The organism is Enterococcus sp. JM9B (genome assembly GCF_009933265.1).
GTDB classification, from domain to species: domain Bacteria; phylum Bacillota; class Bacilli; order Lactobacillales; family Enterococcaceae; genus Enterococcus_C; species Enterococcus_C songbeiensis.
In genome coordinates, this window is record NZ_MAEK01000042.1 from 1 (window position 1) to 46,436 (window position 46,436).

Genomic DNA, 46,436 nt, shown 5'->3' on the forward strand with positions numbered 1-46,436 from the left:
TGCTAGTTATATGGCTTACCGTGAGTTTTATAACAATCGCAGTCAATTAATTATATGATTTGGGATGATACACTACTCTTAAAACCAGTGGTTACAATTTTATGTAGTTAAAAGAAGACCTCACGAGAATAATTGCAAAAAGAACATCATTTTTTAAGGAAGAAGGATATTTTTGTCATCGAATCTTTGGAACGACTAGGGCGAAACGAAACTATCTATTGGATTGCTTTAGTTGCTTTGTTTTTGCCAGTCTTATTACCAGCTGGTCAAAAAGTATTTATCTTATTACTTTTGGTAATTAATGGTGGATACAGTTGGTTCCTTTCACTGTCGAATAAGAGGAGACGTGATGCATTACTCGGGTCACCAGCTTTTAGTGAACCATTTCCTACATTTCAAATTCAAGATGGTTTCGTTGTTTATCAGTTAAAAGGCAAAGCCGGGAAATTCACTCTTTCAAAAATCACACTTGTGAATGAACGAGCTGCCAATGTTTTTTCAATGAAACTGGGGAATATTTATTTTTATGGTATTGATTTCCCCACGAAACTTTCGTGGGGAGATTCTAGATGGAAAATCACACATGAAAAGGGACATCTATTTCATAATAAAAAAATTATTCTGATTAATTGCTTATTGATAATCGTTTACTGTGTATTTTTTCAATTTATTTTGACACTATTTTAAACGGAGAGGTGAACATGAAAAAGGTTTTATTAGGTCTGTTGGCGTTATGCTTTTTAGGTGGCTGTTCCACCAAGGAAGAGCCCAAGGAGGTGACCTATGACTGGACGCCACCTTTTGAAGAGGTTCATTGGAGTATGGGGGGAGATGAGGTCCTGGAAAAATTGGATTTGTATGAGGTGGATGCCCAGCGTAAGCAAAATAATGACAAACAGACGGTGTTGTCTTTTGCTACTGCTATGGATACAGAAGCCGGCATGGCATCTCCAGATTTTATCTTTGAACCGGGCTTTGGCTTGGTTGGAGTGACGCTGCATTATCTCCCGACGGAGGAGGAAGCTGTGAAGACTTTGGCGATGTTAGAAGATAACTATGGGAAAAGTGATGATGGTAAGTGGTCGGGGACGAAGCTTGAAGACTTGGGACTTTCGGAAAGACAGATCACAGCTTTCAATAAAGAAGACGAGGGAATCCGCGAGGATGATTCGATTGTTACCATTCTATTAAATCAAAATCACCTAACGGGTAGTTACCAAGAATGTGTATTTGAAGGAAAAGCAGCGGCAATACTTGAACACATATTACAGAAAAATTAGCTAGATAATCTTCTCAATCTACTTATTGTTGCCAATTAAATTTAATGATTTATCATGAGCGTTTTTGTGAGGCGTATAGACAAATTTGTCTGTGCGCTTTTTTTTTGGAAAAAATTTTAGTTTTTTCGAAAAATGCTCGCTCCCAGATTGTAGTAATAATGGAAAGGGATAGAAGTAAAACGAGTTGAATGAATTTTTAGGAGGAGAATTTTATGGGCGACTCAGAAGAAACCCACATTCGACATGTGTTTGACAGTTTTTGTAAGAAAGTAGTCCGCAATGAGGCATTAAACATTCAAAAGAAATACGCTAGATTTCGTCAACGTCAGATCTCAATGGAAATATTGGAACAAAGAGGATTGGGTACAGAGTTCTATTATTCAGAACCAAATTTGAATAGTAGTGGAAGTTTTACTGTCCTAGGTATGAAAATCTTTATTTCTAATGGGGAGTTGGCAAATGCAATTACTGCATTACCTAGTCTAAGACAAGAAATCATTTTGATGTCCTTCTTCATTGGACTCAATGATCGCGAAATTGGCGATATTATTGGGAAAAGTCTTGGCAGTGTTTGGTACCAACGACAAGTGGCCTTGGAAGAGTTAGGAAAGTATTTGGGTGGCAACTATGAAGTAAAATAAGCGATATATACCGTTTATACCAGTAACTACTATTGAAGCCGCAGTCTCTGGTGATTCAATCGCCATGTCCATCATTCTGTCAAAATATCAAAATTATATTTCACGATTAGCCATGAAACCTATCTATGAAGAAGAAAAAGGAGTGGTTATGTACGTAGATGAATATATGCGTAGACAACTGGAAACGAAATTGATTGAGAAGATACTTGAATTTGACACAACTCGTTAAAGTATTTTTTCCCTTTCCTTTTCATTCTATGGAAGTTTTTTATAAGTTTAAAATAAAGGATTTCCATAGGCTGAAAATAGCCTAACGCTCTTTGACAAGTGAATAGTAAATCTATCAGTACAAGTAGATTACGATTTTCTAGTTACGCCATGACAAAGTTATTCTTTGAGCGACAAATTTAAATATGAGAATCGCGGCTACGATAATGATACTTCCGTAACCAAATTGGCCCGCCATTACTGGGGGGAGGTGAAATTCCTATGTGCTTTGGTAAAGCAGCTGATAGATCAGAAAAACTACTACTTCCATATTTCGATTTTGGTCGGCATATTTTTCATGCCAAATTCTGTGATTTTAATAGCATCGGCAAGATTTAATTTTTCTACAGCTCTTTCTCCACTTTTAAGTTTTTTTACTGTACTCAAATTGATTCCTGTTCCGGATGCTATCGCATTAGCCGTAGATTTTTCAAGAATTTCTTTAATTATTCTTATGTCTGCGATTCCTTGTTTCATATTAAAAATTCCTCTTTTCTAGTCCGTTTTAATGGGGTACTGGAGTGGTTTTTTACAATTTCAAGGGGGTACCGTGGTGGTCGTTTTGAATTTGATAGAGAAGGGTGATGGAGTTGGAAGTTAAAACAAATGTTAATTCTTTGGAAATAGAGTTCTATTCAATTTTACAAAAAAAACTGGAAGATTACACGGAAAAATTGCTTGCAGTTAGTCATTTACCTCTGGTTTTAACAAACGCTGATTTAAAGCGACTGTTTCAGATAAGTGATAGTACACTGAACCGTTTAGTAAAACTTGGTGAGTTTCCTCCCTGTTGGTATGGGATTCGGGGACACTATTTTCGTGATGATGTTTTAGAATGGATGAGAAAGAGTGATTCAGATGACTATTGTGAACAGCTTCGTATATTGCGTTCCTTATAATATTTCATTTCTTCTATACTTGCGGTACAATAAGTATATAGAGAATAAGAGATTTTATATTTTTCCGCTTAAGGGGTTCTTCTCTCAAGGGAGGAATCTGTAAATGGAAAAAAAAGATCGTTTCAAGAAGCAAATCAGTTCCACAGGTAGAATCACATGGTATTTCCAAGCGTACCGGACAACAAGACGTGGCTTTAAGTCAAAACGTGAGGCACAACTCGCTTATCTTGAAATGGAGAAACAACAAAGGCTTAAGAAAAAAATTGTTGCAAGCAATGACAAGTTTAGTGCTGTAGGTGAGCAATGGTTCCAATATTACCGTTCGTTAAATGAGCAAAAGGAAACAACCTATGATAAGCGAGAAGAACAATTAAGAATTATTGTTCGATGGATTGGTGATAAAAAGTTATCTGATTTATCACCTGACTGCCTTCAAGAACTACTTTTTACCTTAAAGGAATGTGGCGTTAATGGAACAAATGTTGGCTATGCCAAAAATAGTTTACAATCACTTATTCAAGTTCTGAATATGGTTTTCAAATACTGCCAAAGAAAGAATTTGATAAGTGAAAACCCAATGAAGTCTGTGAGAATGCCAAAATATCAGTTAACGGTAACTGATTTAAAAGAAGCCGTGAATAATATTGAGGACAAGTTTCTTACTGTCGATGAATTGAGAACTTTTTTGAATTATGGCATTGTTCATGAGGAGTTACCAATGTCTGTACTATTCCATGTTCTATTTTACACTGGTTGCCGTGTCAGCGAGGCTCTTGCCCTACAACCTGAAGATATGGATTTCAAAAGAAATGAAATTCTATTCTATAAGCAAACAGCAGTCAAAGGTAAAAGCAAGGACTTTCGAATTGAAACTACTAAGACAGTTAGTTCTGCTAGACGAGTTCTAGTAACTCCTCTAGTTATGGAAAAGCTACAACAGTTGATTAAGGCTTTGGATGAGATGAGGCAACATTACAGGTTTACTATAGAAGAAACATATTTGTTTGTGTATCTTGATTCTAGTAAGCGTGGTGTTCCCTATCGTCGAGAGTATGTAAATGATCACGTTAAACGGTGCGTGAATCGTTCAGGAATTAATAAGCCATTTCATACTCATTTAGCTCGTCATACAATGGCAAGCTTAGTAGCAGAACACTGTAGCTGGGAAGTCTTGAAAGATCGCTTAGGCCATACTGACCAAACAACTTCGAAAATTTATCGCCACTTAACGTCAAATGAAAAGGTAAAACCTCTGATTGCTTTTAGTTCTTTAGAGAGTTAAAAAAACGGTGAAAGCACTGGTATTACAGGATTCTTGAAAAACGATTTTTTAACAAAGTAGTCAATATGTAGTCAGAAGTAATAAAAATCCTTTTATATCAATACTTTAACGACTTTTCACAAGTATCAAAGAAATCCGTCGTTAATTGTCCGTTATTGGATAACGCGAAGTCCTTGAGAAATCAAGGGCTTTTTTTCTATAGAATAAGGAGTGAAAAGAATGAAGCTAACCATTCGTAAACGGCGAGTAGGAAATATTCCTTTGTTGGAAGTCGTGGAAGAAAATGCGATTTACGAACCTTTACCGCTATTGGTTTATTACCATGGATGGCAAACGGCGAAAGAATTGGTTCTTACACAGGGACGAAAGCTGGCGCGGGCTGGTTTTCGGGTGATTTTGCCAGATGCCGCCAATCATGGGGAGCGCAAAGCGCAAGTATCAGAGATTCCTTCTTTGACCTTTTGGAATAGTATCCAAACAAATTTATTTGAATTTGGGTATTTGGTAGATTATTTTGAAAATCTTGGACTGTCAAATGGCGAACTGTATGTTGGGGGCGTTTCAATGGGTGGGATGACCACCTGTGCATTGTTGACGCAACATCCAACCATCAAGGCGGCTGCCTGTGTAATGGGCTCTCCTGCGCCGGTAACTTATCGGCAAAGAATCACCACGCATGCGACAGCTGCCGGTTTTTATTTGCCAAAGGATTATCAAACATTGCTTTCTTGGATTGAAGCCTATGATCTTTCCCTCCATCCTGAAACGTTGGGAGAGCGTCCTTTATTCTTTTGGCATGGGACAACAGATCAAAAAATTCCCATTGAGCAGGTAACAAATTTCGTGGACCACCATCCTGAAAAGCTGATTACCTTCATACAAGAGGAGGAAGGACATTTGGTAAAAGTTGCAACGATGGAACAGGTAACAACCTTTTTTGTTAATGCTCGGAATCTAGCGAAATAAGAAAGATTTCTGCTAGTTTTGAAGAAAAAAGTGCGTTATAATGCCAACCAAGAGGTGAAGAATGTGAATCAAAAGAAAGAAGCCTATGAATTGTTGTTATTGCAACAAGCAGGATTACTAGATGCAGAAAAGAATTGGATCGCTACTTTGGCAAATTCTTCTGCATTATTAACTACAACCTTGAAAGATACTGTTTTTGCCGGCTACTATTTGTTTAATGGTGAAGAACTGGTTTTAGGTCCGTTTCAAGGGAAGGTTTCCTGCACCCGTATTAAAATGGGAAAAGGGGTCTGCGGAGAAAGTGCCGAGAAACAAGAAACGATGATTGTTGGCAACGTTAAGACCCATAAAAATTATATTTCCTGTGACTCAGCTGCAATGTCGGAAATTGTTGTTCCGATGGTCAAAGAGGGAAAATTACTGGGAGTTTTAGACATCGATAGCGGAACAGTAGATACTTATGATACGATCGATCAGGAATTTCTTGAAAAGTATGTAGAACTGCTGCTTGCCTCCAGTGATATTTCGTAGAACAAAGGATTCTGCGACCACGTTTGTATGGACTTTTCCATATAAACAGTTATTGTCTGGGACGAAAGTTATTCAACTGAATAAACAAAAAGATTCTATCTGTTTCTTCGCAGATAGAATTTTTTTGTGCAAGTAAATAAAATTTTATAGTTATTTTTATTCAGTTATATAAAATTTTATATATTATGTGTTTTCAAAAAAAAAGTTTTTACACGGTTATTTTGTTTTATTCTAGGTTTTTTTTCAATTTTAGTGAAAATAGGGCTATTTTTTCAAAAAAAGAAGGTTCTTCATAAAATTAGTTACAATGTTATTCTATATAAATTTTTATATATTTTTGTTGACATTCATTTTTAACGTAGGTATTATTTTTGTCAGAAGCAAGACTTCTAACTTGTGAAAATAAAAACAATGGAGGCCCACAATGAGTGTCAATTTAACGCAACCACAATTAATGCTGCATCATATGGCAGTAGAATTCGCTGAAAAAGAAATCAAACCTTTTGATATGGCAATCGATAAAAAAGGAGACTTCACAGAAGGACTATTTGAAAAGCTAGTGGAAACTGGTTTTCTCGGGTTGACTTTGCCGGAAGAATACGGTGGAGCCGGGTTTGATCCTATCAGTACCGCTCAAGTCATCTATGATTTGGCAACAGCCAATGCTAGTGTCGCAGTCACTTTAGAAGGGCACTACAAAACGATTGATCAATTTGTGAATTTCGGAACACCTGCTTTAAAAGAAAAATATTTACCTAGCGGAAGCAAACGCATTTTTGCTTTTGGAATGACGGAATCTACTGGCGGGTCAAATCCAATGGGAATTGGCGCTACGGCTGTTAAACACGACGATCATTGGATTTTGAACGGAAATAAAATCATGATTACAAACGGAGGATTAGCCGAAGTTTACGCAGTGTTGGTAAAAACAGCACCAGAGGAACTATCTGTATTCGTTGTTGATAAAGATATGCCCGGCTTTAAATTTGGCAAACGAGAAAGTTTTCTTGGCTTGAGAGGAACACCAGTGGCAGAAATTTTTATGGAAAATATTGTCGTTTCTGAGGATCATTTGTTGGGGAAACTAGGTGAGGGTCATTTGATTGGAGAACGTGCCCATGATGACGCCCGAATTTTAATGGGAGCAGTTCTTGCTGGGATTTTGGAACATGAGCTGGAAATTGCAACAACTTATGCGAAACAACGCCTTGCAATTGACAAGCCAATCATTCAACTACAAGCTATTCAACGAAAAATCGCTGATATTGCAATCGCCAAAGAAAATACGACTCTGCTTTACCAAGAAGCGGCACGATTGAAATTTGAGCGCAAACCTTATGGAAAAGTTGCTGCAATGGCAAAAGCTTATGGCAGTCGTAGTGCCGTTGCTGCTGGAGATGATGCGTTGCAAGTTCTGGGCGGATACGGGTATAGTTTGGAATACCCAATCGAGCATTTGATCCGTGATGCCCGAGCATTGGAAATCGCTGAAGGTACCGTTGAGAAAATGAGAACAGAAATCGCATTGGCTGAAGCCGCCGCACGATAAAAATTCTATTTTATGTTTTAAAAATAGAACGGAAAAATTTCAATCTAAAGAGGAGCAGAAAATGAAAATTTTAGTATGTGTGAAACAAGTACCTGAAAGCAATAACGTGCAAATTGATCCAATCACTCATAATTTGGTACGATCAGGAATTGCAGGAATCATCAATCCTTATGATAAAAATGCTATCGAAGCCGCCTTGCATCTAAAAGATCAAATCAATGCAGAAGTCATTTTGATGTCGATGGGACCACAAGACAATGAGGTTTCCTTACGTGAAGGAATGGCAATGGGCGCAGACCGTGGCATTTTATTGAGTTCTCGCAAATTTGCCGGCTCGGACACTTTAGCAACAGGTTATGTTTTAAGTCAGGCAATCAAGAAGCTGGGAGATGTTGATTTGGTATTCTTTGGTCGTCAGGCAGTCGATGCGGACACAGGGCAAGTGGGACCAATCGTGGCAGAATTTTTGGATTGGCCACAAATTACTTTTGCCAGTGAATTGGAACTTGCTGGTGACGGCAGCATCGTTGGTACCCGCCAATTAGAAAACACTGAGCAAGTCGTTCGTGTTCAATTGCCGGCCATCGTGACTGCGCGTAGTGAACTGAATCAACCACGGTATGAAACACCAAGAAATATCCAACAAAGTTTCAAAAAGGAAATTGATGTTTGGACGGAAGCGGATCTTGAATTGGAGGAGGCCCGTATTGGTATCAGTGGCTCACCAACGATTGTTAAAAGTATTACCACACCTGAACGGAAAGCCAAAGAAACCGTTTATTTGTCAGAGCAGCCTAAAGAAGCCGTCAATGAATTACTGACCGCTTTGAAAGCCAAAAATTTAATCTAGTGGGGACGAAAAAAATGAAAAAAACACCTGAAATCTGGATTTTTGCAGAAAAACGTTTAGCTGCAATCGAACCAACGACGTTTCAATTGATTACCAAAGCGAAAGAAATTGCGCCGAATTTTAAAACTGTTGCAGTTTTGTTGGAGACACCGGAAGAAAACTTAGAAGAAAGCTTAAAGGAATATGGTCCGGATAAGATTCTGGTTATTAAAGATGCTCGTTTAAATCAGCCAGCAGATTCTGAACAGGCAGATTTATTGGCGCAACTTGCACGACGGGAGCAACCAAACAGTTTCTTATTTGGCGCAACGATCACAGGTCGTTCCATTGCCCCTCGTTTGCAGGCAAAACTTCAAACGGGATTGACCGCAGATTGTTTGGATTTATATTTTGAGGAAGAACAACTGGTACAAGTAAAGCCATCTTATGGAGATAACATCATGTGTGAAATTCTTTGTCCGGATCGTCGTCCACAAATGGCAACGGTTCGTCCTAATACTTTTACTGCAAAAAAAGTCACAGGAAATGTTGAAGTTGAAGTAGTAGAAGATTTGGAATTTCATGCTTCGACGGGAATTACAATTGAAGCAGAGCATGTAATCTTATCAAACAGCGACAATATTGCCAATGCCAAACGGGTGATTGCTTTAGGTCGTGGTGCTGCTGACGATCAAAGTATTCAATTAGCAGAGACGCTTGCTGGGAAACTAGGAGCAAAAGTGGGGGTTTCTCGTCCTTTGACGGATAAGCCGCAATTTAATGTAGACGATCAAATCGGGCAAAGCGGTAATACGATTGCACCAAGCTTTTTGATCAATTTAGGAATTTCCGGTGCTGTTCAGTATGTTACGGGAATCGAAAATACAGAAGTCGTCGTTTCAGTCAATACTGACAAGCAGGCACCGATTTTTAAGGTATCGGATTATTGTTTTGTCGGCGATGCAAAAACCTTTTTAACAGAACTTAGCCATGCAGTAAAATGATGTGATACAATAATAGCAGATTACATGCTAGGAGCCATCAGACAATGGACATACAACGATTTATCACTACCCGCAAAGCATTGGGCTTTTCTCAAAAAGAATTAAGTGAAGGAATTTGTACTCAAGCAACTTTGAGTCGCTTTGAAAACAATGGGCAAATCCCAACCATCAAGATTTTGATTCAATTGTGCAATCGTCTGCAACTGAATCTGGGAGACTTGTTTCCAAATGTTGGGATTCAGGATTCGAAAGTCAACAAGCAATTGGAACAATCGGAATTTTATCTAGTCACCAGCGAATATAGCGACGCATCAAAAATTTTGGATCAAATTCCCCAAGAAGAATTGCAGAATCCCGCACAAAAATGGCACTATTTATATTTAAAGGGATATTTGAGCGCCTTGCAAAATGGCCCAATTACTGAAAGTTTCTTTTATTTGAACCAGATTTTATCAGAAAATCCCAAAGAAAAATCGTATATTTTTGTTTTACTAGCGTATACGGGTTTGGGTTTGGCTTATGCGAATGAAGACGACAAAGAAAAAGCAGAATACTTTTTTGATAAGGCGGTCAGTGATGTTTATCACTACCCAATTGAGACTTCTTCAGATATTTGGCGAGTCTTGAATATCTTATTCTATTGTGGAACCTTTTATGCGAGCATCAAAGATTATAGTGTCAGTGATGCCTTATTAGAACATGGGGTAACGATTTGTTCCGACAATCACGTAACCTATTATCTTGCGCGACTAATGTTTCAACTGGCAAAAAATGCATTGGCTCAGAATAAAGAAATAGAAGTCGTCCAGGAGCATATTGCAGATGCGCGAGCTTTTGCTAAAATCAATCGAAATTTGGTGGAGCTTCGGGAATTAAAGGTACTACAAGCTCGATTAGACAAAAGAAAAGAATAGATAGGAAGGAACGGTTGATAACCGTTCCTTTTTTGTCTTTATTCTGATAAAAAAAATGTTTTTTTAAATGAAATAAGATGAAAAAACAATGATATATAATGTGTGAGTGTTGATTTTAAATAGGATTGGAAACACCTTCACCCATTTATTCCAAAAGGCATTCTTATTTTTTTATTGGTAAATCCATAATATTCACATAATTTTATCATCTCTTTATATCCATTTAATAGGTGTTATAAACAATTTTTGTTTTTATTTTTTTATATTTATTAGAACTTTTCTCTTTTCTTTGTGGAGAATTAATGCTATATTACTTTTAGATCGAAAAGTTAAAATACGATTACAAAGGAGTTAGTATGGACAAAGAGAATATTTTGCTGGGACACACCTATGAGTGCCAGCCAGTAGGATTACAGCGTCGGGTGATTGGTGAAGCAGTAAAAAAATTAGAAAATTGCCTTGTACTAAGCGTGGAACACTATGACATGGTCGATCATGAAGAAGTTGAGGATCGATTTGGTAAAGTAGTCGTGAAATACTCCGAAGTATATGGTAAAACAATGGCCGATAGCTTTTTCCGATAATAAATTACCAGAGAAAAACAGGAACTTTGGTAAAAAAATCCGCACTCTCTTGAAGGCAGCTGCTTTCGATTGGAGAGTGCGGATTTTTTTTATTTGATTTCTTCACGGGGAATCAAGAACATATTTCTTCAAGGCTTTGGCGACACCGTCTTGGTCGTTTGTGGCAGTAACTTTATCGGCACTTTCTTTTACCGGTGCGGGGGCATTTCCCATGGCAATTCCCAGACCGGCGGCTTTTAACATTGGAAGATCATTATAGTTGTCTCCTATTGTTAAGACGTTTTGTAATGGAACAGCATAAAAATTTGCCATTTCGTGAAGGACAGTTTCTTTGGAAACCTGTTTGTGGGTGATTTCAAGATAATTTTCTTTAGAAAGATAAAAGGCACAGTCTGTCAGTTCCTGGGTGTTTAAAAAATTCATTAATGTTGTAATTTCTACTGCATCGCCAATCAATAATAATTTATGGATGGGGTCTTGCCGCAAAAGATCCGCAAATGAAAGAAAAATCGGTTGCATTTTTGTGATTGTTGCTTCGATTTCGATCCATTTGTTATGAGAATCGGTATACCAGTCTGCATTGGAATAAACATTCAATGAAATGGTCGGAAAAAATTTTTTGATAAGCTTCAGCAGTTTTTTGCCAGCAGCAGGCAAAGGATGACTAAAAAGTGGCAGATTTCCATCAGTCGTTATCAAAGCACCGTTGTAAGCAGCAAGGGGATTATTTTGAATACCCAGTTTCTGTGCAATCGGCAGAATACCACGAGGTGAACGGGCAGAAGCGGCGATAAACGGAATCGAAAGGGCTTGGATTTCTTGCAGAGTTTGCACTAAATTTTTTGTAAGAAGATGTTGCGAGGTCAGTAAAGTTCCGTCAATATCACTAATAATTAGTTTGATTTCATTCGACATATCGTTACTCCTTCTAGGAGAATGCACAGTTAGTGTTTCTCACCGATATTTTTTTGGAGATTTTTCTTTGTTTCAGCATCTAGCAACGTTCTCAAAGTTGTTAACACCTCACCTGTGAAGTATTTTTTTCCATAATCCAAATTAAATTCGTAATGGAAATCTGCGGGATTTTTTCCTTGGTTATGCTGCAAGATTGTCTCCGCCTTATCCAATGCTTTAATAAAATGAGCAGTAGTTGTCGTATTTTGTTCATACGCGATAAATAATTCTTGAAAGTGATTTTTTTGGTTCAACGGTAAATCTTCGGTCAACTGGAAAAAGACCGCTGTTTCTTGCTGAGATTTTGCAGTTGCATCAGGAGTTAAAAAAGCAGAAATATCACCGGTCACACTTTCTGCAAGATCATGCAGCAGCGCCATCTCCAGTGCTTCCGCAGCATTTATTTCTGGAAAATAGGGCAAGAGACAAGCGGTCATCAATGCTAAGCGCCAAGAGTGCTCGGCAGTGGATTCCTGTTTTCCCTCACTATCCCACGCTGTTCGCAAGGTTCCCTTCAATTTCTCGCTTTTTTCTAAAAAGGTCAGAATCGCTGTCAATTCATTTTCCATAATATTCCTCCATCTAGTACTTGCTGGTTCTATTATATAAGAAGACTATCGGAAAACCAATGAATGGATTATATGCACTAAAGAACAGAGAAGCCACATTTTTTTCAGCTTTCCCTGAAATTATCGACCGTTGTTCCCAATTTTTCTACGTATACTTAAAGTATCAAAGAAACAGGAGGAATTGCGAATGAAATGGTACCAGCTTTCAGAAAAACAAGTGATGAAAAAACTACGCACATCATTCGACGGCTTGCCGCAAAGTGAGCGGACAAGAAGGTTGAGAGAAAATGGCGAGAATAAAATAGAAGAAAAGCAGCAATTAAAACCGTGGCAAAAATTCTTAAAGCATTTTACTGATTTGCTGATGATTGTTTTGTTGTTTGCTGCGCTACTGAAATTTGTGACAGGGGAATTTGTAGAAGGCGGCATTATTTTTCTAGTAGTGATCGTCAACGGCTTTGTCAGCTATTGGCAGGAACGTAAGGCAGAGGAATCATTAGACGGATTGAAACAAATGATGGGACAAGAAGCCGTTATTTTGTCAGAAGGAATGAAAAAAAGTATTGAGGTTGAAGAAGTAGTCGCGGGAGATCTGGTTGTTTTACAGGCGGGGGATGTTGTTCCGGCAGATCTTCGTTTTGTGGAGGTCCATGATCTGGTAATCGAAGAATCAATTTTGACCGGTGAGTCCGAAGCGGTAGAAAAAAATACGGAAAGAATCAAAACAGATGCTTCACCGGGAGATCAAAGCAACATGGGCTTTTCCGGGACGTTGGTTCAAGCGGGAACTGCCGTTGGAATCGTAGTTGAAACGGGTGACACCACAGAAATAGGTAAAATCAATCAAGCACTACAATCTGTTCAAAAACAAACAACACCCTTGGTTCGGAAAATGCATCAATTAAACAAGCAGATCTTTCGTGGAATTTTGTTGCTGATTTTGTTTCTACTTTTCTTTACAACATTTCGTTATGGTCTAGAGATGAATATTCTGTTTTCGGCGATGATTGCCCTGATCGTTGCCATGATTCCAGAAGGGTTACCGGCAGTGTTAACCATGATTCTTTCGATGGGCGTAAAGGAAATGGCGCAAGAAAATGCAATCATCAAAGGAATGCCTTCCGTCGAAACTTTGGGGGCAATGACCGTGATTTGTTCAGATAAAACCGGTACCTTGACTAAAAATGAAATGACTGTAATGGATGTTGTGACAAAAGAATCTGATCGAATCATGGAAATCATGAACAACTGTCAGGAGTTGAAATTGCAGGAAAATCAGTCTGTTGCTGATTTGCGAGGCAATCCGACTGAGTTGGCGTTGCTTCAATATACTGAATCAGCGGATTTGCCGCTAAAAAAAGTAATCGATAAAATTCCTTTCAGCTCCAGCTATAAATATATGGCGACCATGCATGAAGAAAATGGCGGGCAAGTAATTTTTGTCAAAGGTGCACCGGAAGTAGTGATGACAAAAACTGCACTGACCATGGACGAACGGAAAAAATGGCAAGAGGAAGCCTCACGATTGGCAAAAAAAGGGCAGCGTGTATTGGGCTTTGCCTATAAAAAAGGAACAAATGATCAAACCGTTACCCATGAAATGTTAACGGATTTAACCTTTGCCGGGTTGGCAGGGATTATTGATCCGCCAAAAGAAAGTGCCATTCAAGCAGTAGCAGAGGCGCAACAAGCTGGAATTGCGGTGAAAATGATTACAGGCGATCACAAAGAAACTGCAAAAGCCATCGGTATCGAAATCGGTTTGAGGCATACAGCCAAGGTTTTGGAAGGAAAGGAAATTGATCAGCTCTCTGATCAAGAACTGGCATCGCAAGTCAGTAAAGTAGATGTTTATGCACGAACGACGCCTGAGCATAAATTACGGATCGTCACTGCTTTGCAGACAAACGGGGAAATCGTAGGAATGACCGGAGATGGCGTCAATGATGCTCCAGCATTAAAAAAAGCGGATATTGGCATTGCAATGGGCATCAAAGGCAGCGAGGTCAGCAAACAAGCAGCTGATATGGTTTTGGCAGACGATAATTTCCATACAATTGCTAAATCAGTCAAAGAAGGACGTCGGATTTTTGATAACTTGAAAAAAACCATCAACTTCTTTTTACCAACAGCCTTAGCGCAAGGTCTGATTGTCATTTGGGCACTATTAATCAATCGACCGCTGCCGTTGACACCGATTCAAATTTTGTGGGTCAATATGGTGACGACAATTACGTTGTCTTATGCATTGGGATTTGAAAAAGCCAGTGAAGACACCATGAAGCGACCGCCGAGGAAACCAAACGAGGGCATTTTATCAGGATACAGTGTGTTTCGAATCGGCTATGTCTCTTTATTGATTATGGTTCCTGCCTATTTCCTAGCTTCACAATTTGATGGACAAGCATTGCAACAGACGATTTTATTACAAAATATTGTTGTCGCGCAAGCCGTTTACATGATCAACTGTCGGGAATTAATGAATCCATCCTTAAATCGCGGATTATTTCAAAATAAAGTCTTGTTTGGCTCTTTGGGAATTTTATTTTTCCTACAGGCAGGTGTGATTTTCCTTCCCATCGGTCAGCAACTGATTGGAACTACGAGCTTGTCCTTATCCCAACAGCTCGTGATTCTTGGCAATGCCTTGCTACTATTCTTAGCGGTTGAGGTCGAAAAAGGAATCAGTAAACAAGTATTTCGCAGAAGAGAAAAAACGACCAGCGATTTTAACCGCTAGTCAAATATAAGGTTTTAAGGTGAGCTTGGTCAATTGATCAAGCTCATTTTTTGTGGGATTGGTGGAAATATAAATAATCGGGATCGGTAATTTTTCTAATGGAAAATTGGAGACGAGGATATCGGTTGGAGAAAAAGTCAGCTCCTCCAGTTCGGTTACTTCCACCGGCTTCAAAAGTACCCGTTTTCCTAAAAGATCAGCAAGTTCCTGCTGTAAAAAAGCTTTCCAAGCCGGTTCTCCTTGGAAGACAAAGTAAACGGTCATCACTTGCGGCGCAATCGAAAAAATGGCTTGCTGCATCAGCAGTGCAATCATATTCAGCAGGTAGGTAGAAGGAGTGATCTCAATCAATGGGTGCAAATTTTTCAGCAGCAGCATATTTTTCTCCTGCAAATTCATATAACGATCATACCGTTCGCTGAGTAATTCCTGATACTCCAATTGAAATTGTTCTGAAAGAACCGGTGATTCCACATATTTCAGTAAAAGTACCAGCAAATTGATTGCTAAAGATGTCTCAGTTAATGCCGGACGCTTGATTTCATCGGCAAATGTTACGATGAATTTTTGTATTTCCTGTAGTAAAGAGGAATAGTCTTGCTGCAAAATTTCCATTAGCTTTGTTCCATAAGGGTTGTTGTAGTTCCAGCTCTCTAAGAAGCAAAAGAAGGCAAAGAAAACTTCTTCTCCTTTCAAATAAATACCTTCCTGACGGTAAAGTTTTTTTAAGGCAGGACGATACAATTGAAACAAGGGATTTTTTTCGTCAAAAGGGAACGAGTCGATTCGACAGTTGGCTTTGATGCGAATCGTATTGATGAAAAACCAGCAAGCACCAAAAATCTGCTCAGTTTCAACCGCTAAATTGGATTGATTGAGTTTTTTTAGAAAGTGAAAATAATGACTTTCATGAATGGCGTAGTCATCAAAAAAATAATTATTATGGGTGAAGGGCACCAACAGACGATGGTAAAAAATCCGAATGCCACTTTCTGTACCCGACAGATGAATCGTGGTGGGGGTCAGTTTGATCCGGATGTGATAGGCGGTTAACTGCTGATTGATTTTGCTGGTGTGTCGTCTCAACGTTTCATAGGAGACTCCTGTAGTTTGCAAAAAATCGGGCGTAGGGAGCTCTTTTGCAAAAAAGAGTTCTTTGATTAAGCGAACGCTGATTGATTGGGGCAAAAATAATTCCCATAATTCATTGGCTAATAAATTTTGCTTATTAATCAAGCGAATGCCTGAACTATCGGTTTCAATCTGCCAATCTTGAGGCAGTTGTTCACGAATCAACTGAAGATCAGAAAAAACCGTTCGTTCAGTAGTTTTGATTTCTGCAGCTAATTCTTTTGCTGTCAGTTGTGGATGATTCACTAAATTTTCCAGAAGCAGGACTTGACGATAGATATCTTTTTCCGTGATGATTTTTTTCAGCATGGAATACATAAGCAGTCACCTCACTTTTAAGAATACGAAGAAAAAAGAGGGAGGTCAAGAAACAAAAGCACTCCTCCGTTGAAAAAAAATCCCGCTGAAATCTTTCTTTCAACGGGGGACTGCTTTATTTGGCAAAAAAATACGAAAGCTGCTGCCGTGATTTGGCTTGCTGTTGACTTCAATACTGCCATGATGCAAGGCGATGATTTGTTTGACTAGTGCCAACCCAAGTCCATTACCTTTTGCTTTGCGGCTGGAGTCTGTCTGATAAAATTTGTCAAAAATTCGTGGAGCGGCATCTACTGGGATACCGATTCCCTCATCGGTAATCGTAATTCGTTGACCTCGAGCTTCCTTTTTCAGTGAAATTTTGATTTTTCCACCTTGTTGACTATATTTGATGGCATTGTCCATAAGATTCAACCACACTTGGTAGAGGAATTCTTCGTTGCCAAAATAATTGGTGCGGGGCAAATCCAGATCAAGAGCCAAGTCCAGTTGTTCCCATTTTGGTTGCAAAAATAAAATGACCTCGCGAATCTGTTCGTCTAACCGGAAAAGTTGCAGATCCAAGCCCAAGCCTTGATTTTCCAATTTTGTCAGTTTTAAAATATTGTCTGTCAATTGAGTGAGTTGTTGCGCGCCTTCTGACATTCGTTCGAGGTATATTTGTCGATCGGTGGGGGAAATCCCCTCGTTTTGTAAAAGCTGTACATAGCCTTTGATGGTTGCAATCGGTGTTTTGAATTCATGAGAAACAGTAGAAACAAAATCATTTCGCAAGGTCTCAATGCTGTTAAGCTCCTCAACCATCACGTTAAAATCATGATAAAGCTGGGCCACGTCCTCTAGTTTCGGCTCAGTATCTTTTAGTTGAATCGAAAAATCTCCCTTAGCTACTTCACTCATTGCTTGGCGCAAATCCCCAATCGGCTGTAAAATACGTTTTCCCACAAAAAAGGAAATCACTAGACCAATCACGGAGCTTAAAAAAATAATAAAGGCAAATGGAAGAATATGATTTTCTTTTTCCGGCGCTAGCAGTTCGAAATGATTGATCAAAAACAGCAGAGAAACAAAAATTGCCAATACCAGAATCATCATCAAAAAAATGATGGTGGCAAAATAGATCCACAGTTGAGAATGGAGTTTCTTTCTCACAAAATCACCGCCTTGTAGCCAAGCCCGCGAATTGTTTCAATTGAAAAGTCCTGATTATCAATCAATCTGGTCCGCAGACGCTTAATGTGTACATCAATGGTTCGTTCATCGGTATCCGAATCTAAGCCCCAGATTTCATCCATCAATTGCTGACGGGTAAAAATTTTATTAGGGTAAGCTAGTAATTTATACAATAATAGAAATTCTTTTTGCGGGAGCGTTTCTGTCTGTTCCGGCGTTTTTATTTGATAGGTTTCTTGGCTTAAAGTTGTCGTTCCGACGGTCAATTCTTTTGTATGAACAATCTGTGCCCGTCGCAGCAAAGCATCGACTCGTAAAAGCATTTCGTTGACATCGATTGGCTTAACCATATAATCATCTGCACCGAGCTTAAAGCCTTTTTTCTTGTCTTCAAAAGTGTCTTTAGCGGTAATCAGTAGAATCGGCAATTCATAACCAGCTTCCCGCAAACTTTTTGCCAATTCATAGCCGTCCATATCCGGCATCATAATATCGCTGATGATCAAATCGATGTATTGTTTGTCCATAATATCTAGTGCTGTCAGTCCGTTATTGGCACTGAAGACCTCAAATTGTGCGTTTTTTAACGCCACTTGATAAAGTAATGCTAAGTTTTCATCATCTTCCACGATTAAAATCCGACTCATTTGCTTTACCCTCCTTTTTGCATGATAATAGTACCAGATTCTTGTGAACCAAGTATGAATTTTGTTCATTTTGAGTTAATAATGCCATGCTATCCTCACAAAGTAAATAAGCGAAAAAAGGGATGAAACGATGCTAGAATTAAAAGAGATAAAAAAATATTACCATGTTGGTGACACGACAACAAAAGCGTTGGACGGTGTTTCCGTTGCTTTTCGTCGGCAAGAATTCGTGGCGATTTTAGGAGCAAGCGGCTCTGGGAAAACAACCATGCTAAACGTAATCGGTGGACTGGACAATTACGATTCCGGAGATATGGTGATTGATGGAAAATCGACGAAAACCTTTAAAGATGCAGATTGGGATGCCTATCGGAACAACTCCATCGGCTTTGTTTTTCAAAGCTATAATTTGATCAGTCATTTAGGAATCATTGCCAATGTTGAGTTGGGCATGACGTTGAGCGGTGTATCTAAAGAAGAAAAAACGAAACGAGCAGAAAATGCGTTGCGCAGAGTTGGTTTGGAAGACCACATGCATAAAAAACCTAATCAACTTTCCGGGGGACAAATGCAGCGGGTAGCCATTGCGCGGGCATTGGCAAATGATCCGGATATTTTACTGTGTGACGAACCAACTGGGGCTTTGGATACCGAGACAAGTTTGCAAATCATGAATTTGATCCAAGAACTTTCAAAAGAAAAATTAGTTATTATGGTGACCCACAATCCTGAATTAGCACATCAGTACGCAGATCGAATCATTGAATTTTCTGACGGAAAAATTTTGGCTGATTCTCACCCCCATAACGAAGGCAAGAAGGGAGAAGAATTTCAACTAAAACGGACCAAAATGCGTTTTGTTACAGCATTGAAATTATCCTTTAACAACTTGCGAACCAAAAAGGGTCGAACCTTTTTGACTGCTTTTGCTTCTAGTATCGGGATTATCAGCATTGGGATTGTTTTGGCATTATCCAGCGGTTTCCAAAATCAAATTGATAAAACTCAGTCAGAAACGCTGTCAAAATTTCCAATTACGATTTCAAAGGTGACAACAGATCAAACAACAAATCGTGACGAAGCACTAGGAACAGATAAAGGAAGTTTTCCTGATTCTGATACGATTACGGTAAAAATCAGTGACGAAGATCGGGCACAGCACACCAACAAAATTGATCAGGATTACGTGGATTATATCGAAGCAATTAATCCAGAACTGAGTAATAATATTGGCTACACGCGATTGGTAGGAATGAATTTATTGCGGGAAGTTGATGGAAAAATCCAACCGGTGAAACTATCCAATGATGCTTCTGAAGGAACTGGACTTAGCATGACAAACGCAATGGCCAGCATGACCGGTGTCGGAGTATCTTCTTTTCCAACACAGCTCGATGAAAATTCCGGCAGCTTTTTAGAAGAAAACTATAAATTACTTTCAGGAGCTTACCCTAATTCAGCAACTGATGTAGTATTGATTGTGGATGGCAACAATAACACCAATATCAATTCCTTGAAAAATCTGGGCTTTGATGTTAAAGACGGTGAAAAATTAGATTTTGATGCGATTGTGGGAACCGAATTTAAATTAGTCGACAACAATGATTATTACCAAGAGTTGCCAACAGGAAATTTCATTCCTAATACAGACTACGAAACAATGTATGACAGTGAAAACAATGACACTTTAAAAATTTCCGGCATCCTGCGGGTGAAATCTTCCTCGACGATGAATCTATTGGCACCGGGAATCGCCTATAGCAATGAATTGACTTCTCAAATCGTTGAAGAAAACGAAAGCTCAGCAATCGTTGAAGCGCAAAAACAAAGTGATGTCAATGTTATGTCCAATGAAAAACTAGATAACAGCACCAAAGAAAGCACGATTGCGTATCTTGGCGGCAGCAGTATTCCAAATAGTATTATGATCTATCCTAATAACTATAAAGACAAAGATCAGGTTTTGGAATATCTGGATGATTACAACAAAGGAAAAAGCAAAGAAGATAAGATTATTTATTCTGATTTAGCTGGCACCATGACAGATTTGACCGGTGGATTGATGGATGCCATCACCTATGTATTGGTTGCTTTTGCCGGTATTTCGTTGGTGACAAGTATGATTATGATCGGAATCATCACCTATACCTCCGTTATCGAACGGACGAAAGAAATCGGCGTGTTAAAAGCGTTAGGTGCCCGCAAGAAGGATATCACACGGGTATTTGATGCAGAGACCTTTATCTTGGGAATCGGTTCTGGTACGTTGGGTGTGGTGATTGCTTGGTTGACGACGTTCCCAATCAATGCACTCTTGTACAATATGACAGATTTAAAAAATGTGGCACAATTAAATCCCGTCCATGGGCTCATTCTGATCATTGTATCAACTGTTTTAACCATGCTTGGCGGACATCTCCCAGCTAGAATGGCAGCAAAAAAAGATGCAGCCATCGCATTACGAGCAGAATAGAATTATGAAAAAACAGAACTGAGATCGGTGAGTAAACCGATTTTCAGTTCTATTTTTTGTGGGGAAGCAAATGGGGAACAGATTTTTCATGATTCTAAATAGAGTATTTGTTTCTGATTTTGCTGGGCATATTCTATTTCACGTTGTGTGCTCGGAACGATGTAACCATTAATGTTTACGACAAATATCGCATCTGCCATATCAATTTTTTATTTGTGCAGGACGCCCAACAACTCAACTTCTTTTTTTCATTTTTTACCTCTTCAACGTTTATTTTATATAATTAAAAATGTGAAAGAGTCCTATGGTAGAATGCCCTGATTTTTAGCGGAGGGCTTTTTTACGTTCTGCGATTAGTTGCTCTAATTCTTCTAAATCATCGATTGTAGCTCTATTGTTGATAAAAGACCGAGCACTCCGTCGTCCGGTCATATAGTTACGATGTTCTCGCTTTTCTTCATCAGAACCTACTCGTTTACGATATTCTCTGTTTGCTCTTAATTATGATTCAGGTGTCTTATTACTCGTCATTTTTATTCTCCTTTGATAGGTCATTAATAAGTAAAGCGACAATGTAAATATATTTCATTTTCATAATATTCATGCTCCTCAATGTTTTTATTATATATTCCAAATTGTATAAAATCGATTGCTTTTTTTGTTTTTGCAAAAAAATAACCCACCGAAAAAGTAAGCTAAATTTCCAACGAAAATGAATACGAGATGTATCTATTTCCTAAAAACTACTGAAAACAAAAAGAGTAGAAATCCTTTTAAATCAAAGGATTCTACTCTTAGTGAAAAGTACTGGAAGGTACAAATGGAGCTGGCGGGAGTCGAACCCGCGTCCAAACACATCGCTACCTAAAAGTCTACGCTCATAGTCGGTTCTATTGAAGTTTCGCTTGATAAACTGCCGAACGACAGGCGATTTACGTTGCTAGTCTGATGAGCTCTTCTAAAACTTACAGACGGAAAGTTTTAGCGTATCCCACTTAGAATAGGACCCTTACCCGAGCACATGGGCGATACCGGGAGGATCTACGCTAACTGTTTTTAGGCAGCTAAAGCGTAAGAGTTATTGTTGTTTTTAGCAGTTATATTTAACTGTAACGTTTTAACGTAGCCGTAACCTACGAAGCGCAATTCAGGCTCGACCTATGCCTGTCGAATCCGTAACAGCCCCCTAAAATAGGGAGTCTTACAGAAGCAAGTATACCATGCTTTTGGCGAGATTAAAAGCTGTTTGCTTACAATTTATAAGAGATCAAAATGACGCAGGGCATGAAGAATGCCACCTTCAGTATTTTTCTTGGTAACGAAGTCGGCAATCTCTTTTAAAACCGGAGCACCATTCGCCATTGCGATTTTCGTATCACATGCTTGTAAAAGAGCCAAATCATTTGGTCCATCTCCAAAGCCGTATGTTGGCACATTTTCCAGATTCATCGCCTGTTTCAAAATAGTTACAGCGTTCCCTTTTGAAACGGATTTCTTAACGGTATCAAGAGAATAAGGGGTATTTCGGAAAAAATTTAATTCTGGAAACCGTTCTTCATAAAAGCCCTCATTATTTTTTCCAAGAACCAGCAGCATATTCACGGGATATTTTTCAAAAGCAAGAGGATCAATTGGCGGAATTTGACTATGAATGAATTGATAGGCATTGATCAATTCATCGTTATAGCCTGTACACCAGATATTATTTTCATTGTAGTAGGAAAGTTGGTCACCATTTTCCAGCACAGCTTCATAAACGTTGCGGCATAATTCAGGATCAAGTCGATCAGAATGGATTTCGGTGCCATTTACGCGAATAAACGCACCATTCATCACGATATCAGATTCAATTTGTGCAGCCTCCATTATGTGTTGAACTTCCGGTTCGGTTCTGCCGGTTGCAATGATGGGTAATATATCATTTTGTTTTAGCTGTTGCATTGCATCAGCAACTTCTGGTGTCACTTGGGAGTGGGCATCCAATAAGGTTCCATCTAAATCAAAAAAAGTTAAGGCACGATAAGCCATAATACATCTCCTTAGTCATCCAATCCTCTTTCTTTTTATCCATGATTATCTGGCAAAAGAGAAGGTTGTTTTATTTATCATACCAAATGTTGAAAAAACAAGAAAGGATTTTGAAGAAAACGTGAAGTTGTTGGTGATAGCCTTGGTTTTCGAGTATACTAAGAAAAGAAACAACTGTCCTTCTCTCGTCTTTTTCAAAACGGGTGAGAAGAAGTGAAACAAAAAAATTTCAGTAGAAGAACAAGGAGCGAAGGTATGATCTTTTTAGTGATTGGTATTTTCCTGTTGGTGATTGGCGGGCTTTTTCGCATTTTTCCCGCAAAATATGATAGTCTGCTATATGGCTATCGCTCCTACTATGCCCGGATGAATCAAACAAATTGGCAATTTGCCCAGAAAATCAGCGGCCGCCATTTTTTACTTTTTGGCGGATTGATGACAGCAATCGGTTTATTGTTAAAAATGACCGGTTATACGAATTTTTTTATTATTGAAATGTTACTGATTCCAATACCAATCGTTTTGGCTTTTGGTTTGACGGAGGATAAATTAAGAGAATTCGACAAAAATAATAGAGGTGAAGAAAATGAATATCTTGATGATTGAAGATAATGAATCTGTTTCTGAAATGATGCAGATGTTTTTTCTGAATGAAGGATGGGAAGCTAATTTTCAGTATGATGGCAAAGAGGGCTTAGATGCTTTTTTAGCTGATCCAAAAAAATGGGATATGATTACGCTGGATCTTAATCTTCCAGGAATGGATGGCATGGCGGTTGCACGGGAAATCCGCAAGGTATCAGATACTGTCCCGATCATTATGTTGACAGCTCGAGATTCAGAAAGTGATCAAGTTATTGGCTTGGAAATGGGCGCGGACGATTATGTGACGAAACCCTTTAGTCCTCTGACTTTGATTGCCCGAATGAAAGCTTTGCATCGCCGCAGTGAGCTGGCGGAGAAGATTGTTGCTCCAACAGGAAATGACAGCGACTTGACCTTTGATATTCAAACTCAGCACTTCAAAATGAATACAAAAACCAGAGAAGCCTATCTGGATGATCAACCGATCGAAGGACTAACACCGAAGGAATTTGATTTATTGTATACGTTGGCAAAAAAACCACGACAAGTTTTTTCGCGTGAAAAATTATTGGAGCTGGTTTGGGATTATCAATACTTTGGCGATGAGCGTACCGTGGATGCCCATATCAAAAAATTGCGGCAAAAAATTGAGAAGGTCGGTCCGCAAGTGATCCAAACCGTTTGGGGCGTGGGGTATAAATTTGATGATTCAGGTGTTGCCTAATGCGTTACCTTTATCAGCAGCTCATGGCTTTTTGGGCAGTGATTGCGGTTATTCTACTGACGGTGGGCATTTCTTTTACTCAAATGACGAAGCAAACCATTGAGGAAAGCAACTATAAACAACTTTTTGGTTATGCAGAGTCAGTAGAAGAGACAACTGAAATTTTCAGTGAAATTACAAATGCCAATGAAAAAGTTCAGTTACAGCGTTCCTTGAACGCAACAGAGCAGATTTTGAATCAGCAGGGAGTTAATTTCGTTTTTGTCGATCGGCAAGAGCAAGTATTATATCCGCAATCAACCAATAGAGGACTGAAGTTTACGATTTCTGCGGAGCAATGGCAAGCTTTAAAAAATGGGGAGCGCCAGCAAGTCACTGCTCCCACCAATGTTTTTGGAGAAAATGAAGCGACTTCTTATGCCATGGTTCCTTTTAATTTGCGAGGAGAGTTCTATGGAGCATTAGTTGTCACTCAGCCTGCCAAAAATATTGAAGACAGTGTTCAAGCGATGACCGTCAATTTGTTCAAAGGTTTCATTATCTCTAGTATTTTTGCACTGATTATCAGCTATTTTTATGCTAGCTTCCAAGTTCGGCGAATCAATCGAATGAAAACCGCGACACAAGAAGTAGCCAATGGGAACTTTGATATTCAATTACCGGTGCATAACAAGGATGAGTTTGATGAATTGGCGGATGATTTCAATAAAATGACGCGTTCGTTGAAAGAATCCAATGAAGAAATCCAGCGACAGGAAGAACGCCGTAAACAATTTATGGCGGATGCTTCTCACGAGATGCGCACGCCGTTGACGACCATCAATGGGTTGTTAGAAGGGCTGCAGTATCATGCCATTCCTGAAAATCAACGGGAAAATGCCGTGCGTTTAATGAAGAATGAAACAGAACGACTGATCCGTCTGATTAATGAAAATCTCGACTATGAAAAAATTCGTACCAATCAAATCTCAATTGTTGTGAAGAAATTTGATGGAACAGAAACATTGCGCACATTATTGATCCAACTAGAAGGAAAAGCCGAAGCTGCCAATGACCGATTAATTTTGGATACGACCGCTCCTGTGACCGTCTATGCGGACTATGATCGCTTTGTCCAGATCATGGTTAATATCCTTCAAAATGCGATTCAATTTACCGAAGATGGAGAGATTCACGTTAGAATTGAAAAAGGGTACCTAGAAACCATCATTGAGATTCAAGACACGGGAATCGGTATGACAGAAGAACAGCAAAAAAATATTTGGGAACGGTATTACAAAGTTGATCCTTCTCGGAAAAATAAAAAATTTGGCGAATCTGGTTTGGGTCTACCAATCGTTCAGCAGCTAGTCCGCCTCCATAAAGGAAAAATAGAGATTGAAAGTGAATTAGGAAAAGGAACGACTTTTCGAATCAGCTTTCCAGATGTTGAAATTTCAGAAACAGAATAAGCCAAAAACGTTGATGACCGCTAAAAGTCATCAACGTTTTTTAGTGTGTATCTAACTTTGTTTTGATCAGCGAAGGATCAGTTGTTGTTAGCAAAATCGCTAGATTGTGTGTTTTGGCGATTTTTTGACAAAGATGCAAAAATTCCTGTGTTTCACGAATGGAAAAGGCACTACACACATTATCAAAATAAATTTTTTGTTTTTGAAGCAGGAGACTATGTAAAAATTGTAGCTTGACTCGTTCAAACGAAGTCAGTTGCTCTTGCGTTTTTAGAAAGGTTTTTTCCAGATTGAATTGTTGAGTAAGTTGTTGCAGCAACTCCGTATTTTTGCTGTTCTTTTTTTCTACTCCCAGCAGAATATTTTCTTGAAGGGAAAGGTAGGGAATCAACCGCCATTCTAGTGTGATTCGTTGTTCCTTGCTGTTTTCTGGCAGAGGAAGGGGTGTTGTCAGAAAAACAATAGAAAAAGCAGCATTAATTGGATGAGGTATGTCGGTCATCATGGGCTTTCCTCCTTAGAAAGAAACTGATAATCAAGGGAATCAAGACAAAATAGCAAGCAGTAAAAAAGGCCAAAGTTTTTAAAGCAGATTGGACGAATAGGAGTGTCCAAGTTCGTGCCGGTAATTGAATCGAGTTGAATAAAGAGGTGCCATTAGCCGGCAGCTTGACTAACCAGCGGGTCAAATCATCGCCGTTAATCAATTCGATTTGCAGCTGGTCCATTCCATAATGCTGAATCAATGCCCGATGACTGTTTTCAATGGTAGTTTGTAGGAGTGGCTGAAATATCAGCAACGTGACCATCACTACTAGAAATAAAAGGAAAGCAGGGAGCAAAAACTCCGCCAACAGTTGCCCAAGCCAACGATGATTCGCCACACCGGATTTTCTGAACACAGTTAGATCCGGTCTTTTTTTTAGATAAAAATAAAGAAAGAGCAGCGTAACGAGAATGAACAGTCCTCCGACAAGGAAAAAACCTAAACGGTAAAAAGTATCGATTTTTTCTGTGTAGCTTTTTAAATCTGCGGCAAAAAGCTCCGTGTTGATAAGAGAACGTTCTTCCGGTGAAAACAGGGTAGTGATTTGCTGGCAAAAAACATCAAAGGACATTTTTAAACAAACAAAAAAACTGAGAGCAAAGAAAAAAAACAGTGCGGTTAGCCAGTAAGGCGTGATTGAACGTCTATGGTACTGTAAACTGGCAAGTGCAAATCTAATCGTGTTCATTCTCTTCACCTCAGTATTCAGTATAGAGAAAGACTTTGAAAAAAATATGAATAAGTTTGTTAGAAATGAAGAAAATCATAGACAGAAAAAGAGCAAAACCGTGAAAGGTCTTGCTCTTAGTTAAAAACTATTTGTTTTCACTTTCATACTGTTGATAGGTCTCCGTTTTATAAAGATCTACAGTAGATTGATTCCCATTTTGTGAAAAGACACTTGTTGATTTATCCCCCAACTCGCTTTCGATATCCTTTAAGCGGGAAAGTGAATCTTTATAGTCGTAATTTTCCGGATCAACTGGATCTAAGCCGCTGTTGGAATAAAAACGTAAGAGATCCCCGTTATTGATTTGATCCGAGGTGGCTAATTGCTGTGCAACTTCCTCTTTCCATTTTTCTACCTGCGTTTTCAAGGATTCGGATGGAGATGGAATCGGCATGCCGGTCTTGTTGTCGTATAAGGTACTGTTGTAATACGTGTAGTTTGGTGTGACAAAATCACCGTCTCGGAAGGAAACCAGTTGTTCATGTCCGTCAGAGAACAAATCTTGTCCCAGTTGGATATAATTTTTTGTGTCGATTCCTAGTAGATGAAGCAGAGTAGGTAAAGCATCTACTTGCCCACCGTACGTATGATTGATTCCGCCATCATCTTGTCCCGGAACATGAATCATGAACGGTACCCGTTGCATTTGCGCATTGTCATAATCGGTCCAAGATTCTTTGGTTTTACCAACCAATTCTGCAAGATTTTTGTTTCGTGAATTAGAAATACCGTAATGGTCACCATATAACACGATCACAGAGTTTTCATAAAGTCCGCTTGCCTTCAAATAGTTGAAGAATTCTTCTACAGCTTTGTCAAGGTAGTTGGCAGTGGCAAAGTATCCATTGATGGTTTCATCAGAAGTGTTTGCCATTGGAAATCCGGCTTCATCATTAGTAAATTGTGAGTATGGATAGTGGTTGGATACTGCTACAAATTTCGTATAAAAAGGTTGTTGCAAGTGTTCCAGATATTGAACGGATTGTTGGAAAAATGGTTTGTCATGCAAGCCGTATTGGAACGAATTTTCATCGTTGACATCGTAATACTCTGCGTCAAAGAAATTTTGATAGCCTAAGCGTTTGTAAGTTTCGTTACGATTCCAGAAGTTTCCGGCATTTCCATGGAAAACCGCACTGGAATAACCAGCCGTTTGATCTAAAATTGCTGGAGCAGCTTCAAAGGTATTTTTGCCACCTAACTGAGTGAATAATGCCCCTTGATTTAATCCAAACAAGGAATTTTCCAGAAGAGTTTCAGCATCGCTGGTTTTCCCGGCTTTGACTTGATGGAAGAAATTATCAAAACTGAAAGTACTGTTGTTGTGATACAAACTATTGATAAACGGCATGACTTCATGCTCCACGCCATTTTCGTCTTTCAATTTGTAATCGATCAGAAATTGCTGTGTGCTTTCCAAATGAACGTAGATCACATTTTTGCCTTTAGCAATACCAAAGGTGTCATCGTTTGGTTCTGCATAATGATTTTTCACATAGGTTTCTACCTCGTTCATATCATTGGGACTTGCTTGCGCCCGGACTTGCGATGCTTGATAAGTCTGAAAGCCATCGTAAACGGTAAAGGCATTGATTCCCAAATACTTCACTAAATAATCCCGTGAGAAAGTCCGAGTCAATAATTCTGGACGATCTGCTTCAGCAAGAAATAAATTTCCTGAGAAAATCATTACAGCTAAGGTTGAAATAGCAAAAGCCATTCGAGCCCGAACCGGACGCTTTTCCATTTTGATTTTTTTCGTGAACAAAAGTGCTGCAAGAACGATGATATCAATAAAGTAGATAACATCATAAGGTCGGAACAAACGCAAGGCACTTTCTCCTAAACCGGAGGCAACTTTTCCGGCACCCAGCATCGTGTTGATCGTGATAAAGTCTGTGAATTCACGGTAGTAGGTTACATTGGAAAATAGTAACAAAGTCACCAAGAAATAAATGACCATCATCGTGATGTAAGAAGCCCGCGGACGCCGTACATAAAGAGCGATGGACAGTAAAAAAATCGTTGTTGCAATTGGATTGATGAATAAAATAAAGTATTGAATTGGACTTTCAATTCCTAGATTGAAATCCACCATGTAGGCAAAAATATTTTTTAGCCAAAGCAAACCGGCTAAGAGTGAAAAGAACCCCATTCTTGAATTTAAAAATTCAGGCGTTTTGATTTTTTTCAATGTGTTGTCCTTCCTTTTCCGAAAATCAATTGATTGTAAATCATTTTCATGTTTTCTATTTATTACATTTCCTTTACATTTTACTAATAGGAAAATGCGGTGTCAATCGAAAACCCTAGGAAAACCTTAAGATATGAATTAATTAAATAATTCTTTACTTTCATTAGACAAAGACAAATATTCCTAATTTTGCTATACTTACCCTTGATAAGACAGAGCAGGAGAAGGCAAAATGAAAATAAAAGTAACCGAACAAGCAAAGAAAAAAATCCGTGCAGGAAATCCGTTGATTCAAAAAGAAGATCTATTGCAGGAATTGACTGAAACAGGCTGGGTTGATTTTGTTGATAATAAAGAAATTTTTTTAGCAAAAGGCTATTTAGGCAAACAAAATAAAGGCATTGGCTGGGTTCTTTGCCGTGAAGAGCGAGCCATCGACAATGATTTTTTCGTCAGCCTGTTTCGGATTGCTCGAGAAAAAAGGATTTTTTTTGAAAATCAGGAAGGCACGACTGCTTACCGCATATTTAATGGCGAAGGAGACGGATTAGGCGGCGTTACGATTGAGCGATATGAATCTTTTGCCGTTTTTTCTTGGTACAATGAGACACTTTATGAAAAACAAGCAGAGCTCATGACTGCTTTTCAACACGTTTATCCAGATATTCATGGAATTTACGAGAAAATTCGTTTTGAGACAGCAACTTTGCCGGAAAGCCGATTTGTGACAGGCAGTCAGGCACCGGAACCGTTGCTGGTACAGGAAAATTTCGTGACTTTTGCCACCTATTTAAATGAAGGTCTGATGACTGGTATTTTTTTGGATCAAAAAGATGTCCGCGGACGTTTCGTGGGGGGCTTGGCAAGCGGGAAAAAAGTTTTGAATATGTTCAGCTATACCGGCGCCTTTTCAGTTGCAGCGCTGATGGGAGGAGCAAGCCATACCACCAGCGTGGATTTGGCAAAACGCAGCTTGGCAAAAACACAAGAACAATTTGCCGTGAATGGTATTGATCCTCAAACCCAGACGATCCATGTGATGGATGTCTTCAGTTATTTCAAATATGCCCGTAAGAAAGACCTGCAATTTGACGTGATCGTTCTTGATCCACCCAGTTTTGCCCGCAATAAGAAAAAAGTATTTAATGTCGCTAAAAATTATGGGGAATTGATTGAGGATAGTCTACCGATTTTAACAAAAGGCGGGTTGTTGATTGCTTCAACGAATGCTGCCAATCTATCAGAAAAAAAATTCAAGCACATGATTGAAACAGTTTTCGCTGAAAAGAACGTAAGCTACCAATTAGTCGATACCTATCGGCTACCAGCTGATTTTGTTGTCGCACCACAATTTCAAGAAGGCAATTATCTAAAGGTCTTTTTTTATCAAGTAAATTAACGGAAAATACCCGTAGGAGGAAGCAGGATGGCAGTACAAATAAAAAATGTCGTATTCGGCGATGGCAAGCCGAAGATTTGTGTTCCGTTGACTGAAAGCAGCAATGAGGCACTGATTCAACAAGCAGAACAAGCAAGCCAGTCTCCAGCAGAAGTGGTGGAATGGCGGGTAGATTTATTTCAAGCAGTAGATTCGAGCGAGGCGGTTTTAGAGACCTTGTCTCATTTGCGAACGGCATTAAAGGGAAAACTGCTCTTGTTTACTTTTCGTTCTTCTGCAGAAGGCGGCAATCATGAGTTATCTTTAAAAAATTATCAGAAACTTTATGAAACCGTCGCTGAAAGTGGCTTGGTGGATATCATGGATATTGAATTGGCACGGGCAGAATTTTTAGGTCGCCAGTTTGTTCAAAATATCAAAGATCATGCCGCCCTTATCATGAGCAGTCATGATTTTGAAAAAACGCCTGCAGATGGAATTCTCGTCATGAAAATTGGAATGATGGATCAATTTGGTGCCGATATCGGAAAAATCGCTGTCATGCCGCAATCCAGTCAAGATGTTTTGCGGTTGATGGGGCTGGCAGTCAAAGTCCACGCCTTTGGTTCCTTGCCTTTGGCGCTGATTTCAATGGGGGATCAAGGAAAAATATCTCGTATTAGCGGAGCTTTAATGGATTCAGTTCTTACCTTTGGTGCATTGGAAAAAGGATCTGCTCCCGGACAATTACCAGTGGAAAAATTAGCGGAAATTTTAAATTGGATGACTATCGAAACAACTGGAAGTGAGCAAAATGGCTAAGAAAAAATTGCCTAAAACCAATGCCATCCGTGCTGTCGAGCAAAAAAAGATTGCTTACCAAGAGCACATCTATGAATGGACGGAAGACCATTTAGGAGCTGAGACAGTAGCACAACAGCTGGGACAAAATGAAAATCAAGTCTTCAAAACTTTGGTAGCAGTTGGAAATAAAACCGGAACCCTCGTAGCTGTAATTCCTGGAAACCGCACATTGGATTTAAAAAAACTGGCAAAAGCCAGTGGGAATAAAAAGGTCGAAATGCTTCATCTGAAAGAGTTAGAGACAACCACCGGATACATTCGGGGAGGGTGTTCTCCTGTAGGTATGAAAAAATTATTTCCCACTTATTTTGATGAATCGGCAAATCAATTTGAAACAATCATTGTTTCCGCCGGCCAGCGAGGCCTTCAAATGGAATTAGCACCGGCTGCTCTTGCTGGTCTAGTCAAAGGAATCTTCGTAGATATCACAGAATCTCTTTAATGAAAAAAGACGCGGAAATCTGCGTCTTTTTTTAATAGCATTTAATAGCTGTAAGCAGCGATTTCTGCCGCGTGGGCACCGGCAACGTGTCCTGTGCAAAATGCAGCGGTAATGTTGAAACCGCCGGTATAACCGTTGACATCCAATAATTCTCCTGCAAAAAACAACCCTTCAATCTGTTTGCTTTCCAATGTTTTGGGATTCACTTCAGTCAGTTGAACACCACCACCAGTCACAAAAGATTTTTCAAGAGGAAAGGTCTTTGTGATTTGAACAGAAAAGTATTTGATTTGTTCAGCTAGATGGGATAATTGTTCCAATGTCGCTTTTTCTGCCGTTACTTGCTCCAATTTTGTTTGTTCTAAGAAAAATTGCAGCAAACGTTCGGGAAGAAAATTCTGCAGTGCATTTTTTAAAGATTTTTTTGAGCCGGTGGTTAGCTTTTGCATTTCAGCAGTCAATTCATCTTTTGTCACGTCTGGCAAACAATCTATGACGGCAGTGACCGAATCCTGTTTTTTTAATAATTGATTAACGAAAAAGGAACAACGTAAAGCCGCCGGACCGGAAAGACCAAAATGAGTGAACAACAGATCCATTTTGTGGGTAACAATTAGTTTTTGCTGTTCATCTACAATGGAGCACTCGATGTCCTGTAAGGAAAGTCCCTGCAATCGTTTTTCTTGGATAAATGAATCCTCTGAAATCAAAGGAGACTCCGTTGGAAATAAGGGCGTGATAGTATGCCCAACTTTTTTTGCCAGTTGATACCCGTCTCCGGTAGCGCCAGTGGAAGGATAGGTTCTGCCCCCAGTCGTTAAAATGACACAGGAACTTTGAAAATCTTCGTATTCTGTTCGCAAACCGGTAATTTGTTTTCCGTCATGAAGAAGCTTTTTTGCTGTCGTATTCGTTACGACCGTCACACCCAATTCCTGCATTTTTGTTGCAAGGGCATCTACAATGGTTTTTGAACGATCTGTGACAGGGAACATCCTTCCGTGGTCTTCTTCTTTCAAGTGAACACCGTTGCTTTCGAAAAAATTCATGATGTCTAAATTATTCCACTGTGAAAATGTACTATATAAAAATTTGCCGTTTCCAGGAATATGCGTGATCAAATCTGCCACATCCCGATTATTCGTTACATTGCAGCGACCACCACCAGTCAACAGCAGTTTGCGGCCTAATTTTTTGTTTTTTTCAATTAATAACACCTTAGCACCGTTTTCTGCTGCTGAAATAGCGGCCATCATTCCGCTGGGTCCCGCACCGACAACGATTACATCGAAAGATTTTCCCATTCTATTCACCTCTTGAAAAAGTTTACCATAAATCATAAAAAAATTCAGAAAATTTTAAATAACATGCAAAAAACAACACTTTTTTTGATACAATATACAGTAATCAAAAGGAGGATGATACTATGACTGATGCGAAAAAATATGTAAAAGCGATTCAAGACCAACTTCACCAAAAAGATCCCAATCAAAAAGAATTTCTGCAGGCGATCGATGAATTTTTATCAACCATCGTGCCTTATTTAGAAGAACATCCAGAAATTGAAGCAGCAAATTTATTGGCTTTGGTGACTGAGCCGGAACGTTTGATCCAATTTAGAGTTCCTTGGCAAGATGACAAGGGCAATTGGCAAGTCAATCGCGGCTATCGGATTCAGTTTAATTCGGCAATCGGACCTTATAAAGGCGGATTGCGGTTTCATCCCAGCGTGAATCTCAGCATACTGAAATTTTTGGCTTTTGAACAAATCTTCAAAAATAGTTTGACAGGTCTGCCGATTGGCGGCGGAAAAGGCGGCAGTGATTTTGATCCTAAAGGCAAGTCAGACAATGAAATCATGCGCTTTTGTCAAAGCTTCATGACAGAGCTTGCACGGCATATCGGACCAAATCTTGATGTACCGGCAGGGGATATCGGTGTGGGCGGACGTGAAATCGGCTATTTATTTGGCGCCTATAAACGCTTGAAACAATATGATGCAGGAGTACTGACAGGCAAACCTTTAGATTTCTGGGGGAGCAAAGGACGGACCGAAGCAACCGGCTACGGAGCCGTTTATTTTGTCAAACATTTATTGAAGGATTTAAATGAAACCTTTGAAGGAAAAAAAGCAATCGTTTCTGGCAGCGGCAATGTAGCTATCTATGCGGTTGAAAAATTACAGGAATTAGGGGCAAAAGTTGTTACAGTTTCTGATTCTAGCGGCTTTATTTACGATGAAGAAGGCATTGATGTGGCGCTCTTGAAAGAAATCAAAGAAGTCAAACGGGAACGTCTGACGGTCTATGCGGAAAAACGAACGTCTGCGCAGTATTACGACCAACAATCTGTTTGGGATTTTGAAACTTCTGCAGAATTGGCCTTTCCTTGTGCGACACAGAATGAAATCACTATTGAACAAGCCAAATTGGCGGTTAAAAATGGTGTTCGAGTAATCGCAGAAGGCGCAAATATGCCAAGTACCTTGGAAGCAGCAGAATATTTCATTGATAATGGTGTATATTATTGTCCAGGAAAAGCTGCGAATGCCGGGGGCGTTGCTGTTTCTGCATTGGAAATGAGTCAAAACTCTCAACGCTTGCAATGGGAAACGGAAGAAGTTGACCAACAATTGGATACAATTATGAAAAATATTTACGAAGCTTGCCGAGATACATCAAAAACCTATGGCAAGGAAAATAATTTCATGTTGGGTGCCAACATTGCCGGATTCGAAAAGGTCGCAACAGCGATGCTTGCACAAGGACTTGTCTAGCAAGAGCGGATAAGCACTGCAACGCAACTTTACTTGAAAAAAAACGACAAAAAACGTAAAGTAGTAAAGTAATGGTTTGAAAAATTTTTCAAGGAGGACAAAACATGTCACACATTAAATTTGACTATTCCAAAGTAGCTCCTTTCGTCAATGATTACGAATTAGGCTACATGCAAAGTCAAGTCACTGCAGCACACGATTTATTAAGAAACGGAACAGGAGCCGGCAACGACTTCTTGGGTTGGGTCAACTTGCCAACAGAGTATGACAAAGACGAATTTGCCCGCATCAAAAAAGCAGCGGAAAAAATCCAATCTGATTCAGAAGTATTAGTCGTTATCGGAATCGGCGGTTCTTATTTAGGTGCCCGTGCAGCGATCGATTTCTTGAATCATACCTTCTTTAACCTATTAGATAAAGAAAAACGCCAAGCACCACAAATTTTCTTTGCCGGAAATTCAATTTCTTCTACGTATCTTTCTGATTTGATTGAAGTGATTGGCGACCGTGATTTTTCTGTCAATGTAATCTCTAAATCCGGAACAACGACAGAACCTGCGATTGCTTTCCGTGTATTCAAAGAATTATTAGTGAAAAAATATGGTCAAGCAGAAGCAAACAAACGGATCTATGCGACAACGGATAAAGCAAAAGGTGCGGTTAAAGTTGAGGCAGATGCTGAAAATTGGGAAACTTTCGTGATTCCTGATGATGTCGGCGGACGTTATTCTGTTTTAACAGCCGTTGGTTTGTTACCAATCGCAGCAAGCGGTGCCGATATTGATGCACTGATGCAAGGTGCAGCAGATGCATCAAAAGAATATTCCAGCGACAAATTGGAAGAAAACGAAGCTTATCAATACGCAGCAATGCGTAACATTTTGTACCGTAAAGGCAAAGTAACTGAATTATTGATTAACTACGAACCAGGAATGCAATATTTCTCTGAGTGGTGGAAACAATTATTTGGTGAATCAGAAGGAAAAGACCAAAAAGGCATTTATCCTTCCAGCGCAAACTTCTCAACTGATTTACATTCCCTTGGTCAATACATCCAAGAAGGCCGTCGTAATATTTTTGAAACGGTAGTAAAAGTTGAAAAACCTCGTAAGTCAATCGAAATCCCAGTTCAAGAAACAGATCTTGACGGATTAGGTTATCTACAAGGAAAAGAAGTTGATTTTGTAAACACCAAAGCCTTTGAAGGTACTTTATTGGCACATACTGATGGAGATGTACCAAACTTATTGGTAAAAATCCCTTCAATGGATGCTTACACATTAGGCTATGTTATGTACTTCTTTGAAATTGCTGTAGGAATTTCTGGTTACTTAAATGGTGTAAATCCATTTGACCAACCAGGAGTAGAAGCTTACAAAAAGAACATGTTTGCCCTTCTAGGTAAACCTGGTTTTGAAGATTTAGCAAAAGAATTGAACGCACGCCTGTAATTCGACGAAAAAAGTGAGTAAAAAAACCACGGATTTTTCCAGATTATTTCTGGGAAATCCGTGGTTTTTTTTATTCCTCACTACCCATGAAGCGAGCAGCAAAGGCCGCTAATACTGCACCGACGATGGGTGCCAGCAGATAAACCCAATAGTGAGAAAGCGCGGAGCCGCCTGCAAATAATGCCGGACCAAAACTTCGTGCAGGGTTTAGTGACCCGCCTGTTAAATTCAGTGCGACGATAATCAAGAAACTTAAGGTTAAACCAATCGCAAAAGGTGCCATTGTGGCAGTGCCAAACTTTTTACTGGTGACCATCAAAATAACGAACACGAATAAAAAGGTGATGACCGCTTCAACTGTAAAAGCCATTCCTGCACTGATCGTTGAGAAATCAGTTTGTCCGTAGCCATCTTTTGGAAGCTTATTGGCTTGAATCAGCAGGGAAAGGAATGCCGAAGCAACTGTTGCACCGATAAACTGCGATAAAATATAAAAAAGTCCATCACGAATTGGCAGCCGATCATTGATCACCATGGCGATTGTGACCGCCGGGTTAAAGTGTCCTCCAGAAATTTTCCCTACAGCATATGCCATCATCGTTACCGTCAAACCAAATGCCAAGCCAATCGTCAACGGATCGACTTGAGCGATCACCACAACAGCGGTCCCAACAAAGACGAGCATAAATGTTCCAATAAATTCACTGAGATATTGTCTTAAATCTTCCATTACTTTCACTCCTTTCATCTTTTAGTATAGAGATTAATTATTTTTAGGTAAAGAAATCCGATTGGCAAGTGCTGAAGGTACAAAAAAAGAGGTCGTCTGTTAGTAGATTCTACTACAGACGACCTCACTGATTATCCGAATTATCACATGTCATTTCAAAGGATCCCCTTCTTTTAATTATCTGTGGAGATTACGAATAGCTTCTTCAATCGTGATACCATAAGCGATATTTGTTTCATTTTTTGCATCAATGGCCATGAAACGGTTGGAAGCTGAATCAAATGCAATTCGGTATTCCATATTGGTTTTTGTAAAAGTCACTTTCTTTGCTCCTTTCAAAAAATTCTTGTAAGTTTGCTTGTTCACAACCTACCTTTACAAGAATAGCATGTTTTTAACAAAGCAACAAAACATACGACTTATCTTTATGAAAATGTAAGAAAGATTTTCTCAATTATTTTCACTTAGACCAATCAACAATCTGAAGAGAAAAGAAGAACCCTTTTTTTCATTAAATCGCTCCAGGGAGAAAGAGAAGGAAAACAATAAGCTCTTGATAACTATAATAAGTTTGAAAAAAATATTTTTATAGTTTTTAATAAAAAACACTTATTAATTACTTGTAGTTGATAGATCAGTGAAAAAAATTGAAAAAATATCTATAATAGCGTTTTCAAAATAATCTTTTTCTGTTATTATATACCTGAGATAAATAACTGGTTTGGAGGTGATAAGGATGAATGAAATAAAAATAGGAAAATCGTACTTATGTCAACCCATCGGTATTGAAAATGAAGTGATCGGGTTTGTGGAACATACATATACCAATACGGTCTTAATTACGGTAGAAAGCTGTCAACCGCAAGATCGGGCAAAGGTAATCGAGTGTCAAAATCGGATGCTGGTAAAATATGAAAAAGTCTTTGAAGAGGCAACCATTCCACAGGCGGTTTAAATTAATTGGCGGAATGTTCTTTTTTCGATAAAATATAGATAACGAAAAAAGATGAGGTGAAGAAGATGACAAAAAAACGAAAAACAGGAACCAATCATGGCAGATTGGGTGTCTTTTTGGCAATCGTCTCAGCTATCCCCGCCATTTTGTCCGTTGTTCATGCCATCCGTGAAGCGAAAAAAGAGAATTGAAATCTAGGCTGAAGTATAAATGATAAAAATAGCCCAAACAATCAAGAAATTCCTTATACGGTCCCATTGGTCCTAAGTGTTTTTTCTGGTGATTGTTTGGGTTATTTTTTTAAGAGTCGAGGGTTTTAAGCAGATAATCAGCCGACGCCAATGACAAAATTGATCAGTTTATCAGAATAGGTCATCGGTTTTTTTGCATTTTTGACGGCTTGGTTCAATGCGGGCATTTGGTCGGTGATGATGCCGTCTACGCCGTAAAAAATCATTCGACTCATACCTTCTTCGCTATTTGGCGTCCAGACGATTACTTTTTTCCCATCGGCTTTGGCTGCGTTGATGAAATTACGATTGATGGTGCTGTATTCCATTGTTAAGAAGTCCGCTTTGGTAATTGGCGAACCGACAAGATTAAAGGGCAGGATATAGCCGGTTTGAATCGTGGGCTCTTTTGTTTTGACCTCTTCAACGACAGGGTAAGAAAGACTTTGGACCATATACTGATTCTCGTGGATTACAGCAGCATATTTTTCGAGAAATGTATCAACGGTGGGTGTCACATCTTTTTCCTGAGTTTTAATCTCAATCAGCAGTTTTTGATCGAGTTCCTGTGCTTTTTCTAAGTAAGCATCAAAACTAACCAAAGGGGCATGTTGTCCATTTTCTTTAACAGTCAGTTTCTCTAGCTGGGCTAAGGTCAAGTCACCAGGTTTTTTATTTACACCGGTCAGATTTCTCAAATTGAAATCATGCACCACAATAAATTGTTTATCTTTTGTCAACTGCACATCCATTTCCACATAATCCGGTTTAAATTTACTGGTTTTTTCTAAGGCAGTCAGTGAATTTTGGACACCATTGCGGTCGCTGACTCCACGATGGGAAAAGGTAAGTGGAATCGTTGGTGAGGAAGAGGTCAGATAATTCATATTATAAAGAGCGACCCCGATACCAAAAAAGATGGCAAGAACGATTAGCAAAGTATCCCACGTTTTTTTATGGCGTTTTTTACCTAATGGTTCTTGATAGAACCATTCTGGAATTTCCGGTAGAAAGTTTTCATCGTCCATAAAGTCAATGATGATGTAAAAAATACCTACTGTAGAGAAAATAATATTCAGTAAGAGAAAAAATTGTAAAAAGGTCATGGCAAAAACCGCGCTGCTTAAAGAAAGATCAGGGAAATAATTTTCAATCAAAAGCTGCAACAGCAAAACGATACCAAAACCAACCGCTACGACAGCTAAAATGCTGACGCCAATCGCAATAAATTGCCCGACAATGGCAAAAAACCGTCGCTTTGTGGACCGGAGACTTTCCCGAATAGCTTCTCGAAAAGGTAGGTCGCTTAAAATCATTTCCGGTAGCGCAAAAATGACCCGAATACCAACATACAAAAGAGCAAGATAGAATAAAACAAAACTGCTAACGACCCATACCCGATTGCTGAAAATAAATTCCTGGATAAAAGCGGGGATTTTGATTTTTGACAATAAATCAGAATTAAAACTCAGTCCCCCTAAAGGTAAAATCAAGAAAAAGTAAAATAAGAAAAAGAGAAACACGCTGGGGCGCAATTTTTTGATTTGCAGTAAGGTCATTCGTAGTAGCTGACGCAGAGAAACCGGCTGTTTTTTCTTGATAAAGTACACGCTGAGTAAAAGAAAAGTGAATTCAAAGAAGACCACCAATAAAATAATCAGCAGAATCAGCACCAAAGAAAGGGCGACCGCTGGATGATTCACCAGGATATCTCCCAAGTTATCGTAGGATAGATAATGGATATGTCCTCTTTTTAAGATAAATTGTGTCGAATTGCTGAGTAAAGGAATGATGATGAACAAAATCACTCCATGCATGACTAAGACGTCACGAAAGTATGCTTGGGTCGCAACTAGAAATTCTCCAACATTGATCAGACTATTTTTTAAATAATTCATTTCAATCACCTGTCTTTATTGTAAACTACTTTGCTCTATTTCAGAAATAATTGCAAAATTTGGGCATAAAAAATCCTCTTGCGGACAAGAGGACGTAATCAACCGACTAGATTGGCAAGAAACGAACCGCCGTGAACCAACAGCATGCTGTATAAGAAAATTGACAAGGGTTTTGCCAAGAGGATGATCATCGTGAATTTTTTTACCGAAATGTTGGTCAAGCCAGCCATTAAACAAAGAGCATCGTCAGGAGCAACCGGTAAAAAAATCGCTAAGGCAAAGAGTTTATCAAAACGTTCCTGATTATTTAGCCAATTTGCGTATTTATTATAGGTTTTGTCACTGATCAAACTTAGGATAAAGGGCTTCCCATATCTGCGACCCAATAAAAAAATGATGAGGGAGCCGATGGTGATTCCAATGTAATTGTATAAGAAACCAGCAAAAGGACCAAAAATCAAAACGCCGGCCGCGCTGGAGATGCCTCCGGGGATGATGGGAATCACCACTTGTAAAATTTGTAAAAGGATAAAGATCGCTGGACCTAAAATCAAGGAATCGCCAACGAGTCCATGCAAAGCATTGATATCCTTGAAAACACCAAGGTTGATAAAATAAATCGTTAGCGCAATGGAAGCGCAGATTCCTAAAATAGAGATCGTATTGACTAATTTTCGTGATGCAGCTAGACTCATGAACTCATCTCCTTGTTTCATTCTATTGATTATATTAGCTGAAAGTTGGAATGTCAGCTATCGAATGAGATGACAGCGAACAAACAATTTTGTAAGTTTGTTGTTTACATGTTTATTATAGAAAAATTTTCCTGAGAATACTATCCAACTAAAGTCTGATAATCTCTCCTTATTTAGACGGAAGTATCGAAAATGTTTTTTCAGTTTACAGAAAAGGAGGGAAGGAGTATACTCGGTACGAAAGATATTTCGGTGTACCTAAAAAAATATCCAGTTGCACATAGAAAGAGTGGTTAGATGAGCAAAAAAGAAAAGATGATTGAGTATGCGAATGGTCCGAGTCTATCAGAAATCAACAATACGGTTGATGTTCCCAAAAATGCCAGTTTTTTTCGAACACTGCTGGCATATAGCGGACCTGGGGCTTTGGTGGCTGTGGGGTATATGGACCCGGGAAATTGGATTACGTCGATTGCCGGAGGAGCTGAATACAAATACGCATTACTTAGTGTGATTCTGCTTTCAAGTCTGATTGCGATGTTGCTGCAAAGTATGGCAGCCAAATTAGGAATCGTAACCGGTAGAGATTTGGCACAGGCAACAAGAGAGCATACCAACAAACAAACGGGTTTTATTTTGTGGATTATTACTGAACTAGCCATCATGGCAACGGATATTGCAGAAGTAATCGGTGGCGCAGTTGCGCTGCAATTATTATTTGGCTTTCCCCTATTGATTGGTGTGTTAATCACGACTTTTGATGTTTTGCTGCTGCTATTATTGACGAAATTGGGATTTCGTAAGATCGAAGCAATCGTTACTGTGTTGATTTCCGTTATTTTCTTTGTTTTTGCGTATGAGGTGGCACTTTCTGATCCAGTAATTGGTGAAGTGTTGCGAGGGTTTATTCCAGATCCACAAATTACGTCAGACAAATCCATGCTGTTGTTGGCATTGGGAATTGTTGGTGCAACCGTGATGCCCCACAATTTGTATTTGCACTCATCAATTGCTCAGGCACGAAAGTTTGATCGCAGTAACGATGAAGAAAAGGCTAAAGCAATTCGTTTCACTACATGGGATTCAAATATTCAATTATCGGTAGCTTTTATCGTTAATTGTCTGTTGCTGATTTTGGGTGGTGCACTGTTTTACGGTACAAACAGTGATTTAGGAAAATTCGTAGATCTTTACGATGCGTTGAAAAATCCGGATATCGTTGGCGGGATTGCTAGTCCAATTCTAAGTACTCTGTTTGCCGTTGCTCTGTTGGCTTCGGGTCAGAATTCTACAATTACTGGGACACTTTCCGGACAAATCGTGATGGAGGGCTTCATCCACTTGAAAATGCCTCTGTGGATGCGGCGGGTAGTTACACGATTATTGGCGATTATTCCAGTTATTATCTGTGTGATTTTATACGGTGGAAAGGAATCGGCAGTGGAAGATCTGCTGCTATATACCCAAGTTTTTCTAAGTATTGCTTTACCGATCTCGATCATTCCGTTAACACTTTATACCAGTGATAAAAAAATGATGGGAAAATTTGCAAATCCAACATGGGTCAAAGTGTTAGCGTGGATTATTGCGATTTTGTTGACCATACTTAATTTATTCTTGGTTTACGGCACATTAACCGGTGCAAATGGGTAGGAGGAAACAAAATGTTCAAAAAAATTTTAGTGGCTGTGGATGAGTCAAAGGATTCTCAAAAGGCGTTTTCTGCGGCAGTAAAATTAGCACAGGAAAATCATTCAGTATTCGTAATCGCAACAATTTTTGAAATTAACCAGCTAAATGTTTATGAATACCTGACTCCTGAAACTCTGGAAAAGAAGAAACAGCATGCGACGCAGATTGCAGAAAACTATCGCCAAGAAGCTTTGAGACAAGGATTGATTTCTGTAGAGGTAGCGATGGAAGAAGGGACACCGGCTGATGCAATCATTGAAAAAATCCTGCCATCAGTTCAGCCAGACTTATTGGTTTGCGGTTCCAAAGGCAAGCCCAATAAATCACCTTTGATTTTAGGCAGTCAAGCAGCCTTGTTGGCCAAAGGTGCACCATGTTCTGTCATGATCATACGCTAAAAAAACAGTCGGAAAGTTTAGCTTTCCGGCTGTTTTCTCTTTTTGAGCATATTTCTAAGAATTGTTTCGACTAACCCAGTCATCATGAAACCACCGGCAATCGCACCCGCCGTGACGATGACAATTTTCATATTATCAAAACCAAGAGAAGAAGTTCCTAATACAAATTCCCGCACAGCTTTGTAGGCCGGACCACCGGGTACGAGCGGAACCAAGCTGGGAATATTAAAAATAATTATCGGCATTTTTTTCTTGCGGGAGAAAAAAATACTGGCACAACCTACCGCAAAGGCGGCTAAAAAATTGGCAACTCCCAGACCCCAATGATTTTCTCGGAGGAACCAAAAGATCATCCAACCAAGTCCCCCCGTGAAGCCACAGGCAACTAAGGAACGTCTGGGATTATTTGTGATTACACCAAACGTGACGGTGCTGATAAAACTGAAAACAAATTGAAGGAGTATTTCCATTTAAATTCCCCCTCCGAAAATTGAAAAGATTGTTGCGATTCCTACCGCAATCGCTGCTGCTGTAAACAGGGCTTCAATTCCACGAGCGGTTCCACTGATTAGATCCCCTGCAAGAATGTCTCGGAAAGAATTTGTGATGGCAACACCGGGAACCAGTGGCATCACTGCGCCGATGATAATATTGTCGACATTTTGCGCTACTCCAATTCTTACACAGACAATCGCCAACAGACCAATCAAAAAAGCTGCCGCATACATATCGAAAAAGCGCAGTTGCGACCATTTTTTTACATAATAACTGGTAACGAAACCAATCATTCCTACAAAAAAAGTCGCAAAAAAATCCGCCCAGTCTCCGCCAAAGATGTACATCAATAGACAACTGACTAGTCCAGCACTCAAAATCTGCAGGTAAAAGGGAAAGAAAGGTGTTGTGGTATTCACCAACGACAAAGCCTGATGCAATTCTTCCAAAGAAATTTCCTGAGCGGCAAATTTGCGGGACAGCTGATTGACTGCCACGATTTTTTCTAGATTGATGGTTCGATCATGAACATCTTCTACTTGCGCATAATGACTTTTACGCAGCCCCATAAATAGCCCAGTCGCAGTCACGTAGCTGATACTGTTCGGTTCGCCGGCGTTGGCAGCAATCCGATTCATGGTATCTTCAACCCGATAAACCTCTGAGCCATTTTCCATCATGATTCGTCCAGCCAACAGACAGGTTTCTAAAATCAAATCTTGTTTTTCCATTTCTCCACTCGTTTCTTAAAAAGCAAAACAAAATTGGCTAAATTGCTTTGCGAAAAATTTTAACATCTAAAATTGGTGCGTCGTATAATACTTCTACATCATCGATTAACGCCCCCAACAAGTGAAAATCCTCTTTTTCGGGATGGATGCCACCAAGTAATTCGTGGGAGTATTCTTCATAATTTAGATCACGGGAAATGTTCAAGGCTTCTGTGAAGTCTTTCAAATCTTCGGACACTTCCGGCGTTTTTCCTTGAATTTCGATATAAAAGCCTTCTGCGGTGAATTCAATTCCAATCCGAATTTCCTGAATCTCATTGCCATAAAAAAAATTAAGCAATTCATCAATGATCTTTTTTGAGATTTCTTGTTCGATCATTTTTTTCTCCGATCTTTGTAAAATTATCTAGCAACGGCACGAGAAATCCGGCAACAAAACCACTGGAAAATCCGTTGTTGTAGAGATTTAAGCCCCCGTGCAGGTAGGATACGTTGTTGACTAGAGACATATGTAAAATTCCTGCGAGAATGCCATAGACACTTCCGTAGTATCCGCTGATTGGTGCCAAACTGGTACCGAAAATGGCAGCCACCACAGCAGCTGTTTGCTGAACATCGTGAAAAGGCGCAATCAACGTCGCTAAATAGACGCCCAATAAAACAGGGAAACTATTTTTTAAATGATTACCAAATGCACTAAAGCCGACAGCAGATAAAATTGCCCCAACGATTGGTCCGTTTAGCTGAGCTTGAATCAGTAAACAATAACCAGTCAGCATAAATCCCATCAAAGCCATGTTAATGACTGTAGCTCCGACACCTGCTATCATAACAAAATCAGTAATCAGTTTTCCACTAGTTTTAAAGATTTTTTGCAATCCATGAAAGGTCCGCTGATTCCAAAGCCAGCCGACACAAAGAAACAGGGAAAAGAGCCCCAGCAAAAAAAGCAACAATTTATCATGAGCCGACGTTGCGATGATGGTTCGTTCCTTAATAATGTAATTGAACATCCGCAAAATTCCAGTTAAAATCATGGCAATCAAACCAGAACTAAAGCCGACATTGTAAAGAGAAAATCCATGGTGGAAATTCAACATGTGAGCAGCAATTGGTGGTAAAACAAAACCGATTGCGATACCGGAAAGATAGCTGAGAAAAAAACCCAGCCACAAAGGAATATCCATCCCGAACGTCACATAACTGACAACCGGGGAAAGGGAACTACCGAACAGGCTAATCATTGCAAATTGGGAATACGGACGTTTCATAAAGCGGGCATAAAGCTGGACGCCCAGAATAATCGGAATAGAGTTGTAGAGATTCTTTCCAAAGAAAGAATAACCGGCAACTGTGAAAATAGCGGCGATTAGCGGGCCATTCATTTGAACGCGATAAAGGCGCAATAAGAGGATACTTAAAAAAGTCAGTAAACCGCTATTTACGAATGCGCTACCAAGATTACCCAATGCAACATAATCTGTAATTAGATTACTAGGGGAGGTCATGATGCGATAAAGCCCTTGAAGAATAGCATAAAAAGAATTTTGAGAAAGGCCGATGAGAATCAACAATATACTGAAAGCAAATAGTAGAAAATATTTCTGTTTTTGAAGCGGATCTGTTTTTTTTACCCGGTGAAAAGCGAGGACATTATTTTCTTCCATAGTTTGCTCCCTTTTTCTTTTACTATAACTTGATTTTTTGCTATGTGTCAATATTCTTAGCTAAATTTCATTTTTTTAAATATCTAAGCCATTGACCTTACAGTCCTTAAAAGAAAGCATTTGTTGTTTATCATTTTCTTTTTAAATAGAAAGATAACGTAAATTTGAGTATATTATTTCCCAAAACGATTATTTTTGTATAAAATAGAGAAGAGAAACACTATTGTTATGGAAAGGAAAGGAGTTTTCTCATGCGACGCAAAGTATATACCAAAGAACATATTTTGAAAGCTGCCTATGAAGTTATCTCTAAAGAAGGATTTAATAAGTTTACTGCTCGGAATATCGCCAAAAAAATGGGGATTTCAACCCAGCCGATTTACTTAGAATTCAAGAACATGCAGGACCTGAAAAATACACTGGTTGAGACCGTGATGAAAGACTTGCAAGAAAATGTATTTCCAGTGGAGCATACCGGGAATAAACTGGTGGATTTGGGAATCAACTATGTAAAATTTGCGCAGGAAAATCACAATCTGTATGTAGCGCTCTTTGTTGATGAATACGGCGGCGGACAATTAATGCACAAATTCTCTTATGAATACTTCAAAGACTTGGTGAAAAAAGATCCAGAATACGCCGATTTGTCCGAAGACTATATCGAGGCCCTGCATGACGGAACATGGATTGTCGTTACTGGAATCGCTTCATTGATGTCTTCTGGCATCATTCACCCAACCGAAGAGCAAATTGCGCGATTGATCCAACAATCCATCGACAGCATTTTGACAATCAAAAATCCCAGCCATTTGTATGACAAATAAAAATAATCCGCAATCTCCAATTAGAGGTTGTGGATTATTTTTTTGAACGAAAAATTAATTTGCAGAGATTTCCACTTGATCCATGTATTTTTAATGAAAAAAGGGAGGGAAAAGCACCAAATACCTTCTCTAAAGTTGTTAAACATTAGAAACCTTGTCAAAACCTTGTCAAAAATAAAAGGTTCTATAATATTTAGTGT

The 46,436-nt window shown here is 39.2% G+C and carries 47 protein-coding genes and 1 other RNA gene; 28 read left to right on the forward strand and 20 right to left on the reverse strand.

Translation table 11 applies throughout. The features are described 5' to 3' along the window. The first annotated feature begins 132 nt into the window (after positions 1–132). From BAU16_RS13725 to BAU16_RS13280, 4 genes are all read left to right on the forward strand, one after another. A complete protein-coding gene (locus BAU16_RS13725) occupies positions 133–687 on the forward strand; it encodes a hypothetical protein (protein ID WP_048604069.1) in 555 nt (184 codons plus the stop codon). 14 nt (positions 688–701) lie between these two features. Next, positions 702–1,280: a hypothetical protein gene (locus BAU16_RS13270; protein WP_048604070.1), complete on the forward strand. Its 579-nt coding sequence runs from the start codon at positions 702–704 to the stop codon at positions 1,278–1,280. 212 nt (positions 1,281–1,492) lie between these two features. Next, complete coding sequence (locus BAU16_RS13275; protein WP_048604071.1) at positions 1,493–1,921, forward strand: RNA polymerase sigma factor; 429 nt, start codon at positions 1,493–1,495, stop codon at positions 1,919–1,921. A gap of 7 nt (positions 1,922–1,928) precedes the next feature. Next, the gene (locus BAU16_RS13280; protein ID WP_048604072.1) at positions 1,929–2,150 is read left to right on the forward strand and encodes a helix-turn-helix domain-containing protein; all 222 of its coding nucleotides are present in this window, start codon (positions 1,929–1,931) and stop codon (positions 2,148–2,150) included. Positions 2,151–2,449: 299 nt separating this feature from the next. Here the strand turns inward: BAU16_RS13280 and BAU16_RS13285 are convergent, their stop codons facing one another. Continuing rightward, positions 2,450–2,665: a hypothetical protein gene (locus BAU16_RS13285; RefSeq protein WP_048604073.1), complete on the reverse strand. Its 216-nt coding sequence runs from the start codon at positions 2,663–2,665 to the stop codon at positions 2,450–2,452. Between the two features lie 107 nt (positions 2,666–2,772). Between BAU16_RS13285 and BAU16_RS13290 the strand changes: the two genes are divergently transcribed. The 9 genes from BAU16_RS13290 (at position 2,773) to BAU16_RS13330 (ending at position 10,746) form a co-directional block, all read left to right on the forward strand. Then, the gene (locus tag BAU16_RS13290) at positions 2,773–3,087 is read left to right on the forward strand and encodes a helix-turn-helix domain-containing protein (RefSeq protein WP_048604074.1); all 315 of its coding nucleotides are present in this window, start codon (positions 2,773–2,775) and stop codon (positions 3,085–3,087) included. A gap of 103 nt (positions 3,088–3,190) precedes the next feature. Further along, positions 3,191–4,369, forward strand: a complete 1,179-nt coding sequence (locus BAU16_RS13295; protein WP_048604075.1) for a site-specific integrase — start codon at positions 3,191–3,193, stop codon at positions 4,367–4,369. A gap of 219 nt (positions 4,370–4,588) precedes the next feature. Then, positions 4,589–5,335 carry an alpha/beta fold hydrolase gene (locus BAU16_RS13300; RefSeq protein ID WP_161527248.1) on the forward strand — a complete coding sequence of 249 codons (747 nt, stop codon included), beginning with the start codon at positions 4,589–4,591 and terminating at the stop codon, positions 5,333–5,335. A gap of 63 nt (positions 5,336–5,398) precedes the next feature. Beyond that, the gene (locus tag BAU16_RS13305; protein ID WP_390622586.1) at positions 5,399–5,866 is read left to right on the forward strand and encodes a GAF domain-containing protein; all 468 of its coding nucleotides are present in this window, start codon (positions 5,399–5,401) and stop codon (positions 5,864–5,866) included. A gap of 424 nt (positions 5,867–6,290) precedes the next feature. Next, the gene (locus BAU16_RS13310; RefSeq protein WP_161527249.1) at positions 6,291–7,415 is read left to right on the forward strand and encodes an acyl-CoA dehydrogenase family protein; all 1,125 of its coding nucleotides are present in this window, start codon (positions 6,291–6,293) and stop codon (positions 7,413–7,415) included. Between the two features lie 61 nt (positions 7,416–7,476). Next, on the forward strand, positions 7,477–8,265 hold the full coding sequence (locus tag BAU16_RS13315; protein WP_161527250.1) for an electron transfer flavoprotein subunit beta/FixA family protein: 789 nt from the start codon (positions 7,477–7,479) through the stop codon (positions 8,263–8,265). Positions 8,266–8,279: 14 nt separating this feature from the next. Then, a complete protein-coding gene (locus BAU16_RS13320; protein ID WP_161527251.1) occupies positions 8,280–9,248 on the forward strand; it encodes an electron transfer flavoprotein subunit alpha/FixB family protein in 969 nt (322 codons plus the stop codon). 44 nt (positions 9,249–9,292) lie between these two features. Continuing rightward, positions 9,293–10,162, forward strand: coding sequence for a helix-turn-helix domain-containing protein (locus tag BAU16_RS13325; RefSeq protein WP_161527252.1), 870 nt, complete (start codon positions 9,293–9,295; stop codon positions 10,160–10,162). 356 nt (positions 10,163–10,518) lie between these two features. Then, positions 10,519–10,746: a hypothetical protein gene (locus BAU16_RS13330; RefSeq protein ID WP_048604081.1), complete on the forward strand. Its 228-nt coding sequence runs from the start codon at positions 10,519–10,521 to the stop codon at positions 10,744–10,746. Positions 10,747–10,848: 102 nt separating this feature from the next. On the opposite strand, the gene BAU16_RS13335 is transcribed toward BAU16_RS13330, so the two are convergent. Together BAU16_RS13335 and BAU16_RS13340 are read right to left on the reverse strand one after the other, a co-directional pair. Continuing rightward, positions 10,849–11,661 carry a Cof-type HAD-IIB family hydrolase gene (locus BAU16_RS13335; protein ID WP_161527253.1) on the reverse strand — a complete coding sequence of 271 codons (813 nt, stop codon included), beginning with the start codon at positions 11,659–11,661 and terminating at the stop codon, positions 10,849–10,851. A 29-nt stretch (positions 11,662–11,690) separates the two neighbouring features. Then, entirely contained in the window at positions 11,691–12,269 is a 579-nt protein-coding gene (locus tag BAU16_RS13340) for an HD domain-containing protein (protein ID WP_161527254.1), read from the reverse strand. Positions 12,270–12,456: 187 nt separating this feature from the next. Here BAU16_RS13340 and BAU16_RS13345 point away from each other — a divergent pair, with 187 nt between their 5' ends. Further along, positions 12,457–15,009, forward strand: coding sequence for an HAD-IC family P-type ATPase (locus BAU16_RS13345; RefSeq protein ID WP_161527255.1), 2,553 nt, complete (start codon positions 12,457–12,459; stop codon positions 15,007–15,009). Here BAU16_RS13345 and BAU16_RS13350 read toward each other — a convergent pair whose 3' ends face one another. From BAU16_RS13350 to BAU16_RS13360, 3 genes are all read right to left on the reverse strand, one after another. Further along, positions 15,010–16,449, reverse strand: a complete 1,440-nt coding sequence (locus tag BAU16_RS13350) for a helix-turn-helix domain-containing protein (protein ID WP_202621267.1) — start codon at positions 16,447–16,449, stop codon at positions 15,010–15,012. Positions 16,450–16,557: 108 nt separating this feature from the next. Further along, positions 16,558–17,610, reverse strand: coding sequence for a sensor histidine kinase (locus BAU16_RS13355; RefSeq protein WP_161527257.1), 1,053 nt, complete (start codon positions 17,608–17,610; stop codon positions 16,558–16,560). Further along, a complete protein-coding gene (locus BAU16_RS13360) occupies positions 17,607–18,278 on the reverse strand; it encodes a response regulator transcription factor (RefSeq protein WP_048604087.1) in 672 nt (223 codons plus the stop codon). Before BAU16_RS13360 ends, BAU16_RS13355 begins: the two co-directional genes overlap by 4 nt. A 130-nt stretch (positions 18,279–18,408) precedes the next feature. Between BAU16_RS13360 and BAU16_RS13365 the strand changes: the two genes are divergently transcribed. After that, positions 18,409–20,751 (forward strand): ABC transporter ATP-binding protein/permease, encoded by a 2,343-nt coding sequence (locus BAU16_RS13365; protein ID WP_161527258.1) that lies wholly within the window; start codon positions 18,409–18,411, stop codon positions 20,749–20,751. A gap of 818 nt (positions 20,752–21,569) precedes the next feature. Here the strand turns inward: BAU16_RS13365 and ssrA are convergent. Beyond that, positions 21,570–21,937: a transfer-messenger RNA gene (gene ssrA, locus BAU16_RS13370) on the reverse strand. 71 nt (positions 21,938–22,008) lie between these two features. Beyond that, positions 22,009–22,782 carry a Cof-type HAD-IIB family hydrolase gene (locus BAU16_RS13375; protein ID WP_202621268.1) on the reverse strand — a complete coding sequence of 258 codons (774 nt, stop codon included), beginning with the start codon at positions 22,780–22,782 and terminating at the stop codon, positions 22,009–22,011. A gap of 252 nt (positions 22,783–23,034) precedes the next feature. Here BAU16_RS13375 and BAU16_RS13380 point away from each other — a divergent pair, with 252 nt between their 5' ends. Genes BAU16_RS13380 through BAU16_RS13390 form a run of 3 tightly spaced genes read left to right on the forward strand, consistent with a single transcriptional unit; the run spans position 23,035 to position 25,539 of the window. Next, positions 23,035–23,385, forward strand: a complete 351-nt coding sequence (locus BAU16_RS13380) for an SdpI family protein (RefSeq protein ID WP_048604140.1) — start codon at positions 23,035–23,037, stop codon at positions 23,383–23,385. After that, positions 23,366–24,088: a response regulator transcription factor gene (locus BAU16_RS13385; protein WP_048604141.1), complete on the forward strand. Its 723-nt coding sequence runs from the start codon at positions 23,366–23,368 to the stop codon at positions 24,086–24,088. Before BAU16_RS13380 ends, BAU16_RS13385 begins: the two co-directional genes overlap by 20 nt. Next, on the forward strand, positions 24,088–25,539 hold the full coding sequence (locus BAU16_RS13390; protein ID WP_048604142.1) for a sensor histidine kinase: 1,452 nt from the start codon (positions 24,088–24,090) through the stop codon (positions 25,537–25,539). The genes BAU16_RS13385 and BAU16_RS13390 overlap by 1 nt, the downstream gene beginning before the upstream one ends. A 40-nt stretch (positions 25,540–25,579) precedes the next feature. Here the strand turns inward: BAU16_RS13390 and BAU16_RS13395 are convergent, their stop codons facing one another. From BAU16_RS13395 to BAU16_RS13405, 3 genes are all read right to left on the reverse strand, one after another. Then, positions 25,580–26,044: a hypothetical protein gene (locus BAU16_RS13395; protein ID WP_048604143.1), complete on the reverse strand. Its 465-nt coding sequence runs from the start codon at positions 26,042–26,044 to the stop codon at positions 25,580–25,582. Next, positions 26,016–26,774 (reverse strand): hypothetical protein, encoded by a 759-nt coding sequence (locus BAU16_RS13400; RefSeq protein WP_048604144.1) that lies wholly within the window; start codon positions 26,772–26,774, stop codon positions 26,016–26,018. The genes BAU16_RS13395 and BAU16_RS13400 overlap by 29 nt, the downstream gene beginning before the upstream one ends. A 127-nt stretch (positions 26,775–26,901) precedes the next feature. Next, complete coding sequence (locus BAU16_RS13405) at positions 26,902–29,010, reverse strand: LTA synthase family protein (protein ID WP_048604145.1); 2,109 nt, start codon at positions 29,008–29,010, stop codon at positions 26,902–26,904. A gap of 232 nt (positions 29,011–29,242) precedes the next feature. On the opposite strand from BAU16_RS13405, the gene BAU16_RS13410 reads away from it, so the two are divergent. From BAU16_RS13410 to ybaK, 3 genes are read left to right on the forward strand one after another with little or no spacing between them, the layout of a single operon-like run. Further along, complete coding sequence (locus BAU16_RS13410) at positions 29,243–30,409, forward strand: class I SAM-dependent rRNA methyltransferase (protein WP_161527260.1); 1,167 nt, start codon at positions 29,243–29,245, stop codon at positions 30,407–30,409. A 27-nt stretch (positions 30,410–30,436) separates the two neighbouring features. Next, positions 30,437–31,210, forward strand: a complete 774-nt coding sequence (gene aroD / locus BAU16_RS13415) for a type I 3-dehydroquinate dehydratase (RefSeq protein ID WP_161527261.1) — start codon at positions 30,437–30,439, stop codon at positions 31,208–31,210. Beyond that, positions 31,203–31,694, forward strand: a complete 492-nt coding sequence (gene ybaK, locus BAU16_RS13420; protein ID WP_048604148.1) for a Cys-tRNA(Pro) deacylase — start codon at positions 31,203–31,205, stop codon at positions 31,692–31,694. The genes aroD and ybaK overlap by 8 nt, the downstream gene beginning before the upstream one ends. Before the next feature lie 41 nt (positions 31,695–31,735). Here the strand turns inward: ybaK and BAU16_RS13425 are convergent, their stop codons facing one another. Beyond that, complete coding sequence (locus BAU16_RS13425; RefSeq protein WP_161527262.1) at positions 31,736–32,998, reverse strand: NAD(P)/FAD-dependent oxidoreductase; 1,263 nt, start codon at positions 32,996–32,998, stop codon at positions 31,736–31,738. A gap of 122 nt (positions 32,999–33,120) precedes the next feature. On the opposite strand from BAU16_RS13425, the gene gdhA reads away from it, so the two are divergent. Both gdhA and BAU16_RS13435 read left to right on the forward strand, forming a co-directional pair. After that, entirely contained in the window at positions 33,121–34,470 is a 1,350-nt protein-coding gene (gene gdhA, locus BAU16_RS13430) for an NADP-specific glutamate dehydrogenase (RefSeq protein WP_161527263.1), read from the forward strand. A 104-nt stretch (positions 34,471–34,574) separates the two neighbouring features. Further along, the gene (locus tag BAU16_RS13435) at positions 34,575–35,921 is read left to right on the forward strand and encodes a glucose-6-phosphate isomerase (RefSeq protein ID WP_048604151.1); all 1,347 of its coding nucleotides are present in this window, start codon (positions 34,575–34,577) and stop codon (positions 35,919–35,921) included. Positions 35,922–35,991: 70 nt separating this feature from the next. Here the strand turns inward: BAU16_RS13435 and BAU16_RS13440 are convergent, their stop codons facing one another. Next, positions 35,992–36,651, reverse strand: a complete 660-nt coding sequence (locus tag BAU16_RS13440) for an MIP/aquaporin family protein (protein ID WP_161527264.1) — start codon at positions 36,649–36,651, stop codon at positions 35,992–35,994. A gap of 177 nt (positions 36,652–36,828) precedes the next feature. Further along, the gene (locus BAU16_RS13625; RefSeq protein ID WP_187115919.1) at positions 36,829–36,972 is read right to left on the reverse strand and encodes a hypothetical protein; all 144 of its coding nucleotides are present in this window, start codon (positions 36,970–36,972) and stop codon (positions 36,829–36,831) included. 415 nt (positions 36,973–37,387) lie between these two features. Here BAU16_RS13625 and BAU16_RS13445 point away from each other — a divergent pair, with 415 nt between their 5' ends. Both BAU16_RS13445 and BAU16_RS13755 read left to right on the forward strand, forming a co-directional pair. Further along, positions 37,388–37,606, forward strand: coding sequence for a hypothetical protein (locus BAU16_RS13445; RefSeq protein WP_161527265.1), 219 nt, complete (start codon positions 37,388–37,390; stop codon positions 37,604–37,606). Between the two features lie 65 nt (positions 37,607–37,671). Then, positions 37,672–37,797, forward strand: a complete 126-nt coding sequence (locus tag BAU16_RS13755; protein ID WP_261795774.1) for a hypothetical protein — start codon at positions 37,672–37,674, stop codon at positions 37,795–37,797. Between the two features lie 137 nt (positions 37,798–37,934). On the opposite strand, the gene BAU16_RS13450 is transcribed toward BAU16_RS13755, so the two are convergent. Both BAU16_RS13450 and BAU16_RS13455 read right to left on the reverse strand, forming a co-directional pair. Then, a complete protein-coding gene (locus BAU16_RS13450) occupies positions 37,935–39,734 on the reverse strand; it encodes a glycerophosphoryl diester phosphodiesterase membrane domain-containing protein (RefSeq protein ID WP_161527266.1) in 1,800 nt (599 codons plus the stop codon). Between the two features lie 98 nt (positions 39,735–39,832). Then, complete coding sequence (locus BAU16_RS13455) at positions 39,833–40,429, reverse strand: TVP38/TMEM64 family protein (protein ID WP_048604155.1); 597 nt, start codon at positions 40,427–40,429, stop codon at positions 39,833–39,835. A 297-nt stretch (positions 40,430–40,726) separates the two neighbouring features. Between BAU16_RS13455 and BAU16_RS13460 the strand changes: the two genes are divergently transcribed. Next, positions 40,727–42,082 carry an Nramp family divalent metal transporter gene (locus tag BAU16_RS13460; protein ID WP_048604156.1) on the forward strand — a complete coding sequence of 452 codons (1,356 nt, stop codon included), beginning with the start codon at positions 40,727–40,729 and terminating at the stop codon, positions 42,080–42,082. An 11-nt stretch (positions 42,083–42,093) separates the two neighbouring features. After that, positions 42,094–42,519: a universal stress protein gene (locus BAU16_RS13465; protein ID WP_161527267.1), complete on the forward strand. Its 426-nt coding sequence runs from the start codon at positions 42,094–42,096 to the stop codon at positions 42,517–42,519. A 17-nt stretch (positions 42,520–42,536) separates the two neighbouring features. Here BAU16_RS13465 and BAU16_RS13470 read toward each other — a convergent pair whose 3' ends face one another. From BAU16_RS13470 to BAU16_RS13485, 4 genes are read right to left on the reverse strand one after another with little or no spacing between them, the layout of a single operon-like run. Then, positions 42,537–42,989, reverse strand: a complete 453-nt coding sequence (locus BAU16_RS13470; protein WP_161527268.1) for a threonine/serine exporter family protein — start codon at positions 42,987–42,989, stop codon at positions 42,537–42,539. Continuing rightward, the gene (locus BAU16_RS13475; protein WP_048604159.1) at positions 42,990–43,745 is read right to left on the reverse strand and encodes a threonine/serine exporter family protein; all 756 of its coding nucleotides are present in this window, start codon (positions 43,743–43,745) and stop codon (positions 42,990–42,992) included. Between the two features lie 37 nt (positions 43,746–43,782). Then, a complete protein-coding gene (locus BAU16_RS13480) occupies positions 43,783–44,121 on the reverse strand; it encodes a hypothetical protein (RefSeq protein ID WP_202621269.1) in 339 nt (112 codons plus the stop codon). After that, a complete protein-coding gene (locus BAU16_RS13485; RefSeq protein WP_048604161.1) occupies positions 44,090–45,412 on the reverse strand; it encodes a DUF1576 domain-containing protein in 1,323 nt (440 codons plus the stop codon). The genes BAU16_RS13480 and BAU16_RS13485 overlap by 32 nt, the downstream gene beginning before the upstream one ends. A gap of 251 nt (positions 45,413–45,663) precedes the next feature. On the opposite strand from BAU16_RS13485, the gene BAU16_RS13490 reads away from it, so the two are divergent. Then, complete coding sequence (locus tag BAU16_RS13490; protein ID WP_048604162.1) at positions 45,664–46,236, forward strand: TetR/AcrR family transcriptional regulator; 573 nt, start codon at positions 45,664–45,666, stop codon at positions 46,234–46,236. The last annotated feature ends 200 nt before the right edge of the window (positions 46,237–46,436 follow it).

Excerpts from the sequence above, each read along its gene's own strand:
- BAU16_RS13310 (WP_161527249.1), top strand. The coding sequence starts at position 6,291 with ATGAGTGTCAATTTAACGCAACCACAATTAATGCTGCATCATATGGCA.
- BAU16_RS13440 (WP_161527264.1), bottom strand. The coding sequence starts at position 36,651 with ATGGAAGATTTAAGACAATATCTCAGTGAATTTATTGGAACATTTATG.
- BAU16_RS13275 (WP_048604071.1), top strand. The coding sequence starts at position 1,493 with ATGGGCGACTCAGAAGAAACCCACATTCGACATGTGTTTGACAGTTTT.
- ybaK (WP_048604148.1), top strand. The coding sequence starts at position 31,203 with ATGGCTAAGAAAAAATTGCCTAAAACCAATGCCATCCGTGCTGTCGAG.
- BAU16_RS13450 (WP_161527266.1), bottom strand. The coding sequence starts at position 39,734 with ATGAATTATTTAAAAAATAGTCTGATCAATGTTGGAGAATTTCTAGTT.
- BAU16_RS13350 (WP_202621267.1), bottom strand. The coding sequence starts at position 16,449 with ATGCTGAAAAAAATCATCACGGAAAAAGATATCTATCGTCAAGTCCTG.
- BAU16_RS13295 (WP_048604075.1), top strand. The coding sequence starts at position 3,191 with ATGGAAAAAAAAGATCGTTTCAAGAAGCAAATCAGTTCCACAGGTAGA.
- aroD (WP_161527261.1), top strand. The coding sequence starts at position 30,437 with ATGGCAGTACAAATAAAAAATGTCGTATTCGGCGATGGCAAGCCGAAG.
- BAU16_RS13390 (WP_048604142.1), top strand. The coding sequence starts at position 24,088 with ATGCGTTACCTTTATCAGCAGCTCATGGCTTTTTGGGCAGTGATTGCG.
- BAU16_RS13385 (WP_048604141.1), top strand. The coding sequence starts at position 23,366 with ATGAATATCTTGATGATTGAAGATAATGAATCTGTTTCTGAAATGATG.
- BAU16_RS13335 (WP_161527253.1), bottom strand. The coding sequence starts at position 11,661 with ATGTCGAATGAAATCAAACTAATTATTAGTGATATTGACGGAACTTTA.
- BAU16_RS13330 (WP_048604081.1), top strand. The coding sequence starts at position 10,519 with ATGGACAAAGAGAATATTTTGCTGGGACACACCTATGAGTGCCAGCCA.
- BAU16_RS13395 (WP_048604143.1), bottom strand. The coding sequence starts at position 26,044 with ATGATGACCGACATACCTCATCCAATTAATGCTGCTTTTTCTATTGTT.
- BAU16_RS13290 (WP_048604074.1), top strand. The coding sequence starts at position 2,773 with ATGGAGTTGGAAGTTAAAACAAATGTTAATTCTTTGGAAATAGAGTTC.
- BAU16_RS13365 (WP_161527258.1), top strand. The coding sequence starts at position 18,409 with ATGCTAGAATTAAAAGAGATAAAAAAATATTACCATGTTGGTGACACG.
- BAU16_RS13435 (WP_048604151.1), top strand. The coding sequence starts at position 34,575 with ATGTCACACATTAAATTTGACTATTCCAAAGTAGCTCCTTTCGTCAAT.
- BAU16_RS13755 (WP_261795774.1), top strand. The coding sequence starts at position 37,672 with ATGACAAAAAAACGAAAAACAGGAACCAATCATGGCAGATTGGGTGTC.
- BAU16_RS13285 (WP_048604073.1), bottom strand. The coding sequence starts at position 2,665 with ATGAAACAAGGAATCGCAGACATAAGAATAATTAAAGAAATTCTTGAA.
- BAU16_RS13300 (WP_161527248.1), top strand. The coding sequence starts at position 4,589 with ATGAAGCTAACCATTCGTAAACGGCGAGTAGGAAATATTCCTTTGTTG.
- BAU16_RS13425 (WP_161527262.1), bottom strand. The coding sequence starts at position 32,998 with ATGGGAAAATCTTTCGATGTAATCGTTGTCGGTGCGGGACCCAGCGGA.
- BAU16_RS13445 (WP_161527265.1), top strand. The coding sequence starts at position 37,388 with ATGAATGAAATAAAAATAGGAAAATCGTACTTATGTCAACCCATCGGT.
- BAU16_RS13320 (WP_161527251.1), top strand. The coding sequence starts at position 8,280 with ATGAAAAAAACACCTGAAATCTGGATTTTTGCAGAAAAACGTTTAGCT.
- BAU16_RS13455 (WP_048604155.1), bottom strand. The coding sequence starts at position 40,429 with ATGAGTCTAGCTGCATCACGAAAATTAGTCAATACGATCTCTATTTTA.
- gdhA (WP_161527263.1), top strand. The coding sequence starts at position 33,121 with ATGACTGATGCGAAAAAATATGTAAAAGCGATTCAAGACCAACTTCAC.
- BAU16_RS13380 (WP_048604140.1), top strand. The coding sequence starts at position 23,035 with ATGATCTTTTTAGTGATTGGTATTTTCCTGTTGGTGATTGGCGGGCTT.
- BAU16_RS13270 (WP_048604070.1), top strand. The coding sequence starts at position 702 with ATGAAAAAGGTTTTATTAGGTCTGTTGGCGTTATGCTTTTTAGGTGGC.
- BAU16_RS13460 (WP_048604156.1), top strand. The coding sequence starts at position 40,727 with ATGAGCAAAAAAGAAAAGATGATTGAGTATGCGAATGGTCCGAGTCTA.
- BAU16_RS13325 (WP_161527252.1), top strand. The coding sequence starts at position 9,293 with ATGGACATACAACGATTTATCACTACCCGCAAAGCATTGGGCTTTTCT.
- BAU16_RS13360 (WP_048604087.1), bottom strand. The coding sequence starts at position 18,278 with ATGAGTCGGATTTTAATCGTGGAAGATGATGAAAACTTAGCATTACTT.
- BAU16_RS13345 (WP_161527255.1), top strand. The coding sequence starts at position 12,457 with ATGAAATGGTACCAGCTTTCAGAAAAACAAGTGATGAAAAAACTACGC.
- BAU16_RS13400 (WP_048604144.1), bottom strand. The coding sequence starts at position 26,774 with ATGAACACGATTAGATTTGCACTTGCCAGTTTACAGTACCATAGACGT.
- BAU16_RS13410 (WP_161527260.1), top strand. The coding sequence starts at position 29,243 with ATGAAAATAAAAGTAACCGAACAAGCAAAGAAAAAAATCCGTGCAGGA.
- BAU16_RS13490 (WP_048604162.1), top strand. The coding sequence starts at position 45,664 with ATGCGACGCAAAGTATATACCAAAGAACATATTTTGAAAGCTGCCTAT.
- BAU16_RS13340 (WP_161527254.1), bottom strand. The coding sequence starts at position 12,269 with ATGGAAAATGAATTGACAGCGATTCTGACCTTTTTAGAAAAAAGCGAG.
- BAU16_RS13315 (WP_161527250.1), top strand. The coding sequence starts at position 7,477 with ATGAAAATTTTAGTATGTGTGAAACAAGTACCTGAAAGCAATAACGTG.
- BAU16_RS13475 (WP_048604159.1), bottom strand. The coding sequence starts at position 43,745 with ATGGAAAAACAAGATTTGATTTTAGAAACCTGTCTGTTGGCTGGACGA.
- BAU16_RS13470 (WP_161527268.1), bottom strand. The coding sequence starts at position 42,989 with ATGGAAATACTCCTTCAATTTGTTTTCAGTTTTATCAGCACCGTCACG.
- BAU16_RS13485 (WP_048604161.1), bottom strand. The coding sequence starts at position 45,412 with ATGGAAGAAAATAATGTCCTCGCTTTTCACCGGGTAAAAAAAACAGAT.
- BAU16_RS13465 (WP_161527267.1), top strand. The coding sequence starts at position 42,094 with ATGTTCAAAAAAATTTTAGTGGCTGTGGATGAGTCAAAGGATTCTCAA.